Raw genomic sequence first — 55,607 nt, 5'->3', positions numbered from 1 at the left:
CGGTGACCGGGAGTTCGGCTACATCCAGACCCGCCTCGGTGTCGCCCGCAAGACCGTGGTCGGCCACGTCTCGAACCCGGCGGTCACCGCGAAGGTGGGCACGTGGTGCAGGGCGGCCGCCGGCTGGGCCGCCACCCGCGAACTCAAGCTCGCCCGCTTCGGCGACAACATGCGGTTCGTCGCGGTCACCGAGGGCGACAAGACCGAGGCCGAGCTGCAGTTCGGCGTGCAGGTGAACACCTGGGGAGTGAACGACCTGGTCGAGGCGGTGGATGCCGCGGCCGAGTCGGACGTGGATGCCCTCGTCGCGGAATACGAGGAGCTCTACGACGTGGCGGCCGAATTGCGCGTCGGCGCCGAGCGTCACGAGTCGCTGCGCTACGGCGCGCGGATCGAGCTCGGGCTTCGCTCCTTTCTCGAGGCGGGGGGCTTCGGGGCGTTCACCACGAGCTTCGAAGACCTGGGCGGGCTGCGTCAGCTGCCGGGCCTCGCCGTGCAGCGGCTGATGGCGGACGGCTACGGCTTCGGCGCGGAGGGCGACTGGAAGACGGCCGTGCTCGTGCGCGCCGCCAAGGTCATGGGGTCCGGTCTGCCGGGCGGCGCCTCCCTCATGGAGGACTACACCTACGACCTCACCCCGGGCCACGAGCTCATCCTCGGTGCCCACATGCTCGAGGTGTGCCCGTCGCTCACCACCTCGCGGCCGCGGCTGGAGGTGCACCCGCTCGGCATCGGCGGCCGGGAGGACCCGGTTCGCCTGGTCTTCGACACCGACGCCGGGCCGGGCATCGTCGTGGCCCTGAGCGACATGCGGGATCGCTTCCGCCTCGTTGCCAACGTGGTCGAGGTCGTGCCGCTGCCCGAGCCGCTGCCGAAGCTTCCGGTGGCGCGAGCGGTGTGGAGACCGGAGCCCGACTTCGCCACCAGTGCCGCCGCGTGGCTCACCGCGGGAGCGGCGCACCACACCGTAATGTCGACAGCGGTGGGCCTCGACGTCTTCGAGGACTTCGCAGAGATTGCGAAGAGCGAACTCGTCGTGATCGACAAGGGCACGAATCTGCGAAAGTTCTCTCGAGAGCTGCGCTGGAACCAGGCCTACTACCGCCTCGCCCGGGGGCTCTGAACCGCCGGAGAAACGACCAGGGAGGATTCGGATGGCGAACATCACCGATGTCGCTCGTCTCGCCGGGGTCTCGCACCAGACGGTGTCGCGGGTGCTCAACAACGAGAACACCGTGCGCCCGAGCACCAAGGCGCGGGTGGAGGCGGCGATCGCCGAACTGCGCTACCGGCCGAGCATGGTCGCGCGCGCCCTGGTCACCCGCAAGACGCGCACGATCGGCCTGATCAGCACCGGAAACCCCCTCTACGGTCCGTCCAGCACGGCGCTCGCCTTCAACGAGGCCGCGCGAGAGGCCGGATACCAGGTGACGATCGCGAGCATGTCGAACTCCGATCGCGCGGCGATCCTCGAGGCGATCGACGTGCTGGTCGCCCAGAACGTGGAGGCGCTCGTCCTGATCGCCTCCGATGTCGCGTCGATCGATGCGGTGCAGGACCTCGAACTCCAGGTTCCGCTGATCACCGCGGAGAGCAGCGGGCGGATGGGGGGACACAGCGTGTCCATCGACCAGTTTCGCGGAGCCGAGCTGGCCACCAGCCACCTCGCCGACCTCGGGCATCGCCGAATCGTGCACCTGGCCGGGCCGGCGACGTCGCTCGATGCGGCGGAGCGGGAGCGCGGCTGGCGCAGCGTGCTCGCCTCTCGAGGACTCGAGACGCGAGAACCGGTCGCCGGCGACTGGTCGCCGGAGAGCGGATACGCGGCGGCGGAGCGGCTGCTGGATGGCGCAGAGTTCACGGCCATCTTCGCGGCGAACGACCAGATGGCCCTGGGCGTGCTGCACGCCCTGAGCGATCGCGGCCTGCGCGTGCCAGAACGGATCAGCATCGTGGGCTTCGACGACATCCCGGAGGCCGCCCACTTCATCCCGCCGCTGACGACGGTTCGCCAGGACTTCGGCGAACTCGGGAGACGGATCATGGAGGCACTGCTCGAGGTGTTGCGCGGACGGGAATTCGGCGAGCCGGTGCGCACCGAACCGCGCCTGATCGAACGGGCATCCGCGGCGCCCGCGGGCGCCGAATCGGCCGTTACCTAACCGATAGCACCGCCGACTTGACAGACGCAGAGGCGCTGACGCTACGATAAGGCATTCCCCAATGTGAACGGTCACATTTCTGACCGGGATCACCACCTGAGCACCACCGTGACGAAGAGGTCAGAAAATGAGATCGCTCTCATTGAGCCAGCCCGCCGGCGAGAAGACCGCTGCAGCCCGCGCTGGCCTCTGTTCAGCTCGCGCCGGCCGTTGCCCGGCAGATCGACAACACCCACGACTTGTCGCGCCCGAGTAAGCCCCTCGCGCCCGGCCAAGGGACTCGCCCACCAGGCGCGAGTCCGAACCCGTCAATCACCTCTGTTGACAACGACGTCCCACTGAAAAAGATCGGAAAGGAATCACCGTGAACAAGAAAACCGTTCTCGCGGTAATCGCCGCAGGCGCGCTCGTCGTGTCGCTCGCCGCGTGCTCCAGCACTCGCACCACCACCCCGGCGGCCGCCGGAGGCACCAGCAACAAGGGAGCCCTCGTCGGCATCGCGATGCCGACGCAGACCTCCGAGCGCTGGATCAAGGATGGCGCAGCCATCAAGAAGGACCTCGAGGCGCTCGGCTACAAGACCGACCTCGAGTACGCCAACAACGACATCCCGACCCAGGTGCAGCAGATCTCGACCATGATCACCAAGGGCGCCAAGGTGCTCGTGATCGCGTCGATCGACGGCACCGCGCTGAGCACCCAGCTCGACAACGCGGCGGCGGCCGGCATCAAGGTCGTGGCATACGACCGGCTGATCAACGGCAACAAGAATGTCGACTATTACACGACCTTCGACAACTACAAGGTGGGCGTGCAGCAGGCGACCTCGCTGCTGACCGGGCTCGGCATCCTCGACGACAGCGGCAAGGAGACCGGCAAGAAGGGTCCCTTCAACGTCGAGCTGTTCGCCGGGAGCCCGGACGACAACAACGCCACGTTCTTCTACAACGGCGCGATGGACACCCTGAAGAAGTACCTCGACGACAAGACGATCGTTGTGCAGAGTGGCCAGACCGACTTCAAGACCGTCGCGACGCTGCGTTGGGACCCGGCGACCGCCCAGAAGCGCATGCAGGACCTGCTCGCCAAGAGCTACTCCGCCGGCGCCAAGGTCAACGGTGTGCTCTCCCCGTACGACGGCCTGTCGATCGGCATCATCTCCGCCCTGACCGCCGCCGGCTACGCGACCAACGCGCTTCCGGTCATCACGGGCCAGGACGCCGAGGTCGGATCTGTCAAGTCGATCATCGCCGGCCAGCAGTACTCGACCATCTACAAGGACACCCGCAAGCTCGGCAAGGAGGCCGTCACGATCGTCGACAACCTCCTCACCGGCAAGAAGGTGACCGTGAACGACACCAAGTCCTACGACAACGGCAAGAAGGTCGTTCCGACCTTCCTGCTCCAGTCCGTCGTGGTGACCAAGGCGAACTACGAGGACGTGCTCGTAACCGGCGGGTACTACACCGACGCGGACCTCAAGTAGGGTCTCGCTAGACAGCCGGCACCCCGGTCGATGTTCGATGAGGAAGGCAGGTACCCGGTGACGAGCAACATTCTCGAGATGCGAAACATCACCAAGACGTTCCCCGGGGTGAAGGCGCTCCAGGACGTGTCGCTCGAGGTGAAGCGCGGCGAGATCCACGCGATCTGCGGGGAGAACGGCGCGGGCAAGTCCACCCTCATGAAGGTGCTGTCCGGCGTCTACCCGGCCGGATCCTACGAGGGAGAGATCCACTTCGAGGGCGAGGCCGTCGAGTTCAAGAACATCAACGACTCCGAGAGTCTCGGCATCGTCATCATCCACCAGGAACTCGCGCTGAGCCCGTTTCTCTCCATCGCCGAAAACATCTTCCTCGGCAACGAGCGGCAGAAGAACGGCTGGATCGACTGGAACGCCACGAACCTCGAGGCAGGCGCCCTGCTCGCGCGGGTGGGACTCCGCGACAACCCGATCACCAAGATCACCGAGATCGGCGTCGGCAAGCAGCAGCTGGTTGAGATCGCCAAGGCGCTCTCCAAGCGGGTCAAGCTGCTGATCCTCGACGAGCCGACCGCCGCGCTCAACGACGAGGACTCCGCCCATCTTCTCGACCTGATCCTGCAGCTCAAGGAGCAGGGCATCACGTCGATCATCATCAGCCACAAGCTGAACGAGATCAAACGGATCGCGGACTCGGTCACGATCATCCGCGACGGCAAGACCGTGGAGACCCTCGAGGTGGCGGCGAACACCATCTCCGAGGAGCGCATCATCAAGGGCATGGTCGGTCGCGACCTCGACAACCGCTACCCGGACCACACTCCGCACATCGGCGAGGAGGTGCTGCGGATCGAGGACTGGACTGTGCATCACCCCACCGACCACTCGCGCGTCGTGATCCACGGCGCCAACCTCAACGTGCGTCGCGGGGAGATCGTGGGCATCGCCGGCCTCATGGGCGCGGGAAGGACCGAGCTCGCGATGAGCGTCTTCGGGCGCACCTACGGGTCGAACATCACCGGCAAGGTCTTCAAAGACGGCAAGGAGATCCGCACCCACAGCGTGTCCGAGGCCGTGAAGAACGGCATCGCCTACGCGACCGAGGACCGCAAGCGCTACGGCCTCAACCTCATCGACGACATCAAGCGCAACGTCTCCGGCTCGGCCCTCGGCAAGCTGGCCACGTGGGGCTGGGTGGACGCCAACCAGGAATTCGTGGTGGCGGAGGGCTACCGCAAGAGCATGAACATCAAGTCGCCCACGGTGGCGGCAATCACCGGAAAGCTCTCCGGGGGCAACCAGCAGAAGGTCGTGCTGAGCAAGTGGATGTTCGCCGACCCCGACGTTCTCATCCTCGACGAGCCCACCCGGGGCATCGATGTGGGCGCCAAGTACGAGATCTACACGATCATCAACACGCTCGCCGCCGAGGGGAAGGGCATCATCGTGATCTCCTCGGAACTGCCGGAACTGCTCGGCATCTGCGACCGCATCTACACGCTCTCGGAGGGGACCATCACCGCCGACGTTCCCCGCGCAGAGGCAACCCCGGAACTCCTCATGCAGTACATGACCCAGGAAAAGGAATAAGTGACGACCAATGAGTGCGCTTAGCTCGGCCCTCAAGTACCTCACCAGTCAGCTTCGGCAGATCGGTATCTTCATCGCGCTGATCGCGATAGTCATCCTGTTCCAGGTGCTCACCCAGGGGGTGCTGCTCAACCCGCAGAACGTCTCCAACGTGATCGTGCAGAACAGCTATGTGCTGATCCTCGCGATCGGCATGGTCATGGTGATCATCGCCGGGCACATCGACCTCTCGGTCGGCTCGGTGGTCGGCTTCATCGGCGCGGTCGCCGGAGTGCTGAGCGTGCGGATGGGGCTGCCGTGGTGGCTCGCCATCATCCTCTGCCTGCTGCTCGGTGCGGTGGTCGGCGCGTGGCAGGGCTTCTGGGTCGCCTACTTCGGCATCCCGGCGTTCATCGTGACCCTGGCCGGCATGCTCATCTTCCGCGGCCTCACCCAGGTGGTTCTCGGCAGCACGCAGATCACGCCCTTCCCGGACGAGTTGCGCTCGCTCGGCGGCGGGTTCCTGCCCAACCTCGGATTCCTCTTCGGGCAACTCGAGACACTCACCGTGGTGCTCGGCCTGCTCGCGACGGCCTTCCTGGTGGGCCAGGCCGTGCGCCAGCGACTGATCAGGCGCCGGCTCAACCTCGAGGACGAGCCGTTCCTCTGGTTCGTGGTCAAGCTCGCGTTCACCGGCGTGCTCGTGCTCGCCATCACCTTCCTGCTCGCCAGCTACCGCGGAACGCCGGTGGTTCTCGTGGTGCTCGGCGTGCTCGTGGTGGTCTACTCCGCGGTGATGGCGCGCAGCGTCTACGGCCGCCACATCTACGCGCTCGGCGGCAACCTCAACGCGGCGGTGCTCTCCGGCGTGAAGACCAAGCGCGTGACGTTCCTGCTCTTCGTGAACATGGGGGTGCTCGGCGCGCTCGCCGGCCTCGTCTTCGCCGGCCAGCTCAACCTCGCCAACCCCACCAACGGCAACGGGTTCGAACTCGACGCGATCGCGGCGGCCTTCATCGGCGGCGCGGCGGTGACCGGTGGCATCGGAACCGTCACGGGGGCGATCATCGGTGGCCTGATCATCGGCATCCTGAACAACGGAATGTCGATCATCGGTGTCGGCACCGACTGGCAGCAGTTCATCAAGGGCATCGTGCTGCTCGCGGCCGTGGCCTTCGACGTGTACAACAAGAGGCGCTCGAGCGGTCGCTGATGAGCCACTGCGGCCGGATACGGGGTTGCCCCCGGATCCGGCCGGGGGCCTCTCAGGAGCCCGTCGGCCAGGCCTGGAGAAGACGCTCCGCGACTCGAAGCGCGTTTGCCACGACGGTCAGGGCCGGGTTCACGCTGCCGTTTGTCGGGTGCAATGAGGCGTCGCAGACGACGATTCGCCTGGCACCGTGGACGCGTCCCCAACGGTCGGTGGCCGACGTCGCCGGGTCTGACCCCATCCGCGCGGTGCCGCACGAGTGCTCGCCCGCCGCGGAGGCGGTCGCCGGGCCATACTGACGGTGGATGTCGTGCGCGCCGGCCGCCCCCAGCCACTGTGCGCCGACCCGTGCCATGCCGGCTTCCACGTCGAGGGATGCCCAGTGAACGTCTTTGCGCAGTGCGGCCGCTGGCTTGCCCCACCGGTCGCGAAGGCCATCTGCGAGAGTCACTCGTGACGAGGCCATCGGGATCTCCTGTCCAATGCCGAAGACGCCGAAGGCATGCGGGCGGCCACTGCGCATCCACTCCTTGTGGCCGGCTCCCCAGAGTGGCACGCCCGGCGTCGTCGGGTTCGACGCGGAGGTCAGAGGCAGCAGGCTCATCAGATCGACGATGACCCCACCGCCCCACGGAATGCTCTCGCCGTGAACGTGGTCCAGGGTGGCCACGGAGTGGCCGGGTCCGACGTACTCCTTGACGGGCTCATCCGTCGTGCCGAGCATCGTGACAAACCTGTGATCGTGCAGGTGGCGGCCGAGCTGATCGTTGCCGATGCCGCTCGCGAGGAGCAGCCGCGGGGTTTCGACCGCACCGGCGGACACGACGACGACCTCGCCGATCACCGTGAGTTCCACGGGAGTTGTGGATGTGGCCGCCATGAGGGTCACGCCGGCCGAACCCGCGCCGTCGCGCACGGTGATGACCTCGGCGTCGAAGAGCACATCGCAATTGCCCGTCGCAACGGCGCGCGGCACGAAGGTGTTGTTGGAACCGTTCTTGGCGTTGACCGGGCACGCATGTCCGACGCATTGCGGGCACCTCACGCAGGCCGGCCTGCCGCCGTGAGGCACACTGTTGATGGCCAGGGGGATCGGACCCCATCCCCAGCCCAGTGCATCCGCGGCCGCCGCGAGCACCTCGCGCGCCGGCTCGGTCGCCATCGGCGGCATCGGATAGCCGGCCGAGCGGGGCGTGCGTGAGGTCAGGCCGCCCTCCACTCCGGAGACGCCGAGCTCCCACTCCGCTCGGCTGTAGTACGGCTCCATCTCGTCGTAGTCGATCGGCCAATCCGCCAGACTGGCGCCCTCGGGGTTGCCGAAGACACTCGCCATGGCGAAGTCATCCGGCAGGAATCGCCACGACATCCCTTGCCACAGTCGGGTTCCGCCTCCGAAAACCATGGCGTTCAGCCCGTAGAGAGAGGCATCACCGGTGCCGTCGATAATGCGTTCGTCGTCGTCCTGAAGGCGAGCGAGGCGCGGATGCCCTGGCCCGGGTCCCGCGGACGGCGCGTAGACGGCATTGCGTTTTCCGTGCAGGTGGTCGCGCCGAAGAGCAGCATTCGGCAGGGGGAGGCCGCGCTCGATGAGCAACACGGTCTTACCCGCCCTGGCGAGGGTTTCCGCGGCGACCCCGCCACCGGGACCGCTGCCGATCACGATCGCGTCATATCCCGGGCGCACCTGATCGGGCCGTATGCCCTCGATCGGGTCGGGCTCGATCGGCGTGATGCCGTGGGGCACCGCGCGGAATCCGACCATCTCCAGCCCGATGGGCGTGTGAGGCTCGGTCGGAATGCGGTGTGCCGAGGACGCGTAGAAGCCCTCCCAGCAGATTCGGCGCAGCGCCGCAAAATGCGTGGCGGCGCCGGGCGGCTCATCCGCGATCTCGAAGGAAGTGAGAATCGCATCCTGTCGTGGTCCATTCAGCGCCGCGAACGAGGTTCCGCCGCCGGCCTGCGCCGCGGTGTCGAGAGCCGCGTCCAGCCAGCCGAGTGCGGGCCACGCCCACTCCAGCTCCTCGTTCGCCAGGGAGACATAGGCCGCCACGCCGCCATCCCACCCGGCCGGCCAGTCGTCGGCCGGAATGATTCGGTCGACGGCGGCGCGGATGTTCGAGGTGAAGAGATCGATCGGGCTAGCGCCCGGCGAGCGAACCACCGATGCCTCCGACACTGAAGTACTTGTTGAGCGCGGCGAAGAGGAGCACCGGAGGCAGCATCATCACGACGGCCACGGCCATCACGAGTCCCCAGTTCGTCTGGTTCTGTTGGAAGAACGTCTGCAGGCCGATCTGCAGGGTGTAGTTCTCGTCCGACCGCAGGAACACGACGGCGACCAGGTAGTCGTTCCACGCGAGCAGGAAGGCGAAGATCGCGGTGGAGAGCACGCCCGGCAGCGAGTTGCGCAGCACGATCCGCGTGAAGCTGCCAAAGACGGAACAGCCGTCCATCCAGGCGGCCTCCTCGAGGGTGATCGGAATCGAATCGAAGTAGGCGGCCATCATCCAGATCGCCACGGACATGGTCGATCCCACGTAGATGATCGTGACGCCGACCAGGTTGTCGACGAGGCCGATCTGGGCGAACAGGATGAAGAGGGGGATGACCGCGGTGACGACGGGCAGCGACTGCACGATGAACAGGATCAACGAATAGCCGGAGACGAGCTTGCTGCGCCCTCGGGAGAGCACGTAGCCGGCGGGCGCCGCGACGATCACCGCGATGACCACGGTGACAAGGGTGACGACGAGGCTGTTGGTCAGCCACCTTCCGACCGACGTCTCGGTGAAGATCTTGCCGAAGTTCTCGAGCGTGACTCCTCGTGCCGTGCTGCCGAGCGATGGCTCGAGCGAGAGGAGCACGACGGCCACGATCGGCACCAGTACCACGGAGGTGATGACCAGGATGGCAACGAAGCGCCACCACTTGCCCCTCTCCTGCGCCTGAGTGAGCGTGCGGCGCTTGGACGGGCGCACGGTGGTCGCGAACGGAACCGCAATCGTGGCACCCGAAGTTTCGACGCTCATTCGATGTTCACCTTTCGGATCTGGCGGTACAGCAGGGTGGCGATGATGACGAGCACGATGGTCATCATGAAGGCGATCGCGACACCCGGACCGGTCTGGAAGTTCTGGAAGACCGTCGAGTAGGCCAGGACCACGAGTGTCTGGGTGGAGTTGACCGGTCCGCCACCGGTGAGCAGGAAGATGCTCGGGAAGTCATTGACGCAGAAGATCGTCATGAGGATCCAGCTGATGTAGGTCGAGCGCGAGATCATCGGGAGGGTGATCCGCCCGAACGTCTGGAACGCGGTGGCGCCGTCGACCTTGGAGGCCTCGTAGACGTTGACGTCAACGGATGCGAGTGCGGAAGACATCATCATCATCATGAAGGGGAAGCTGATCCACACCTTGAAGACGCACACCGTGACCTGCGCGAGAAGCGGATTCGCCAGGAACAGGACGTTGCCGAGGCCGAGAGCCTGGGCGAGGATCGGAAGTGGTGACTGCGGCGTTGCCACGAGCCAGTTCCACGACGTGGCCGACACGACTACCGGGACCACCCAGGGCAGAAGCAGCAGGACCTTGAACAGGCCGCCCGCGGGGATGCGGGTGCGAAGCAACAGGGCGAGGGAGAGCCCGATCGCCCAGCTGCCGAACACGCCGACGAGCGTGAAGACGACGGTGAATCCGGCCGCGTGCCAGAAGGCCGGGGTCTGCACCATCGCAATGTAGTTGTTCAGGCCGACGAAGTTGCCCGCGCTGAGAAGGTCGCCGTTGCGCAGAGACTGGAGCCCCGCGTAGATCACCGGGTACAGGTTCAAGAGAATGAGCAGAATCAACGACGGGAGGACGAAGAAGACGAACGCCCGGGAGTGCGTGAACCTTCGCCGGCGTTCGCGGCTGGTCGGCGGTCTGCCAGACCCGGCGTTCCCCACGCCCCTCCGCGCCCGTGTGAGCGCTCCGGTCACGGATTCGGTCGTCATCTACTTCTCCTTTGAAGATTCTCGTGGGGGCAAAGGGCTGGGCCCGGCTCGCGCAGGGCCCAGCCGAATCGGTGCTACTTCATGAGGCCTTCCATGGAGGTCTGAAGCGCGGTCAGGGCGCTCTTCGCAGTTGTGCTGCCGCCCAGGATCGACTGCGCGAAGGTGATCATCGGGGCCGTTCCATCGACCGTGTTGGCGATGTTGTAAAACAGCCCGTTGCCACCGGGAGCGGCCCAGGTCTTGAAGATCGGCTGCCATTCGTCGATGATCTTCACGTTGTTCGGGTCTGCCTTGAACTCAGGGGTGTCGGCAATCGACTTCAACGGCGGCAAGCCGATGCCCGTCTTCTTCGTCCACAGGTCTTTCATGTTCTGGTAGTAGTACGTGAGGAAGGCTTCGGAGCTTGCCTGGCTCGGGGTGTTCTTGTACATCATGATGTTGTTCGGGAAGTACAGGCCGCCCTTCTTGCCGCTCGGGCTGGTGAGCGGGCTGCCGACCACGAGGTCGCCAGCGACATCGCCCACGGCCCCCGCGGCGAGCCCGGCGCCGTCCCAGCCGAAGCCGAACTTCTTCGCCTTCCACTGCGACTGAACGTTGGCGCTGGTGTAGGTGGCGGCCGCCGGGTCGCTGTATCCGCTCTTCACGAGATCGAGGATGAATTCCATGGCCTCGATGTTTTCGGGAGTGACACAGTCCGGCTTCTTGTCCGCGTTGAAGAGTCCGCCGCCGTTGTTGATCATGAACGCCGCGAGAATATGGCTGCCCGTGAAGCTGCCGGCGCCGGAGCCGAGGCCGAAGCCGTAGACGCCGTTCTTCTTGAGCGCCGCACACACATTGCGATAGGAGTCCCAGTCCTTCGGCGGTTCGACGCCAGCCTCCGAAAGCAGAGTCTTGTTGTACCAGGAGATGCGCACGTCGAGGTTGTACGGCACCGCGGCGTAGCCCTTGTCGGTCTTCATCGTGTCGACAAGACCGTCGAAGAAGTCATCGTAGATGCCGTTCTTCTTCCAGCTGTCCAGCAGGTTGTCGGCGTACGCGATCTTGCCCTGGTTGGCGAACTGGAACGCCTGCGTCCCGCCGCCGGAACTCACAGCAGGCCCGGTGTTCGACGCCACGGCCGACGAGAAAGTCTGGGTGAAGTTCGCCCACTGGATCTCCTGGTAGGTGGCCGCGCCCAAGCCGCTCTTCGGCTTGTATGCGAGCGTGATCTTCTTGTCCAGGGGATTGAACTCCGTTCCGCCCCACGGCATGTTCCAGAACTTGATCTCCTTGGCGGAGCCTCCGGTTCCGCCTCCCGTCGAACACGCTGCGAGTGCGGCGGTCGCTGCCACGCCTCCCGCGATTCCTAGGAACCCCCGCCTCGAGAAGGAAGATCCTGTGGATTGTGACGCCATGACAGTTTCCTTTCCAGCCGCCGTCGCCAGTGGCGGCGGCCATGATTCTTCTTTGGATGCATGTGTCGCTCTATGGATGAAAAGGTTTCGTGCTGCGACGGCATCAGTCTTCAGTGCTTCTCGGGCGTTGTCAACAGATATACCGGCGGAGAAGCCCGTGCCCTAGGCCTCAGATCGACGCCGGATGCGCACTACCATGGGCGCATGACTCTGCAAAAGGTTTCGCCGGGACGGGCCACGCTCGCGGAGATCGCCCGCGACGCCTCCGTGTCGATGTCCACCGTGTCGAAGGTGCTCAACGGCCGGGCCGGCGTCTCGGATGCGGTGCGGGAGCGCATCGAGGGGCTGCTGCACAGCGCTGGATACAGTCGGCGTGGCACCGCCCACGAGCAGGGAAAGCTCATCGAGCTCGTGTTCGACAACATCGACAGTGAATGGTCTCTTCAGATCATCCGAGGCGTCGAGAGCGTGGCCCGGGAGAACGGGCTCAGCGTCATCCTCACCGAGAGCGGCGGGCACCTCTCCCTCGCGCCCGATTGGATCGACGGGATCCTGCGGAGGCGGCCGGTCGGTGTCATCCTGCTCTTCTCGAACCTGTCCATCGATCACAAGCGGCAGTTGGCGACACGCAACATCCCGTTCGTCGTGCTCGACCCGGCCGGGGACCCCGATCCCGATGTCGCCTCGGTGGGCTCAGCCAACTGGTCGGGTGGGCTCGCTGCCACTCGCCACCTGGTCGAGCTTGGTCATCGCAGAATCGCCATGGTCAGCGGTCCGCTGGCGATGCTGTGCTCACGCGCTCGGCTGTCCGGATACCGTGCCGCTCTTGAGGAGGCGGGCATCCCGCTCGACCCGACGCTCGTTGACGCCGGAGAGTTTCACTACGAGGACGGCGTTGCGGCAGGCACGCGGCTTCTGTCGAGGGCGGATCGGCCGACCGCGATCTTCGCGGGGAATGACCTCCAGGCGTTCGGAGTGTACGAGGCCGCACGGATGCTGGGGCTCGTCGTGCCGGACGACGTCTCCGTGGTCGGCTATGACGATGTTCCCAGTGCGAGCTGGATGGGGCCCAAACTGACGACCGTGCATCAGCCCTTGATCGAGATGGCCGAGCAGGCGACGCGCCTGGTGCTGGCCCTGCGCGACGATCCTCACCGCAAGCTCGTTCGCATCGATCTGGCGACGAGCCTGGTGGTGCGGGCCAGCACGGCGTCCCCCCGAAGCTGAGGGTCTGAACTTTCGCGACATGTTTCTGTGATTAACAGGAAAGGTTGCGCAGGTCCCCGAGGCCGGGATAGCGTGACACACGCAAACGGCTGGTGACGTCTCGCCGGCCGAGAGGATGAAGGAGTCTGCACGGATGAGTCGACCTCTGTGCCGCGTGGCGCTCGTTGGATACGGGTTCATGGGAGCAGCGCATTCCCAGGCGTGGCGCGTCGCACCGCGCTTCTTCGACCTGCCAGTCGAGCCGCGAATGTCGGTGATCGTCGGGCGCGACCGATCGCGGGTCGAAGCGGCGAGGGAACGGCTCGGCTGGGCGGAGAGCGAGACGGAGTGGGAGCGGGTGATCGAGCGCGACGACATCGACCTCGTGGACATCTGCAGCCCCGGCTCCACGCACGTCGAGATCGCGATAGCGGCGCTCGAGGCCGGCAAGCATGTGCTCTGCGAGAAGCCGCTCGCCAACACTGTTGACGAGGCCCGGCGCATGGCCGATGCGGCCCGCCGCGCCGCCGCGCGCGGCGTGTACGCCATGGTGGGCTTCAGCTACCGGCGGGTGCCCGCGATCACCTTTGCCCGCGACCTGGTCGCTGCGGGCAAGATCGGAGAACTGAGGCAGGTACGCGCGCTCTACCTGCAGGACTGGTTGGTGGACGCGGAAGGTCCCATGACCTGGCGACTCGACAAGGACCTTGCCGGCTCGGGTTCTCTCGGCGACATCGGAGCGCACGCGATCGATGCGGTGCAATTCATTACCGGTAGACGGGTGAAAAGCGTCAGCGGAATCCTCGAGACGCTCGTGGCCGAACGGCCGTTGCTCGGGGAGTCAATCGGTCTCAGCGGCACGGCGTCCGAGGAGAGAGGGCGGGTGACCGTCGATGACGTTGCGCTGTTCACTGCCCGCCTCGAGGGCGGCGTGCTCGGCTCGTTCGAGGCGACCCGGTACGCGACCGGGCGTAAGAATGCCTTCCGCCTCGAGTTCAGTGGCTCGATGGGCGCCATCGCGTTCGACCTGGAGCGGATGAACGAGCTCGAGCTCTACGACGGCGCGGATCCTGCGGGAGGGCGCGGTTTCCGCCGCATCCTCGTCACAGAGCCGGAACATCCGTACATGGCGGCGTGGTGGCCGACCGGCCATGGCATCGGCTACGAACACCCGTTCTCGCACCAGGTGCGAGACCTGCTTGTCGATATCGCCGCGGGCATCCAGCCGCGCCCGTCGTTCGACGACGGGCTCCAGGTGCAGCAGGTGCTCGAGGCGGTCGAGACCAGTTCGGCGGCCGGAAGCTCCTGGATCGCCGTGGACGGTCGCGACGGAGACGGTCCTGGAATGCAGCAACAATGAGCGGCAACGGCCGCCGAATGGGGAGTGCTCGATGACTTCGGTAACACCAAGCGCGCGAAACGCGCTCATCGTGCGAGGCGGGTGGGACGGTCACCAGCCCGTGGAGACCACGGACTCGATGGTTCCGTTCCTCGAGGGGAACGGCTTCACGGTGCGCATAGAGGAGTCGCCGGCCGTGTACACGGACGCCGACTACCTCGCGACAGTCGACCTGATCCTGCAGATCAACACCATGGCATCCATCACCAAAGAGGAATTCGCCGGCCTTCAGGCCGCGGTCTTGAACGGCACCGGAATGGCCGGGTGGCACGGCGGGATAGCAGACTCGTATCGCGACAACGCCGACTACCTGCACATGATCGGTGGGCAGTTCGCTCACCACGCGGGAAAGGACCCGGCGGTTCGCACCGGCGAACAATCCGACAACTACATCCCGTACACGGTGCACATCACCGAACTGGGGCGCTCGCATCCGATCACGCGCGGGATCGACGACTTCGATCTGGTGACCGAGCAGTACTGGGTGCTGAGCGACGAATACAACGACGTGCTGGCCACGACGACACAGGCGGTTCGCCCCTGGGACGCCTGGAATCGCCCCGTCACCGCCCCGGCAATCTGGACCAGGCAGTGGGGCAAGGGCCGAGTCTTCGTGTCGGCGCCCGGGCACCGGCTCGAGGTGCTCGACGACCCGAACGTACGGACGATTGTGGAGAGAGGCTTGCTGTGGGCGGCGCGTTGAACATCGGAATTATCGGGGTCGGCACGATCAGCGCCCAGTACTTCGAGGCTTTTCCCCAGCTGGCCGGATTGCACGTGGTGGCTGTCTCGGATGTCAACGAGGCTCGCGCGGCCGAGGTGGCGGCAGAGCGAGGAGTCGAGGCGCTGAGCGTGGACGCGCTACTCGCCGATCCGCGGATCGATGCCGTGCTGAATCTCACGATTCCCGCCGCGCACATCGACATTGCGACTCGCGCGCTGCTGGCGGGAAAGCACGTCTACGGCGAGAAGCCGCTGGCGCTGGACCCCGCTGAAGCGGCTCCGATGCTCGATCTCGCGCGCCGGCTCGGCCTGCGGGTGGGCAGCGCTCCGGACACCGTGCTCGGCACGGGCGTTCAGACGGCGCGCGCGCTGCTGGATTCCGGCGCTATCGGCGACCCCGTCGCCGCGGCCGTGCACTGGAGCGCGCCCGGCCACGAACTCTGGCATCCGGCGCCGCAGTTCTACTATCAGCCCGGTGGTGGGCCCCTGTTCGACATGGCCCCGTACTATCTCACGACCCTTGTCTCGCTGCTGGGGCCGGTGATCAGAGTGTCAGGCGTTGCGACGCGTTCGAACAGGACGCGCACGGTGGCGACCGGGGGCCAGGCGGGCGACAGCGTTCCCGTCGACGTCGACACCCACGTCAGTGCGATTCTCGAACACGAGAACGGTGTGACATCGACCGTGACGGTGAGCTTCGAGGTGTGGGCCTCCCGCGCCCCGCTGTTCGAACTCTATGGAACGACGGGCACGATCGCGGTGCCCGATCCCAACCGGTTCTCCGACACGGTGGAGGTCTGGACGGTGGAGAAGCCGGAATGGACGGACGTGCCGGTCTCTGCGGGGTACGCGGATGCCGGGCGCGGCGTCGGGCTGGCGGACCTTGCGCATGCGATCGAGACCGATCGCCCGCACCGAGCGTCGGGGGAACTCGCGTTCCATGTGCTCGAGATCATGGATGCCGTGCTTCGCGCGGCGCACGAGCATCGCGTGGTCGAGCTCACCAGCACGGTCGCACGACCGGAGCCAGTGCCGTTGGGGGCGACACCGGACAGTTGGTGAGGGCGAAACACGAGGAGCCCGGTCGGGCGCTGATCGGCCGTAGTGTTGTTTCACCCGCCTCACATTGGAGTAGTCGCTTGGCCTTTTTCGACCTGTCCCTCGCCGAACTGCAGGAATACACCCCGGACCTCGCCGTGCCGGGCGACCTCGACGCCTTCTGGGCTGCGACGCTCGCGGAGACCCGCGAATTCGACCTGGACGCGACGTTCGTGCCGGTGGACAACGGCTTCACCCTCGTGGACAGCTACGACGTGACCTTCTCCGGGTTCGGCGGCAACCGCATCAAGGGCTGGTTGCACGTGCCGGCCGGGTCGACCGGTCCCCTGTCGACGGTGGTCGAGTATCTCGGCTACTCCGGCGGCCGGGGCCTCGTGCACACGCGGGTGCTCTACGCGCTCGCCGGCCACGCCCATTTCGTGATGGACTCCCGCGGGCAGGGCTGGGGCTGGGCGACGGCCGACACCCCGGATGCCGCGGCCGACTCCGGACTTCAGGCGGCGCCCGGCATGATGACCCGCGGCATCCTCGATCCGGAGACCTACTATTTCCGCCGCATCTTCGCCGACGCCGTGCGCGCGGTCGAGGCGGCGAAGGCCTCGCCGTTCGTGGACCCCGACCGCATTGTCGTCGCCGGGATCAGCCAGGGCGGCGGCATCACGCTGGCCGTCTCGGCGCTTGTCGACGGACTGGCGGGCGCACTCGTCGACGTGCCGTTCCTCTGCAACTTCGAGCGTGCGATCACCCTCACCGACAACGACCCATACCAGGAGATCGTGCGCTACCTTCGGCGCAACCGGCCGGACGCCGAGCGCGCATACCGAACCCTGTCGTACTTCGACGGCGCCGTGCTCGCCTCCCGAGCGACGGCCCCCGCGCTCTTCTCGACCGCGCTGATGGACCAGACCTGCCCGCCGTCGACCGTGTTCGCGGCGTTCAACCGCTACGGCGGCGAGAAGTCCATCTCGGTCTACCCGTTCAACGAGCACGAGGGAGGCCAGGAACACCACGAGGTGGTGCGCCTGGACTGGCTCAGGAGCCTCTTCGGCTAGTAGCGGGAGCGGGCCAGGGCGGAATACTGCTCGCGAATCAGCGGGTGGTAGTCCCCGGGCGGCTCGGACACCATTGCGATCGGCCAGCTCGGCCGGGCCCCGGTGAGGGCCCAGGCCGCCTGGACGGCCGCTCCGGCCGCGACGTACTCCGCCGGTTGGGGCACGACAACCGGCAGGTCGAACACCTGCGCCGCGATCGCCCCCACCGCCGGATTCTGGGCGGCGCCGCCGATGAGCAGCACACGCCGGGCGGCCACGCCCTGCGCGAGGATCGCCTCGAGGCCATCGGCGAGGCCGCAGAGCAGCCCCTCGATCGCGGCCCGGGCGAGGTTGGGCCTGGTGGTGGAGGCGAGAGTCATGCCGCCGAGCGTCGCGGTGGCCTGCGGCAGGTTGGGCGTGCGTTCGCCCTCGAAGTACGGCACGAGCACGAGACCGTCGCTGCCGGGCGTCGCCTCGAGGGCGAGCCGAGCGAACTCCGCGTGGTCCACCCCGAGCAGGGCCGAGGTCGAGTCGAGGATGCGAGCCGCGTTGAGGGTGGCGACGAGCGGCAGAAAGGCGCCGGAGGCATCCGCGAACCCGGCCACCGTGCCGGTCTCGTCGTGCGCCGGAGTGTCGGTGACGGCGAAGACGGTGCCGCTCGTGCCGATGGACACGACGGCGTCACCGTCGCGGGCGTCGAGTCCCAGGGCAGCCGCGGCGTTGTCGCCGGCGCCGGCCCCCACCACCAGACCCTCCGAAAACGCAGGAGATCCGATGACCACGGCGCGCGATTCTGCCGGATCGAGCACCGTCGGGAGAAGAACTCCTGCGTTTTCGGTGGTGGCGGGGGAGCGGCGGAGGGCGATCGCCAGCAGGTCGCGGTCGTAGCCGTTCGTGACCGGATTGAAATAGCTCGTGCCACTCGCATCCGATCGGTCGGTGACGAGCTCGGCGAGCACGGGGTTCTGCGGGCCGAAGCCGCGGAGACGCCAGGTCAGCCAGTCGTGGGGGAGGGCGACGGCAGCGACGCGCGCCGCGTTCTGCGGCTCGGTGTCTGCCAGCCAGCGGAGCTTGGTGAGGGTGAACGAGGCGACGGGTACGGACCCGGTTCTCTCGGCGAACTCGTGCGCGCCGACCTCGCCGATCAGGGCGGCGGCGGCGGGGGCCGAACGCGTGTCGTTCCAGAGCAGGGCGGGGCGGATGACGCGGCCCTCGGCATCCAGCACCACCATTCCGTGCTGCTGGCCGCCGATCGCCAGCGCGGAGACATCGGCGAGTCCGCCGGCGTCGTCGACCGCCGCGAGGAGCGCCCACCACCAGTGCTCTGGATCGACCTCGGTGCCCTCGGGGTGCGTCGCGCGCCCGGTGCGCACCACCGCGCCGGTCTCGAGGTCGCGGATCACGACCTTGCAACTCTGGGTGGACGAGTCGACTCCGGCGACGAGTGTCATCGGTGCTCCCTTACTGGATGTCTATAACTCCTGCTGGATTCGCCGCGGCGTGCGGCGCTCCCCGAATCTACGGGGTTCGCATCCCGGCCGACGAAATCCAGCAGGAGTTATGAACGCCGCAGAGGGGCGCGGCCGGGCGCCGGGCGGGCGTGGGCCCGCCCGCACCACGGCCCTAGCGCGCGCCGAGCAGGTGCTCGAGGGCGAGCTGGTTGAGCCGCACGAAGCCGAAGCCCTTGCCGCCGAAGTAGGAGTCGGTGTCGAAGTCCTCGTAGGCACTGCGGTCGGCCAGCAGGTCGTCGTAGCTCTCGCCGGCATTCAGCGTCGGCTCGTTGACCTGCGCGACACGGGATGCCGTGAGCGCCTCCTGCACCTCCGGGTCGGCACGGAAGGCGGCCGCGCGCTCCTTGAGGAGAAGGTAGGTGCGCATGTTGGCCGCGGCGGAATCCCAGACCCCGGTGATGTCTTCCGTGCGCGACGGCTTGTAGTCGAAGTGGCGGGGGCCGTCGTAGGCCGGTCCGCCGTTGGGGCCGCCGTTCTCGAGCAGGTCGACGAGCGAGAACGCGTTCTGCAGGTCGCCGTGGCCGAACACCAGGTCCTGGTCGTACTTGATGCCGCGCTGGCCGTTGAGGTCGATGTGGAAGAGCTTGCCCTGGTACAGCGCCTGCGCGATGCCGGCGGTGAAGTTGAGCCCGGCCATCTGCTCGTGGCCGACCTCCGGGTTCACCCCGAACAGCTCGGGGCGCTCGAGGGTCTCGATGAACGCCATCGCGTGGCCGACCGTGGGCAGCAGGATGTCGCCGCGGGGCTCGTTCGGCTTCGGCTCGATCGCGAAGCGGATGTCGTAGCCCTTGTCCGTGACGTACTGGGCGAACAGGTTGACGCCCTCCCGGTAGCGCTCGAGCGCCCCGCGGATGTCCTTGGCGGTGTCGTACTCCGCGCCCTCCCGGCCGCCCCACATGACGAAGGTCTGCGCACCGAGTTCGGCACCGAGGTCGAGCTGGCGGAGCGCCTTGCGCAACGCGAACCGGCGCACGCCGCGGTCGTTGGAGGTGAAACCGCCGTCCTTGAACACGGGGGCACTGAAGAGGTTGGTGGTGACCATGGGGATGACGAGTCCGGTATCCGCGAGGGCCTGCTTGAGACGGTCGATCTGCTTCTGGCGGTCGGCGTCGCTCGAACCGAACGGGAAGAGGTCGTCGTCGTGGAAGGTGAGGCCGTATGCCCCGAGTTCGGCGAGGCGGGTGACGGCCTCGACGACGTCGAGCTGCGGGCGGGTCGGGCCACCGAACGGGTCTGAGCCGTTGTAGCCGACGGTCCACAGGCCGAAGGAGAACTTGTCGGCACGGGTGGGGGTGGTGGTCATGAAGATGTCCTTCAGCGTCGTTGATGATTTGTTGTCTCTAGAAACATATTAGCGGCAACCCACCGTGCTGGCGCAAGGCCCAATCGCGATCGTGCCGCGGGGCCGGGCCCGATTCGTGGTGAGTCGCGCGCAGACTAGGGTCATTGCATGTCCAGCGGTCGCGACTTCGTCTCGCGCACTCCCCTGCAGGGAGGGGCGACCGACCAGCTGAGGCGCTCGAACCTCTCGAACATCCTCGGTCTGGTGCACAGCGAGGGACCCCTGTCGAGGGCCGAACTCACGAGACTGACCGGGCTCAACCGCTCGACGGTCGGCGACCTGGTCGCGGAACTCGCCGACCTCGGACTGGTTTACGAGGCGCTGCCCACGACGGGCAATGTGCCCGGTCGCCCGAGCCCCATCGTGCACGCCCAGTCCGGCGTCGTGGCGATCGCCATCAATCCAGAGGTCGATGCGATTCATGTCGGACTCGTGGGCATGAGCGGGAGGGTCCTGGCCAGGGTGCGGCTGGAGGTCGCGAGCGCGCCGACGCCCGCCGACGTGGTCAGGCTGGCCTCGGCGGCCATCGCCGGGCTCCTGTCTGGGCGTGAGACGGCGCTTCGGGTTGTCGGCATCGGCGTCGCCGTTCCGGGCCAGGTGCGGGTGTCCGACGGCACGGTGCGGGAGGCCACCCACATGGGTTGGGCCGAGGAGCCGCTCAGCCGGATGCTGTCCGAGGCGACCACGTTCCCCGCCTGGGCCGCGAACGCCGCCAACCTCGCCATGCGCGCGGAAAGCGTCTTCGGCGCGGGAAAGGGAGTCGACGACTTCGTCTACTTCATCGGCGGCGCGAGCGGCATCGGTGGGGGTGCCGTCACGGGCGGCCGCCTGCTCAACGGGGCCGCGGGCTACGCGGGAGAATTCGGCCACAGCTTCGTGCGCAGCCACGGCACCCGGTGCTCGTGCGGGGCGACGGGATGCCTCGAGGCCGAGGTGACACAGGCGGGGCTCCTCGAGGCGGTCGGGCTCGCCCCGGCCGAGGCACGCCTGCTCGGAGCGCGACTCGCATCGAGTCGCGACCCCGGCGTGCGTGCGCTGATCTCCGAGCAGTTGGATCTGCTCGCCATCGCGGTGCGAACCGCGGTCAACCTCTTCAACCCCACGCTCGTGGTGCTCGGAGGATTCCTGAGCGACCTCTACGAGGCCGGCGGTCGGGACGGTGACGCCCTCCTCGGTGACGCCATCCGATCGGCGCGCGAAGACGTGCGAATCGAGGGCGCCGCGAGCGCCTCCGATCAACTCCTGATCGGCTGCGGCGAACTCGTGTTCTCCGAACTCATCGCCGATCCGGCCTCGCTGCCGCTGCGCTGAGCCGAATTCGGGCCTGGATGGCCGGATTGTTGTGAATGAAAACATTGCTCACTCTCGGCCGAGAGCTCGCCGTAATCCCCTATTTATCGGGGAGCTGTCCCGCGGAGGCCGCCGCACGTTCTCAGAGACCGTAAATTTGTGGGTTGCGTGGAGCGGTATTTCCCGCTTATGTTGTGTTCTACAACAAACGGCATCGGAGTGGCTGCCACGCCTGCACCAGGGCGGCGCTCCTTTACAAGGAGGTACAAGATGCGCAAGAGGCTTATTGCGGCGGGCGCCATTCTGGCAACCACGGCGCTGCTGCTCGCCGGCTGTGCGAGCGGTTCTACGTCGAGTTCGACTTCGGTCACCAAGAATCCCGACGGCAAGGGAAAGACGCTCACCCTCTGGGACTATGAGAGCGACACGAGCGCCATGGGAATCGCCTGGAACGCCGCCATCAAGAAGTTCGAGAAGGAGACCGGCGCGAAGGTGAAGTTCGAGGCGAAGAGCTTCGAGCAGATCCGCTCGACCGCGAGCCAGGTGCTCAACTCGAACGCGGCCCCCGACATCCTCGAGTACAACAAGGGCAACGCCACCGCCGGACTCCTCTCGAGCCAGGGGCTGCTCACCGACCTCGACCCGGCCGTCAAGGCCTACGGGTGGGACAAGAAGCTCGCCTCGTCGCTACAGACCACCGCCCGCTACAGCACCAAGGGCGTGATGGGAAGCGGGCACTACTACGGCATCCCCAACTACGGCGAGTTCGTGGACGTGTACTACAACAAGGACGCCTTCGCGAAGTACAACATCGCGGTGCCGACCACCTTCGCCGAATTCGAGGCGGCGCTCAAGACCTTCAAAGACAACGGCGTCACACCGCTCGCCGAGTCTGCCGCGGAGTATCCGCTCGGCCAGCTCTTCTACCAGCTCGCGTTGAGCAAGGCGACGCGCCAGTGGGTGAACAACTACCAGCTCTACACGGGCAAGGTCGATTGGCAGGACAAGGACTTCACCTTCGCCGCCGACACCATCAAGAGCTGGGTCGACAAGGGCTACATCAGCAAGGACTCGACCGGCCTCAAGGCCGAGGATGCCGGCACGGCCTTCATCAACGGCACCAACCCGATCTTCTACTCGGGCAGCTGGTGGTACGGCCGCATGGTGACCGACGTCAAGACCTTCGACTGGGGCACCTTCCTCTTCCCCGGCGCCAAGCTCTCCCCGGGCTCCTCCGGCAACATCTGGGTGGTTCCGGAGAACTCCAAAAACAAGGATCTTGCCTACAAGTTCATCGACATCACCATGAGCCCCGAGATCCAGGCCCTCATCGGCAACAGCGGAGGCATCCCCGTGGCGGCCGAGGCGGCGTCGATCACGGACCCGAAGAGCAAAGAACTCATCGACAACTTCAACAAGCTCACCGCGCAGGATGGTCTGGCCTTCTACCCCGACTGGCCGACCCCGACCTTCTACGACCAGCTGAACGCGGGCCTCCAGGAACTCGTCAACGGCACGAAGTCGTCGAAGGACGTGCTCACCGAGCTCGGAACCGAATACCAGTCGGGCGTCGACGACATCACCAAGTAGTCCCCACCCCGACGGCCATGTCCGCGTCCGCCGGTCGGTCGATTCGTGAGAATCGGCCGGCCGCGCGACACGCAGGCCCTCGGGCATCCCGCACCACACGAAAGGCCAGGTCATGGTGACAGTTCCCGCCGTCGCTCGAGTTCGAGCGACGAGAGCACGCGACGAGAACGCCCTGCTGCCCAACAGCGGCAAGGGTGGGCGAGGCGCATTCTGGCTCTATCTCATCCCGGGCTTTGTGCTCTTCACCGTGGTGATCCTGGTGCCGCTGCTGTGGAACATCTACCTCAGCTTCACCGAATGGCGAGGCATCCGGCCCCCCATCTGGATCGGGTTCGACAATTGGGTCGAGCTGGTGCAGGACACCAAGTTCTGGACGTCTTTCGGTAACAGCATCGCGATGATCGTCGCGATGGTGATCGTTCCCACCCTGCTCGGCCTCCTCCTGGCCGCCATGCTGTTTGATCTCGTGGGCAAGAAGTTCGGCGGCCGGCTCGCCAGCTTTCTCCGCGCCACCTACTACCTGCCGCAGATCCTTCCGGTGGCCGTCGCGGCCATCGTGATCGGCTGGATCTTGCGCCCCGAGAATGGCGCTCTGAACACGGTGCTCAAGGCCGTCGGCCTGGGCTCCCTGCAGCACAACTGGCTCGGCAGCCCGGATACGGCGCTTCTCAGCATCATGTTCGTGATGGTGTGGGTGCAGCTCGGGTATCCCGTCGTGATCTTCATGGCCGCCCTCCAGCGGGTAGACCCGGAGCTGTACGAGGCTGCCGAGCTGGATGGGGCGAACTGGTTCCAGCGCTTCCGCTGGATCACGGTGAGCATCATCCGTCCCGAGGTCTTCGTCGTGACGCTCACGTGTACGATCGCGGCGCTCAAGGTGTTCGGACCCATCTACACACTGACCCGCGGCGGCCCGGGCACGAGCACGATCGTGCCCAGCTACTACTCGTACAGCGAGTTCTTCCAGAACCAGCAGGTGGGCTACGGCGCGACGATCGCGACCGCGCTCACCGTGGTCGTCGTGATCGTGACGATCGTCTTCATCAAGGCCCAGAACCGGGCAGAACGTGCGGAGAGTGAGCGCTGATGGCGACCATGGCCCCTGACCTGTCGCGAAGGCCGACCGCGACCACGGAGCATCCGTTCAAGCTCCGCAAGCGGGCGACCAGGCGCACTCTCGCCGACTGGGCGATCCTCGCCGCGGCGATCATCTTCGGCGCACTCATCGCCGCGCCGTTCCTCATCATCCTGATCAACTCGTTCAAGTCGCCGGCTGACTATGCGACTTCCGGCCCGCTCTCGCTGCCCCACAATCTCTACTTCGATGGCATTGCCAACTTCTGGAAGCGCGTCAACTTCCCGGAGAAGCTCTGGAACAGCTTCTTCATCAGCGGCACGGTCGCGGTGTTCGCCGTGCTCATCTCGGTGTTCAACGCCTTCGCCATCGGCATCGGCCGGGTGCGCGGCCGCACCTGGATCATCGTGCTGTTCCTGCTCGCCAACATGCTTCCGCAGGAGGCGCTGCTCTACCCGCTGTACTACATGTTCAAGCAGGTCGGCCTCTACGACAACGTGTGGTCGGTCATCATCATCTTCACGGTGATCCAGAGCGCGTTCGGCACCTACCTGCTCTCCTCGGTGTACGGGACCTTCCCCCGGGAGATCCTCGAGGCGGCGTCCCTCGACGGGGCGAGCCGATGGCAGATCCTCTGGCGAGTGATCGTGCCGATCTCACGACCGACCCTGGCCGTGATCCTCATCTTCTTCTTCATCTGGACCTGGAACGAGTTCCTCATCCCGCTGACCTTCCTGGTCAGCAATTCCAACCAGACCGTGCCGGTGGCGATCGCCGTGCTCCAGGGTGACCGGCTGATGGATGTGACCACGACGAGCGCGTCTGCGTTGCTCGGGCTCATCCCCACCCTCATCTTCTTCCTCATCTTCCAGCGCACCCTGACCCGCGGCATCACCGCCGGCGCCGTCAAGTAGCCCAGCAGAGAGAAACCCCATGAAATTCACCGATGGCTTTTGGCAGTTGCGATCCGGCGTCGAGGCGCTCTATGCGAAGGAGGCATACGACGTCTGGCCCGGCGAGCACTCGCTGGTGATCACCGCGCCGACCAGGGAGATCGATCGCCGGGGCGACGTGCTCAACCGGCCGACCCTCACCGTGACGCTCTCCTCGCCGCTGCCCGACATCGTCGGGGTGCGGGTGGAGCACCACCAGGGGGTGAAGGACGAACTCGCCTTCGACCTCGTCGGCGCGGAGCCCGGCCACGGAATCGTCGAGGTGCACGGTTCGTCGAGCACGCTGACGAGCGGCGGTCTCACCGCGACGATCGCGGACGGCGCGCCCTGGAGTCTGACCTTCACCGGCGGCGGGCGCGAACTCACGAGCAGCGGCACCAACTCGCTCGGCTACCTCAAGGTGGACAAGAACGCCCAGGTCTACGGGGTGCCGGCCGGCAATGCTCGAGGGGCCGAGGTTGTCGGCCTCGCACCGAGCTACCTGCACGAGCGTCTCGCCCTCGGCGTCGGCGAGCTCGTCTATGGCCTCGGCGAGCGGTTCGGACCGCTCGTGAAGAACGGCCAGGTGGTGGATGTCTGGAACGCGGACGGCGGGACATCGAGCGAGCAGGCCTACAAGAACGTGCCGTTCTACCTCACGAACCGCGGATACGGCGTGCTCGTCAACCACCCGGGACACGTCTCGTTCGAGGTCGGCTCCGAGGCGGTCGAGCGCGTGCAGTTCTCGGTCTCGGGCGAGAGCCTCGAGTACTACATCATCTACGGGCCCACCCCCAAGCAGATCCTGGAACGCTACACGGCGCTCACCGGGCGCCCGGCATCCGTTCCGGCCTGGTCGTACGGACTCTGGCTCTCGACGAGCTTCACGACGAGCTACGACGAAGAGACGGTGAACGGCTTCATCGACGGCATGGCCGAGCGCGACCTGCCGCTCAGCGTCTTCCACTTCGACTGCTTCTGGATGCGTGAATTCAACTGGAGCGACTTCGAGTGGGACTCGCGCACCTTTCCCGACCCCGAGGGGATGCTCGCCAGGCTGCACGAGAAGAACCTGCACGTGTGCGTGTGGATCAATCCGTACATCGCGCAACGCGCCCCGCTGTTCGCCGAGGCGAAGGCGGCCGGCTACCTCGTGAAGAAGCGCAACGGCGACGTCTGGCAGTGGGACCTCTGGCAGGCGGGAATGGGCCTGGTCGACTTCACGAATCCGGATGCCGTGGCCTGGTACCAGGGCAAGCTGCGGGTGCTGCTCGACCAGGGCGTCGACGCGTTCAAGACGGACTTCGGCGAGCGCATCCCGCTGGAGGTCGACTACTTCGACGGGTCGAGCCCGGAGCGCATGCACAACTACTACACCCAGCTCTATAACAAGGCCGTGTTCGAGGTGCTGCAGGAGCACCGCGGCGAGGGCGATGCCGTGCTCTTCGCCCGCTCGGCGACCGTCGGCGGGCAGAGCATGCCCGTGCACTGGGGCGGCGACTCCACCTCCACCTACGAGTCGATGGCGGAGACGCTGCGCGGCGGCCTGTCGCTGGCCCTCAGCGGCTTCGGCTTTTGGAGCCACGACATCGGTGGATTCGAGGGCACACCGGATGCCGGGGTCTTCAAGCGCTGGACGGCCTTCGGCCTGCTTTCGAGCCACAGCCGGTTCCACGGCAGCCAGTCCTACCGGGTGCCGTGGGCCTTCGACGACGAGGCCGTGGAGGTGACTCGGCTCTTCACCAGGCTCAAGCTCGCCCTCATGCCGTACCTCTACGCGGCTGGCCTCGAGGCGACGGCCACCGGCACGCCCGTGCTCCGGCCCATGCAGCTCGAGTTCGCCGACGACCCGGCCACCGGCTACCTCGACCGGCAGTACATGCTGGGCGCCGACCTTCTGGTCGCCCCGGTGTTCTCCGCCGACGGCACCGTCGAGTTCTACCTGCCGGCCGGCACCTGGACCAACTACTTCACCGGCGAGACGGTGGCCGGCGGGGGCTGGCGCACCGAGACGCACGGCTTCGACAGCCTGCCGCTCTACGTGCGGGACGGCGGGGTGATCCCCGTCGGCTCCCGAGTCGACCGGCCGGACTACGATTATCTCGACGGGCTCACGGTGAGGGTCTACCCGAGCTCGCTGCCCCAGGGGGAGAGCGAGCGGCGGGTGACCGTGACGACTCCGACCGGCGAGGCCGCGACCTTCGCGGTTCGGCGGGTGGGCGGGGTTTCGACCGTCGAGTCCGCGTCGACCAGGGCCTGGTCGGCCGCCGCCGCCAACGGGACGCCCGTTGTCGCAGAATTGGGAAAGGCAGAACTCCGAGCGTGACACCGGGCAGCGCAGGGCGGTCGACGGCATGAGCACGGGCGAGGCGTCGCAGGCCGGGCGGGGAAACAGCAACGACCACGTTCGTCGACACAACCTGTCGGTGATCCTGGGACTCGTCCATCGCCACCGCGGCCTCTCGCGATCCCTGCTCACCCGCCAGACGGGACTCAACCGTTCCACGATCGCCGCGCTCGTCGCCGAGCTGGTGAGCCTCGACCTCGTGATGGAGGTGGAGCCGGACGCCAGCAACCAGGTCGGCCGGCCGAGCCCCGTCGTGCGACCGAGCCCCCACACCATCGGGATCGCGGTCAACCCCGAGATCGACGCCGTGACGGTGGGAATCGTCGGACTCGGCGGCACTGTGATGAAGCGGGTGCGCCACCCCCTGGACCACACGCCTTCGGTGCGCGAGGCCGTCGACATCAGTGCGGCGGTCGTTGCCGGGATGCGGGCGGAGTTCGACTCGAACTACACGACAACCGGGATCGGGGTGGCGGTGCCCGGGCTCGTGCGCACCCAGGACGGACTGGTCAGGCTGGCGCCCCACCTCGGCTGGGAGGACGAGCCATTCGCCGAGCTGCTGGAGGAGGCGACCGGACTCACCGTGGTGGCGGCCAACGACGCCCATCTCGGCACGCTCGCGGAGAGCACCTTCGGCGCCGGTCGCGGGGTGACCGACCTCATCTACCTCAACGGCGGCGCGAGCGGCATCGGCGGGGGAATCGTCTCGGGCGGCAAACCGCTCGGCGGAGCGGCCGGCTATGCGGGTGAACTCGGCCACACCCTCGTCAACAGCCACGGCATCCCGTGCCACTGCGGGGCCGAGGGCTGCCTGGAGGCCGAGGTGCGGCGCGAACGCCTCCTCGCGCTCGTGGGCCTCACGAACGCCGACGGGGACGAACTCGAGGCCGCACTCGTCGCGTCCACCGACCCGGCGGTGCTCGGGGAGGTGCATCGTCAGCTGGGCTTTCTCGCCGTCGCGCTGCGCAACGCCATCAACACCCTCAATCCAGAGCTCATCATCCTCGGCGGATTCCTCGCGTCGATCTACGCCGTCGACCCGGCGCACCTCGACGGGCTGCTGGCCAGTCAGCCGCTCAAGGCGTCGCGGGAGTCTGTGCGGGTCACCCGCGCCGAGCTCGGGGCAGATCTGCTCATCATCGGCGCGGCCGAGCTCGCCTTCGAGGCCCTCCTGGCCGATCCGGCGAACTTTCGTGCGGCTACTTCTCCCGTAACGGAATAGATCCGACCTCTCGTCGTTATGCTTTAACCGGGGCTCTCATCGTTGCGAGGATTCCCTCCATCGGCGCCCACCATTCTCATCGGATTTGCGGCGCTCAGCCTGCCGTCCGCCCTCCCCCTGCTAGGAATATTGCCCGTGACGATCGTCGTTCACCCGGGAGACTCGCTGTCTCGCCGCCAGAGGCTGGTCTACATCGTCGTGCTCGGCGCCCTGACCGCCCTCGGACCGTTCACCATCGACCTGTATCTGCCGGCCTTCCCGGCCCTGCAGGGCGACCTCGGAGTGAGCGCGGCGGCGATCCAACTCACCCTCACCGCGACCACGATCGGTTTCGGGGCGGGGCAACTGCTCGTCGGGCCGTGGAGCGACAAGGTCGGGCGCCGCTGGCCGCTCATCATCGCAAGCATCGTGCACGTCTCGGCCAGCCTCGGCGCGGCCCTCGCCCCTGACATCTTCTGGCTCGGCGGATTCCGCATCATGCAGGGCATGGGGGCGGCGGCCGGCGGAGTGGTGGCGATGGCCATGGTGCGCGACCTCTTCGGCGGCCTGCCGCTCGTGCGCATGCTGTCGAGGCTCGCGCTGGTGAGCGGCCTCGCGCCGATCGTCGCGCCCGTGATCGGGTCCCAGTTGCTGCGATTCGTCGACTGGCGCGGCATCTTCGTCTTCCTGGTCGCGTACGGCGTCTTCGTGGTGCTCGCGGCGATCTTCTTCATCGTCGAGACCCTGCCCCCGGCGCGACGCAGGGATGCCGGACACGGCACTGCGCTTCAGCGCTACCGGTCCATCTTCAGCGACCGCGTCTTCATCGGGGTCGCCGTGATCGGCGGCATGACGTTCTCGGGCCTGTTCTCGTACCTCTCGTCGTCGTCCTTCCTGTTCCAGGACGTCTACGGGCTCGACGCCCAGCAGTACGGGCTGCTCTTCGCCATCAACTCGGTGGGCGTGGTCTTCGGTGTGCAGGCCAGTTCGCGGCTCGCGCGGCGGATCGGTCCGCAGTGGATCCTCGCGGCATCGACGGCCGTGATGTTCGTGGCGTCGGTCGCGATCGTGCTGCTCGACTCGCTGCATCTCGGCCTGTTCGGCATCCTGATCCCGCTCTGGTTCTTCATCATGGCCTGCGGTTTTTCCTTCCCGCTGCTTCAGGTGCTCGGGCTCGCCAACCATGCGGGCGAGGCGGCAACGGCCGCGTCGGTTCTCGGAGCGGTGAACTTCGGGTTTGCCGGGCTCATCTCGCCAATCGTCGGACTTTTCGGCATCCACAATGCGGTTCCGATGGGCACGGTCATGGCCTTCACGGCGCTCGTGTCGATCGTCGCGCTCTGGCTCATCGTGCGACCGCGCACGGTGCCCGCGCTCGCGCGCTGAGCCGTTCGGCTTCACAACGTTGTAATGTCGCAGCAGGGAACGATCTCAGTCGCCCGGAAACGCTGAGGACCAGGAGCCGCCGGCATGTCCATCACGATGCATGACGTCGCGCGGGTGGCCGGCGTGTCCATCAAGACGGTGTCGAATGTGATCAACGACTACCCATACATCCGGGCGGAGACCCGCCGGCGTGTTCTCGACGCCATCGACTCTCTCGGCTATCGACCCAACCTGTCGGCGCGCGGCCTCAGGTCTGGCCGCACCGGCGTGATCAGCCTCATCATCCCCGGCCTGCGCAATGCGTACTTCGCCGAGCTCGCCGACTCGGTCATGCGTGCCGCGGCGACCAAGAACCTCTCGGTGATCATCGAACAGTCGGGGGATGACCGGGAGACCGAGCTCGCCCTTCTCCGCGGCCCGCGGATGCAGATGGTCGATGGGATCCTGTACAGCGTGCTCGCCCTTGGCGAGGACGACGCCCATCTGCTCGACGACATCCGCACCCCGATGGTGCTTCTCGGCGAGCGTATCTTCCACGGCCCGACCGACCACGTGACCATGCGCAACACCGAGGGGGCGAGGGCGGCGACCGAGCATCTCCTCTCGCTCGGGCGGCGTCGGATCGTCGCCCTCGGCGCCCACCGGGGTGAGGTGATCGGTTCGGCGGGCCTCCGGCTCACGGGCTATGCGGAGGCGCTGGCGGGGGCCGGCATCCCTGTTGACGACGCGCTCATCGGCGAAGTGGGGGGCTGGTTCAGGTCTGGCGGCGCGCAGGCGATGAAGCTCCTGCTGGACTCCGGGGTGCCGTTCGACGGGGTTGTCGCGTTCAACGACTCGATCGCGCTCGGCGCCATGCGCATTCTGCAGGAGGCGGGGCTGCGCATCCCTGATGACGTCGCGGTCATCGGCTTCGACGACATCGACGAGACGCGATACACCCTCCCCACGCTCTCCACGATCAATCCGGGCCGGGACGAGATCGCCCGGGTGGCGGTGGATTACCTCGTGGAGCGGATCTCCAATCCCGAGTCCGTGATCCCTCCTCGCGAGTACCTGGCGAGTTTCACGGTGGTGCAGCGCGAGTCCACGATGCTCGTCGCTCCCTGAGTTTCCGACACCTTCGCCAGAACGCTTGACACGCGAACCCGGTGACTGCATCATGTTCCTACAACGTTTACCTACAACGTTGTAAATCGCAGGCACACCGCAGAGTGTCATGCCGGTTGGACGACGAGTCAAGGAGGATTCGATATGGGAGTGTTGCCTTCGCGCACCCTCCGCTTCGCGCCCTCCTGCCGCCGGCAGGCCTCCCACGCATTGTCACCGCGTTGTTCGTGCGCGTATCTTCCGTCAGCCTTCCCGACCCGACGCTCCGCGCCGGCCATCGGTGGCATCGGCGGGCCGGACTCACAGCGGTCCTGATAGCTGGCACCACCTTCAGACAACGAAGTCCAACGCACCATCGAAGGGAACACACAGTGAAGAAGAAGACCATCGTCGCAGCGGTGTCCGCGCTCGCTCTCGCGGCCATGCTCGCTGCCTGCAGCGGAGGCGGCACCACCACCTCGTCCGGAACGAGCCCCAAGCTCACCAACTGCACCAACAAGATCGTCAACAAGAGCGCCCCGGAGGTCTCCGTCTGGGCGTGGTACCCCAACATGGCGAAGGTCGTCGACAACTTCAACAACGGCCACAAGGACGTTCAGGTCTGCTGGACCAACGTCGGCCAGGGCGGCGACGAGTACACCAAGTTCCAGACCGGTATCTCCGCCGGCAAGGGCCTGCCGGACGTCGTGATGCTCGAGGCCGACCACCTGGCCGGGTACGAGATCCAGAACGCGCTTGTCGACATCAGCAAGCTCGGCGCCGACAAGGTCAAGTCCAACTTCAGCGCGGGAGCCTGGAAGGATGTCTCGCAGGGCAGCGCGGTCTACGCGGCCCCCGTCGACGGCGGTCCGATGGCGCTCATCTACCGCACCGACGTGTTCCAGAAGTACGGCATCACCACCCCGCCCGCCACATGGGACGAATACGCCGCCGATGCGGCCAAGGTGAAGGCGGCCGGCGGACCGATGTTCGGCGACCTCGGCGCTAACGTGCCGGCCAACCTCATGGCCCTCCAGATCCAGAAGGGTGCCGTGCCGTACAAGTACGACCTGAAGGACCCGAAGAAGCTCACGGTCAACCTCGACGACCAGGCGTCGAAGGACGTGCTCGACTACTGGGCCGGACTCGTCAAGAAGGGACTGGTCGGAACGCAGGACCAGTTCACCACGGACTACATCTCGGGCGTCGTCGGCGGCAAATACGCCACATACACCTCAGCGGCATGGGCTCCCGGCTACCTGACCGGCGCCGGTGTTGGCAAGGGCGACTCGAAGGGCGTCTGGGCGGTCGCCCCGCTGCCCCAGTGGGACGCGGCAAACCCGGTCTCCGTCAACTGGGGCGGGTCCGCATTCGCGGTGACGACGCAGGCGACCGACAAGAAGCTCGCCGCCGAAGTTGCCCTCGGTCTCTACGCCGACCCGGACTCGCTCGCCGACGGCTGGAAGAACCAGGTCATCTTCCCGCTCAACCAGGGAGTGCTCAAGTCCGCCGACTTCATCAACAACAAGTCGGAATTCTTCAACGGGCAGACGGCGAACAAGGACGTCTACATCCCCGCGGAGAACGCATACAAGGGCTTCGTCTACGCGCCGATCACCGTGTACTACTACGCGCAGCTGCAGGCGGAGACCGTGAAGATCAACGCCGGCAAGATCAGCGGTTCGGATGCGGCCACCGAGCTGCAGGCGAACATCGTGAAGTACGCCAAGTCGCAGGGCTTCACGGTCACCGAGTAGTGGCGGCCCGAGGTGGCCTAGCCTGACCGAAACGGTCACCATCCGGCCCCGGGGTCCCATCGGACCCCGGGACCGGAACGCCCAACACCGACACCACTAAGGACTGGCGAATGGCAAATGTAACAGCGGTCGCGGCACGGCCGCCGCTCCGCAGCACGGGGGCCCCAGGCTCCACAAGTCGAACGAGGCGCGGCTCCAACCAACGGAGGCGCTCCGCCACGGGATTGCTCTTCATCGGTCCGTTCGCGATCGTTTTCATCATCTTCCTCGTTGCCCCGCTCGCGTACGCGTTCTACCTCAGCCTCTTCAGCAAGGGGCTCGCGACCGGCACGACCTTCACCGGCTTCGACAACTACGTCAAGGCCTTCACCGACCCGTCGTTCCTCGGCGGAATCTGGTTCGTACTGCGCTTCGCCCTGGTGCTCATCCCCGTGCAGATGGCCGTGTCGCTCTCGGCGGCCCTCGTGCTCGACGCCATCACGACCCGTTTCGCCCGCTTCGCCCGGCTCATGATCTTCCTGCCGTACGCCATCCCGGCCGTGATCGGTGCCCTCATGTGGGGCTTCCTCTATAGCCCGACGTTCGGACCGCTCCAACAGCTGTTCGGGCTCTTCGGTGCCAACGCACCGTTCCCGCTCAGCCCGGACAACGTCTTCGGTGGCCTGATGAACGTGGTGACCTGGCAGTGGGCCGGCTACTACATGATCATCATCTATGCGGCGCTGCAGGGAATCGACCCGGCCCTCTACGAAGCGGCGAAGATCGACGGGGCCAACTCCTGGCAGGTCGCGATGCGGATCAAGGTTCCCCTGGTGAGCTCGGCACTCGTGCTGATCCTCGTCTTCGCCCTCATCGGCACCCTGCAGTTCTTCACTGAACCCGCCATCCTGCGGCTCGTGTCGAACGGATCGATAACCCCGGACTTCACCCCGAACCTGTACGCCTATAACCAGGCCTTCTCCTACGCGAACTTCAACTACGCGTCGGCGATCTCGTTCGCCCTCGGCATCATCGTCTTCATCGCCGTCTACATCTTTCTCTTCTTCACTCGCAAGCGCGGGAGCATCCTGTCATGACAACTGCACGCATCTCTTCGGTGAACCACACTGCCGCTCGCACCTCACGGCAGGGCAGGCGCGCTCGCTCCGGAAGCCATCTGGTTCCGCACCTTTTCCTCGGGGCTCTCGTCGTGTACTTCCTCATCCCCATCTGGTGGCTGTTCGTGGCCAGCACGAAGGATGTCGGGGGCCTGTTCAACGGAAGCGCCGGCGCCCTGTGGTTCGACAAGAACTTCGCGCTCTGGCCGAACCTCGCCGAACTGTTCACCTACAACGACGGCATCTACCTCCGCTGGCTCGGCAACTCGCTGTTCTACGCGCTCGCCGGCGGCATCGGGGCGACCGTGCTTGCCGTCCTCGCCGGTTACGGGTTCGCGAAGTTCCGGTTCCGGGGCCGCAACTTCTCCTTCGCCGTACTGCTCGGATCCGTGATGGTCCCCCTGACCGCCCTCGTGATCCCCACCTTCGTGCTCCTCTCGGAGCTCAAGCTGACCGACACGATCTGGGCGGTGATCCTGCCGTCGCTCCTCAACCCGTTCGGGGTGTACCTCATGCAGGTCTACGCCGCGGATGCCGTTCCGGACGAGCTGCTCGACGCCGCCCGCGTCGACGGGGCGGGCGAGTTCCGCACCTTCTTCCAGGTGGCGTTTCCGCTTCTGCGCCCCGCGTTCATCACCGTGCTCCTGCTCTCGATCGTCGGCAGCTGGAACAACTACTTCCTTCCGCTCGCCATGCTCTCCAACACGCAGTTGTTTCCGATCACGGTCGGAATCGGTCTCTGGGAGGGACTCGCGGCCGGGAACAACAGCGGCGGCCACTCGCTGTGGGGACTCATCATCGTCGGATCCCTCGTCTCGGTGATCCCGCTCGTGATCGCTTTCCTCTCCCTCCAGAAGTACTGGCGGGGCGGGCTCGCCATCGGCAGCCTCAAGTAACCCCCGACACGTCACCTCTCATCCCCCATTCCACCTGACCGAAGGACAGCCATGCCTACCGCCCACCTCACCCTCGACCCGTCCTTCACGGTCGGGACGGTCAATCGCCGACTCTTCGGCTCCTTCGTCGAGCACCTTGGGCGTTGCGTCTACGACGGCATCTACGAGCCCGGGCACGCGACGGCGGACGAGAACGGATTCCGCGAGGATGTGCTCGATCTCGTGCGCGAACTCGGTGTGTCCACCATCCGCTACCCCGGCGGCAACTTCGTCTCCGGATTCCGGTGGGAGGATTCCGTGGGACCGCGCGCCGAGCGCCCGAAACGGCTCGACCTCGCGTGGCACGCCACTGAGAGCAACCAGGTCGGGCTCGAGGAGTTCTCGGCCTGGCTCGAGAAGGCCGGCAGCGATCTCATGTACGCCGTCAACCTCGGCACCCGGGGCGTGCAGGAGGCGCTGGACGTTCTCGAGTACAGCAACATCCGCTCGGGCACGAAACTCTCCGACGAGAGGGTCGCGAATGGCCGCGTCGAACCCTATGACGTGCGGATGTGGTGCCTCGGAAACGAAATGGACGGGCCCTGGCAGCTCGGCCATCGCAGCGCCGACGACTACGGCAAGCTCGCCTCGCAGACCGCGAAGGCGATGCGGCAGGTCGACCCGTCCCTGGAACTCGTGGTCTGCGGCAGCTCGAGCGCCCACATGCCCACCTTCGGGTCATGGGAGCGCACGGTGCTCGAGCACACCTACGACGACGTGGACTTCATCTCCTGCCACGCCTACTACGAGGAGAAGGACGGCGACATGGGCAGCTTCCTCGCCTCCGCCGTGGACATGGACCACTTCATCGAGTCGGTCGTCGCGACGGCCGACCACGTGAAGGCGGTGCGGGGGTCCGACAAGACGATCAACATCTCATTCGACGAATGGAACGTCTGGTACATCGACCGGTATCACACCGTCGACAAGATCGAAGGGCTGGACAACTGGCCGGAGGCGCCGCGCCTGCTCGAGGACGTCTACTCCGTCGCGGACGCGGTGGTGTTCGGAAGCCTGCTCATCTCCCTGCTCAACCACGCGGACCGGGTGACGTCGGCGTCGCTCGCCCAGCTCGTCAACGTGATCGCGCCGATCATGACGGAGCCGGGCGGCGATGCGTGGAGGCAGACCACGTTCTATCCGTTCTCCGTCACCTCTCGGCTGGCGTCAGGCACGGCCCTGTCGGTGAAACTCGCCTCAGACACCTACGAGACGAAGGAGTACGGGACCGTAAACGTGGTCGATGCTGCGGCCACCTCCGATGGCGCGACCGGCAGCGTCTTTCTGGTGAACAGGAGCCAGACCGAGCCGGCGACGGTGACGATCGACGTGCGAGCCCTCGGCTCGGTATCCACCGCGACGGCGCAGACGCTGGCGGACGACGACATCAACGCGGCGAACACCCTCGCCGACCAGAACCGGGTTGGGCTCTCCGCTAACGACACCCTGGTGTTGGCCGACGGCACGATCTCGATCACCCTCCCGCCTGTCTCCTGGACGGCGGTCAGCCTCGGCTGAGGTCTCTCACCGTGTGGCGCGGGTAGCGTAGGGAAGATGAGCCACCAACCCGACCCCGAACCCGAGGTAAGTGCCGCCGAGGCCGAACGCAAGCAGGGGGCGGCCCGCATCGCGCGGCGCTGGCCGCTCTACAGCGCCGCCGCCGCCGTGCTGCTCGTGGCCGGGCTGGGGGCGATCATCGCCTACCGCGACAAGAACCTGCCGTTCTCGTTCGACCTCGCGTGGATGGGCGAGATTCTGGAGCACCGCAGTCCGTTCTGGACTGTGCCGGCCCTGGTGATGAACAACGTCGGCGGCGGCCTGCTCGGCGCCCTCATCATCCCGGTGCTGATCACCGTCATCTTCCTCGTGCTCAGGAGGCCCTGGGCGGCGCTGTACTTCGCGTCGGCGACCATCGTGAGCGCCGGTATCGTCCAGCTGCTGAAGAACGTCTACGGCCGCCCGCGCCCCACCGACATCCTGGTCAGCTCCGATCTCGGATCATTCCCGTCTGGCCACGTCGCCAACGCGGCGACCATGGCGGTGGTGCTCGGCATCATGCTCGTTCGGGCCTGGGTGTGGATCGCGGGCATCGTGTACACCCTGGCGATGCTCGTCTCGCGCACCTACCTCGGGGCGCACTGGCTGAGCGACACCGTCGGCGGGCTCGTGCTCGGCGCGGGGGTGGCGGTGATCATCTGGGCCCCGCTCGCCTACCGGCTGCGCCTGGAGCAGACCACCCGGGCCGCGGCTCGGCGCGCGCGCACCGCCTGACCCCGGCATCCCTGCGGTTCCCCGGTATTCCGCCGCCTGGCCTTGCACTGTCTCGCCACTCGCGGAGGGGGATGCGGCCTCGCGGAGGGAGGCGAAACTCCCTCCGCCTGCACATTTCCCCGCCGTCGCGCGTCGCGTCTCCGTCCGCGAGGTTCTTCGTGCGCGGAAACCCCGCCGCCAGGGTTTGCGGTCGGGGTCAGCGGCGACCCGGGCCCCCAACCGTCCGTGCCCACGCGATAGCCTGCTGTCATGAGAATCCTCCTGGTCGGCGCCGGCGGCGTCGGCGACGCCATTGCCAAGATCGCGGCCCGTCGCACCTTCTTCGAACTCCTCGTGGTGAGCGACTATGACCTCGCCCGCGCGGAGCGCACGGTGGAGTGGATCGAGGCGAGTACCGCAAGCGGCCCGGGCATCCCCGGCCTCGAAAACGGGCGTTTCGTCGCGGCCCGCATCGACGCGTCAGACCCCGACGATGTCGCGGCCGTCGCCCGCGAACACGGCGCCACCCATGTGATGAACGCGGTCGAGCCCAAGTTCGTGCCGACAATTTTCGCCGGGGCGCTCGCCGCCGGTGCCGACTACCTCGACATGGCCATGAGCCTCTCCGAGCCGCACCCCACGGATCCCCACCACCAGACCGGCATCAAGCTCGGCGACGACCAGTTCGCCCAGGCGCCGGACTGGGAGACCGCCGGTCGCCTAGCCCTCGTGGGCATGGGCGTCGAACCCGGGCTGAGCGACGTCTTTGCTCGCTACGCCGCCGACCACCTGTTCAGCGAGATCGACGAACTAGGCGTGCGCGACGGGGCCAACCTGGTCGTGCGCGACGAGGTCGGCAACGAGATCTTCGCGCCATCCTTCAGCATCTGGACCACGATCGAGGAGTGCCTCAACCCGCCCGTGATCTGGGAGAAGGACAGGGGCTGGTACACGACCGAGCCGTTCAGCGAGCCGGAGATCTTCGATTTCCCGGAGGGAATCGGCCCGGTCGAGTGCGTCAACGTGGAGCACGAGGAGGTGCTGCTCATGCCGCGGTGGGTGGATGCCAAGCGCGCCACCTTCAAGTACGGTCTCGGAAACGAGTTCATCGGCATCCTCAAGACGCTGCACCAGCTCGGCCTGGACAAGACCCAGCCGCTCCGCGTGCGGTCGGCGAACGGACCGGTCGAGGTCGCACCCCGCGACGTGGTCGCCGCGGGACTGCCCGATCCGGCCACCCTCGGCCCGCGGATGACCGGCAAGACCTGCGCCGGACTGTGGGTGACCGGCCTGGGCAAGGATGGCGCCCGCCGTGAGGTGTACCTCTATCACGTGGCCGACAACGAGTGGACGATGGCGGAGTACGAGTCCCAGTGCGTGGTCTGGCAGACGGCCCTCAACCCGGTGATCGCGCTGGAACTACTCTCCACGGGCGCCTGGAGTGGGCGCGGAGTGCTCGGCCCCGAGGCGTTCGACGCCGAGCTCTTCCTCGACCTGATGGCCCGGCCGGAATCGCAGGGCGGCTACGGCCAGCCCTGGGGGCTCGAGGACCGAACGCCCAGGACATGAGAGTCGAGGCGGTCGAGCTGCACAGGCTCGCGATCCCGCTCGTGCGCCCGTTCGAGACGTCGTTCGGCCGCCAGACGGGTCGGGTGGTGCTGCTCCTGCGCGTGCGGACGGATGTCGGGGACGGCTGGGGCGAGTGCGTCGCCATGGTGGACCCGTTCTATTCGAGCGAGTTCGTCTCCGGCTGCGAGGACGTGATCCGCCACTATCTCGGGCCCGCGATCCTCGCGGCGGACGTGACGGCCGAGTCGGCCGCCGGCCTGTTCTCCTTCGTCGTCGGGCATCGCATGGCGAAGGCCGCCGTCGAGACGGCGCTGCTCGACGCGCAGCTGCGGGCGGCCGGGCGGAGCTTCGGCTCATACTTCGGTGCCGTGCGGGACTCGGTGGAGTGTGGAGTCTCGGTGGGCATTTCGCCGTCGATTCCGCAACTGCTCGACGAGGTCTCCGGCTATGTCGACCAGGGCTACCGGCGCATCAAACTCAAGATCAAGCCGGGCTGGGACCTCGAGCCCGTCGCGGCCGTGCGTGAGCTGCTGCAGCCGGGTGCCCTGCTCCAGGTCGATGCGAACACGGCGTACACCCTCGACGACGTCGAGCACCTGCGGGAACTCGACGCCTTCGACCTCCTGCTCATCGAGCAGCCGTTCGTGGAGGAGGACATCCGGGCTCACGTCGCCCTCGCGGCGGCGATCTCCACCCCGGTGTGCCTCGACGAGTCGATCGTGAACACCGAGGTCGCGATCGACGCGATCGAGCGCCGGGCGACCAGCATCGTCAACATCAAGGCCGGGCGCATCGGCGGCTACCTCGAGGCCGTGCGGTTGCACGATGCATGCCTCGAACGGAATGTGCCGGTGTGGTGCGGCGGGATGCTCGAAACCGGCATCGGCCGCGCCGCCAATGTGGCCCTCGCGGCGTTGCCCGGCTTCACCCTGCCGGGGGACACCTCGGCATCCGACCGCTACTTCGCCGAGGACCTCACCGAGCCGTTCGTCCTGCGGGACGGCACGCTCGACGTGCCGACCGGTGCCGGCAGCGGGGTCACGGTGCGCGACGAGCTCGTCGCCGCGTGGGCGGAGCGCCCCGTGGAGGTGCTGCTCCGCGGCTGAGCCCCTCCGCCGTCCCCACTCATCCCGGCCCGCCGTCCCGGCCCGCCGTCCCGTTCCGCAGTCCCGTTCATCCGTCAGTAAGTGCTCGCTGGGCGGCCAGAGCGAGCACTTACTGACGGATGAGTTGGGGCTGGCCTCGAACTATGCTGGCCACATGTCGGATGCTGCAGCCCAGGTCGAAGCCGCCAAGCGGGCCCTCCAGGAGGCGGAAGCCGCCCTCGCGGCCGAGCAGGCCGCCGCCCAAAAGGCGGCAGCGCAGAAGGCCGCGGCCGAGGTCGCCGCGAGCCAGCCGATCACGCCGCCGAATCCCCCGGCGGCGGGCGCCCGCGGGCCGCTGAGCGACGCGGGGGTCGAGACGATCCGCGTGGGGTATGCGTTCACGGGCGAGGTGCTGGAGATCGGCGCCCTCGTCAACGGGGACGCCCTGCCCGGAGTGCAGGTGCGCATCCCGGTCGCGATGCTCAATCGCCACGGACTCGTCGCCGGAGCCACGGGCACGGGCAAGACCCGCACCCTGCAGGTGCTCGCCGAGCAGCTCTCCGCCGCCGGCGTTCCCGTCTTCGCCGCCGACATCAAGGGCGACCTGTCCGGTGTCGCGACACCCGGCTCCGAGAGCGCGAAGCTCGACGAGCGCACGAAGGGGATCGGGCAACCGTGGCTGGCGGCATCCTTCCCCACCGAGTATTTCGCCCTCGGCGGGGTGGGCCGCGGCGTCCCGGTGCGCGCGACGGTCTCCGGCTTCGGGCCGCTGCTGCTGTCGAAGGTGCTCGGCCTCAACAACACGCAGGAGTCGTCGCTCGGGCTCGTCTTCCACTACGCGTCGAAGGCCGGTCTCCCGCTCGTGGACCTCAGCGACCTGCGCGCCGTGCTCAGCTACCTCACCACCGACGACGGCAAGGTGCAGCTCAAGGAACTCGGCGGGCTCTCGGCGGCCACCGTCGGCGTGATCCTTCGGGAACTCGTCACCTTCGCCGACCAGGGCGCCGACGTGTTCTTCGGCGAACCGGAGATCGACACCGCCGACTTCCTGCGCACGCACGCGGACGGGCGCGGCATCATCAGCCTGCTCGAGGTCCCTGGCGTGCAGGACAAGCCCGAGCTCTACTCCACATTTCTCATGTGGCTGCTCGCCGACCTCTTCAATGACCTCCCGGAGGTCGGCGACGTCGACAAGCCCAAGCTGGTGTTCTTCTTCGACGAGGCGCATCTGCTCTTCAAGAACGCGTCGAAGGACTTCCTCGATTCGATCACGCAGACGGTGCGCCTCATCCGGTCCAAGGGGGTGGGCATCGTCTTCGTCACCCAGACGCCCAAGGACGTGCCGGGCGACGTGCTCGCCCAGCTGGGTTCGCGCGTGCAGCACCAGTTGCGGGCCTTCACCCCGGATGACGCGCGGGCACTCAAGGCGACCGTGTCGACCTACCCGACATCGGAATACGAACTCGGCGGAGTGCTCACGCAACTCGCCACCGGCGAGGCGATCGTCACGGTGATGAACGAGAAGGGCGCCCCGACGCCCGTCGCCTGGACCAGGCTGCGCGCGCCGCAGGGCTCGATGTCGCCCACGCCGCCGGAGCGTATCGACGCGGCCGTCGCCGCATCCTCCCTGCTGCCGAAGTACGGCGCGGCAATCGACAACGAGTCGGCGAGGGAGATCCTCGGGCGCAAGCTCGAAGCGGCGGCCTCGGCCGCAGCGGCGGCGGAGACGGCGGAGGAGCAGGCCCAGGCGGCGAAGGCCCAACAGGCCGAATACGAGCGGTTGCTGCGACAGGCGCAGAAGTCGCAGCAGGCGGCGCCACGGGCGACCACGCGCCGGCCGACCCAGCGTGCGGAGAAGAACCCGGTGGAGGACTTCCTCGACTCGTCGGCCGGCAAGTCCGTGATGACCGCCGTCGTGAGAGGGATCTTCGGCACGCTGCGGCGTCGCTAGCCGACCGAGTCGCGGGCCTACGAGCCGATCGGGAGGCCGAGCAGCCGCATCAGACCCAGGACGACACCCACGCACACCAGCAGCGCGACCGCGAGGGCCGCGATGGTCAGTCCCCGTCGATTCTCGAACCAGTAGGCGGAGCCGGGATACCGGGCGAAGAACTCCGCGGTGCTCATCGGTTCCTTCTCCACCTGCACTTCCTCACCGATGGCGTTCGCCACGGCGAGCATGGAGTCCTCTGTCCAGAAGAGGCCGCGCATCCGCAGTATCCGAGTGCCGGCCCGATTCCGCACGATCAGTTGGGGGAGGGTGTCGGCCGACGAGGCGCCGAAGGTGTGCGCAAGAACGATGGTGGCGACGTCCGCGGTGGGATGTGAGGTGTGGCGCCCCAGCAGTCCCCGCTCCTCGATCGAAATCGACGTGACGCCGACGAAGACGCGCCGGAATAGGGCGAAGCCGAGCGAGCAGAGGAGCAGACAGAGGGCCTCGCCGATGGCAGCGTATGGCCATGGCCCGTTCTGGGTGCTGAGCAGCGCGAGGGAACCGAAGATCGGGAGGGGAACGATGAGCAGAATGAGGAGTCCACTGCGCACGATTCCGGCCTTGGGACGCACGCGCACGCGGAGTTCAAGCGCACGCGTTTCCGTAGTCACGATTCTCCCCGAGGATGCCGCCACATCGATGCGGCGAGACGGGGGCTGGGCAGCAAACGCTACCGACGACGATATTCCCCCGATAATTGTTCGCTAATCATACGCGGAAATACGTGCATGGCGAACAGGTCGGTCTAGGGGTATTTCCGGTACTTTCGTGCCGTCGCCGGCCGGCGCGGACCCGTTCCGTCGGTGCGGTATTTTGGCGGAGAATGGGGATTCGAACCCGTGTTGTGGGCGCTGTGCGGGCACCCGTTGGGGCGGTGGTTTGGCGGAGAATGGGGGATTCGAACCCCCGAGGGCTTGCACCCAACACGCTTTCCAAGCGTGCGCCATAGGCCACTAGGCGAATTCTCCTGGCGGGCCGACCCCACGAGATCGGGAACGGCCATCATGAATCTTACGGGATGTTGGCTTCGCCCAAGACGCGTCCCCCGTTCTGACGGAAATCAGGGAGGATTTCGCACCGCAATCCGAATTGTTATCGAACAGCACTTGTGAACAATGGGTGTTCACACGTAAAGTCACACTCAACACTCGCTGACCGACACAGATGTCGTCCGGCGAAACCTGTTGGGAGAAAGTATGACCGACGCGACGACGCGTGATGCCGTGAAACTGACCAGTTCCCGCATCGCCATCTCCAAGGGCTTCGTCACTGTGGGGGTCTCGACGGTGCTGTTGTTCATCGTCTGCGCGGTGTTCGCGCCCACAAGCGTCTCACCCGGCGCGATCCTCGGCATGGTCCCTTTCGCCGCAGTGCTCGCCATTGTGGGGCTCGGGCAGATGCTGGTCGTGCAGCAAGGCGGAATCGACCTATCCATCCCGGGCGCAGTCTCCCTGGCCATCGTGATCGTGAGCCACGAGCCCAACGGTGACAACAGCAAGCTCCTGCCAGCGGTGCTTCTCGCCGTCGGATACGCGATAGCCGCGGGTCTGCTCAACGGCTTCATGGTCGGTCGCCTTGGTCTCAACTCGATTATCGCGACGCTGGGCACCAACGCTCTCCTCTTCGGTGCCGTGCTCGGAATATCCGGCGGCACCCCACGCAGCACGACCAGGCTGCTCGCATCCATCGCGGGCGGACTCAGTTTCGGTATTCCGAATTCCGCCTTCTTCGCCGTCGGCGTGTTGCTCGTGGTCGCGGTGCTCGTGAAGCGCACCGTTGCCGGGCGGCGATTCGAGGCGATCGGGGCAAATCCCTTCGCCGCCCGGGCCACGGGGCTGCGAGTGCGTACCCATCAGTCTCTCGCCTTCGTCTGGGCGCAGTTGCTCTACTGTCTTGCCGGAATTCTGCTTGCGGGCATCACCAACCAGCCCACCGCCTTTCAGGGGGACTCTTACCTGCTCCCGGCAGTCGCGGTGGTCGTGTTGGGTGGAACGTCGCTGCTCGGCGGGCGCGGCTTCCCCATCGCGACAGTCGTCGCGGCAATCTTCCTGAGCCAGCTCGACCAGTTCGTCCTGTCGCTCGGGGTTCCCTACGCGGTGCGCACGCTCGTGCAGGCCGCGGCGCTGGCCATCGGGGTCGCGCTGTACACGGTGGATTGGGCAGCGCTGCGACAGCGGCTGCGGCGCAAGGCGCCGGCGGCCGGAGCGCGCGCATGACCGGGCCGAGCGGGGAACATCACTTTCGACACAGCGGTCGAAATCGAGCGACAGAGGCGTCGCATCCCACCAGGAGGAAATCACACATGAAACGTCGCAGTACACTCACCTTGCTAGCCACGACGATCGTGGCGGCGTCACTGGCACTCGCCGGCTGCAGCAGCACCACACCGAACAGCGCCACCTCATCGGGTGCCGGGACGTCGGTCGCCGGAGCGCCTTCGTGGTGCGGGCCGAAGAAGATCACCCTCGGCCTGCTCGACGGCTTCGGTGGCAACAGTTGGCGCCTGGTCACCACCGCCGCCGGCGCCGACGAGGTCAAGAAGTGCTCGAGCGTCACCAAGTACGAGTATGCCGACGGCCAGGGCGACACCCAGAAGGCCATCTCCGACATCCAGGGCATGGTCGCCAAGGGCGTGAATGCCCTCGTCGTATTCCCGGATGCCGGCCAGGCGATGCTGCCCGCCCTGCGCAGCGCGTACAAGGCCGGCGTCGTCACCGTGCCCTACCGGGTGTTTCCCGGTGGTAAGGACGGCGTGGACTACACCGCCTGGATTGGTGCCGACTTTACGACGGACGGCAAGAACTGGGGCAATTGGATCAAGACCAACCTCCCCGATGGCGGCAACATCCTTTTCATCAGCGGTCCGAAGGGCAACAGCCAGGCCACCGACGAGCTCAAAGGCATGAAGACCGTGCTCACCGACGCCAAGTACAAGTACATCGGTGAAACCCCCGAGGTCACGAACTGGGACCCGGCGCTCACGCAGCAGGTGCTCACCGCCGACATCGCGAAGTACCCGAAGATCGACGTGATCGTCTCGGACTTCGGACCGTCTCTCGTCGGGGCGCTTCCCGCCTTCGCCAAGGGCGGTCGTTCCATCCCGTCCCTGGTCACTTCCGACGGCAACTCGCTCGGGTGCTTTTACCAGGACAACACGGCAGCCAACCCGGACTTCAAGCTCATGACCGTCGCGACCGGTAACGACAACGTGCGACTCGCCGTCGACTACGCCGTTGCCAAGGCCACCGGCGGCAAGCTTCCGTCCGACAAGGTCTTCAAGGCTCCGGCCTTCGAGGACTCCGTGACCGGCACGCCGAGCAAGGTCCAGTGCCGCAAGGACCTTCCCGGTGACATCTACCTCTCCGCGAAGATGTCTCCAGAGGACCAGGCCGCACTGCTGAAGAAGTAGCTCGACCGGGCAATCGCCGGGTTGGTCAGGATCATGGTCCTGGCCGACCCGGCGCCTGCTCTCACCCCCGAACACCGCACAGACAGGCAAGGGCCAACACCGTGAACAACCAGGACACCATTGACGTGACCGCGCCGGACCGGGTTCCCTCGATCGCCCCGGCGACGCTCACCATGACGAACATCTCGAAGCTCTACTCGGGTGTTGCCGCACTCTCCGACGTGTCGGTGACCATCCTGCCGGGAGAGGTGCACGCCATCCTCGGCGAAAACGGGGCCGGTAAGTCCACCCTGATGAACGTGGCGTCGGGAACGGCCCAGCCTGATGAACGTGGCGTCGGGAACGGCCCAGCCTGACGGGGGCACGATCGAGTTCGAAGGCGCGCCGGTGGACGGCCTCACGCCCGTGATCGCAGGTCAGCTCGGCATCGCCATTGTCCACCAACATCCAGCCGTTCTGCCAGACATGACGGTGCTCGAGAACCTGCAGGTGGCACTCCCGGCATCTGTGTTCGCGTCGGGGGAGTCAGTTGAGGCGACGGCGACGCGCCTCCTCTCCGAGGTTGGCCTGCGGGTGCACCTTCGCGATCGTGTCGAGCTGCTGACGGTGGCCCAGACGCACCTGCTCGAGATCGCGAAGGCTCTCGCGCTCAAACCGCGCCTGCTCATCCTCGACGAGCCGACCGCGCCGCTCGGACAGGAGTCCGTGACCCTGCTCTTCGAGAGGGTGCGCGCCGTCGTCGCGGCCGGCACTGCCGTCGTCTACATCACTCACCGCCTCGCCGAGGTTCGTGAACTCGCCGACCGGGTCACTGTCTTGAGGGACGGGCGCGTGCGCGGAAGCGTCATGGTCGACGAGATCAGTGACGAAGAGCTACTCGCCATGATCGTCGGCCGCACCCTCGAATCGACCTTCCCACCCAAGCACGTGCCCTCTGAGGCCGACGAGACGAACTTCACCATCGACGGACTCACCGGTCCCGGATTTGCGAACATCTCGATCGCCGCCAAGCGCGGCGAGATCGTGGGCATCGCGGGCGTCGTCGGCAACGGCCAAAGCGAACTCATGCGCGCGCTTGCCGGCCTCGAATCTTTCACCGGGAGCGTCTCGGTCGGGGGCAGGGAGCTCCCGCCGCGCGAATTGCTGCACGACGCCGCTTTCATGCCGGCCGACCGCCACCGCGAGGGCCTCATGATGACCCTCTCCGTTCGCGAGAACGCCTCGGTCTCCGCGCTCACCAAGTTCCGCCGGTGGTGGTTCCTCAGCCGCAAGCGAGAACTCGGCACGGTGGGCGAGACCCTAGGCTCGCTGTCCGTCAAGGCGGCATCGCTGGACTCCGTCGTGTCTTCCCTCTCCGGCGGAAACCAGCAGAAGGTCGTCATGGCCCGGGCCCTGCTCTCCGAGCCGAAGCTGGTCATCGCCGACGAGCCGACCCAGGGCGTGGATGTAGGGGCGCGCGCCGAGATCTACTCGATCCTGCGCGACGTGTCCGCCTCCGGCATCCCGGTGGTCGTCGCCTCCTCCGACGCGAAGGAACTCGAGGGCCTCTGCGACCGCGTGATCGTGATGTCTCGTGGCCACGCGGTCGAGGTTCTGCACGGCGAGGAGATCAGCGAAGAGCGGATGATCCACGCCGCCGTTCGATCGACGACCCGGTCGGTCTCGGTCGATGCGGTCGCCGATGCATCCAAGTCGACCGGAGTCCGGCGATTCGTCCAGGGAGACTATGCCCCTGCCGTGTTGCTCGTCGGCGTCATCGTCCTGCTCGGCTCGTTCATCTTCAGCCAGAACGCCCGCTACCTCTCCGACTTCAACATCTATTCGGTTTTGACCCTCGTCAGTGCGCTCGGTTTCATCGCACTCGGGCAGACGATCTCGCTTCTGATCGGCGGCATTGATCTCTCTGTCGGCCCTCTGGCCGGTTTCCTCGTGGTGGTCGCATCGTTCTTCGTCAACGACGGCAAGCCTCCGGTCGCCATCATCATCGGTTTCGTGCTCATGGTGGTCGTCGCCATAGCCGTGGGTTTCGTCAACGGGTCGTTGATCCGGTTTGCGCGCTTCACCCCGATCGCCGCAACCCTGACGATCTACATCGCGTTGCAGGGTTTCAGCTTCATCCTGCGCAACGGACCCGACGGGTACATAAACTCGTCGATTACCGCCATCATCGGCTGGCAGGTTGGGCCCATTCCGGTCGCGTTCATCGTGCTCTTGGTCGCCACCCTAGTCAGTGAGTTCTTCCTGCGTAAGCGGCGGTGGGGCTGGCGTCTGCGGGCGACCGGGTCGAGCGAAGAGTCCGCTCGCCGATCCGGCATCAGCATCAACCGCACGGTCATCCTCGCCTACGTCGCGACCTCGCTGTTCGCCTTCGTCGGGGCCGTCATGCTCATGGCACAGATCGGGGTCGGCGACCCAGCCCAGGGCGTCGGCTACACGCTCACGAGCATCACGGCGGTCGTGCTCGGCGGAACGAGCCTGCTCGGCGGCCGCGGCACTTTTGTCGGCACGCTGCTCGGTTCCGTCCTGCTCGTGCAGGTGCTCAACGCGACCACCTTCCTCGGTCTCTCTCAAATGTGGCAGTACCTCTTTCAGGGTCTACTCATCCTGGTCGCAGCGATCGTCTACTCCCTCGTGCGCGCTCGCAAGAAGCGCCGGGCGATCGTATGAGTCCCCGTTTGGCGGTGTGAGCGACCGTGGACACTCTCGGATCGCGTCTCAAGGACTTGCGCCAAAAGTCCGGGCTCAGCCTTCGTGAACTCGCGCGGCAGGCGAATGTGTCGCCCTCGTTCGTCTCGCAGATCGAGAACGGCAAGTCCCAGCCTTCTGTCGCCACGCTCTACGCCTTCTCCCAGCGGCTCAATGTCTCGGTCGATCAGCTCTTCGAGGGCAGGATCGACGGCGAGACCGACGCGGCCTCCGCGGCCGGCAGCGGGGTCGTCGAGTCCGCGCGAGCGGGGGAGGGCGGTCTTACCGACCCGGCGCTTGTCTGGCAGCCGTCCGAGTTCGCCAATCGTATCTCCGTCGTCCACCCACGGCACCGCTCCCACCTCGACATGGCCGCCGGTGTGGTCTGGGAGCGTCTCGCAGCGACCCCGGAGCCGGCTGTCAGCTTCATGAAGATCGTCTACGCTCCCGGGGCGTGTTCGGCCGACACCGAGGAACTCTCCCAACATTCCGGTTACGAGTACGGATACGTCACCATGGGGCAACTCGAGGTCACCATCGGTGACGAGATCTTCCTGCTCAACGAGGGGGAGTCGCTGGGCTTCGACTCGTCAATCCCGCACGTCTTTCGCAATCCCGGAGGCGCCGAGATGCAGGGTATCTGGTTCGTGCACGGCCGATCCAGGCCGCACTAGCTTTCGCCAGACTCTCTTGAACGGACACGGCACAACAGATCTTCAGACCAGACGAAACACAAGACACGCGTCACAAGACACGAGGAGTTGAGCACATGCGCGCAGCGGTTTTCCACGATGCCCACGACATCCGGATCGAGGAGGTGGATGCCCCCAAGGAGGTTGGCCCGGGCGAGGTGCTCGTTCGGCCGTTCTGGTGCGGAATCTGCGGCACAGACCTGCACGAGTACGCCGCGGGCCCGATCGTGATACCGACGCACGCCCATCCTCTGACCGGTGCTTCGGCCCCTCAAATTCTTGGCCACGAGTTCTCGGCAGAGGTGGTCGAGGTAGGGGCCGGCGTTCGCAACGTCGTCGTCGGCCAGCGAGTGTCGGTGATGCCGATCATCTCCTGCGGCGAGTGCTACTTCTGTCGCCGGGGCCTCGGACACCTCTGCACGAGGATGGCGTGCGTGGGCCTCAGCTTCGCCTGGGGCGGCATCGCGGAACTCGCGGTCGTGCCGGCGACCCAGGTCTACGCGCTGCCCGACGAGCTCACTGACATCCAGGGCGCGCTCGTCGAACCGACAGCGGTCGCCGCCTACGGCGTCGACACAGCGGGCGTGCGTCCCGGTGACACGGTGCTCATCACCGGCGCGGGTCCGATCGGCGCCCTCGCGTCGATCTATGCGAGCTCGATCGGCGCGCGGGTCTTCGTCTCCGAGGTGAATCCCGTGCGCGCCGCCCTCGCACGTTCCCTCGACGTGGGCGAGGTGCTCGACCCCTCGTCGATCGATGTCGTGGGCTACCTGCGGGATGTCACGGGCGGCATCGGAGTCGACTCCGTCGTGGAGTGTTCCGGCAACGAGCGGGCGCTTCAGGCCGCGTTCGGTGCAGTGCGGGCGGCCGGCACCATCACCCAGACGGGGCTGCACACCCGGCCGGCCTCGATCGACCCGATGCAGGTGTCGCTGCGAGAGATCACCTACAACGGCACGTGGTGCTACCCGCTCACGGACTGGCCCCGCGTCATCGATCTCATCGCGCGCCGCGGTCTTGCCGTCGAGCGCGTCGTCACTGCCGAAATCGGCGTCGCCGACCTTGTTGAGAAGGGCTTCGACATGCTGCTCAACCCCAGCGGCAACGAGGTAAAGGTGCTCGTGAATGCCCGATAGCTCGGCGCGAAGTGATATCGCGGCCCGATGCGCCCTCCATCGATCCTTCTGACCGGATTGTGAAGCAACGGTGAACGGTCCTTGCGGAAATCGACCCTCAGACGGCGTTCGACTGCCAAATCTCGAGTTGGATGCCGTCCGGATCGCGCAGGTACGCCCACTTGGAACCAGCGTGCACTCCAGTCTCGAGGGTGACCGGGGGCGCGTTGAAGACGGCGCCCTTGGCTGTGAGGTCCGCGTAGGCCTGATCGAGGTCGGAGACCTCCAGGCAGATGTGCGCCGACCCGATGTCGCCGTTGGTTCGGTCGAACTCGCGGCCGCGGGGATTGTGGTACTCGAGGAACTCGATGCGCGTGCTCCCAATGGAGATCATGGCAAACGAAAGGCGGGCGCCTGGCACCTGCAGGCTGTCGGAAAGGGCCTCGCCCGAGCCCTCGGTCACGTCGCCCGGTACCAGGTCGAACATCGTCGAGTACCACTCGAACGACCGTTTCATGTCGCTCACAGAGAGCCCGACGTGGTGGACTCCGGACACGGTGAAAACCATGGCAACTCCTTTGTTGATGATGTCGCCAGCCGACTGGTACGACTCGCGTCCCACCAGTTTGAATCATCGCGAACTCGCTGTACAGTGACACTACACAATTGTGGAGCCATTGCGAACCCTGCGACGGGCAGCGTGGCCGCTACTGCAAAGGAGCAGAGCAGATGAGCGATCGATTGGCGGGCAGAAGCATCGTCGTCACCGGCGGTGGTTCCGGCATCGGCGCCGGTATCAGCCGCGGGTTCGCGGCCGAGGGCGCGCACGTCGTGATCGCCGATCTCAATCTCGAAGGTGGCCAGTCGGTTGCCGCAGAGATCACGGCGTCGGGCGGATCGGCGTTCGCCACCCGCGTTGACATCACCGATCGTGCCAGCGTCGCTGCGGGCATCGCCGCCACCGTTGCCCGATTCGGTCGTCTCGATGCCTACTTCAACAATGCCGGAATGAACTCGCCGATGAAGTTCCTCGAGATCACCGAGGAGAACTTTGAACTGATCATGCGCGTGAACGCCCTCGGCGTGCTGATCGGAATCCAGGAGGCGGCGAAGCAGTTCCTCGCCCAGGGCGGGGGCGGCAAGATCGTGAATACCGCCTCCATCGCGGGGCGCACCGGATTTCCCAGTTTTGCGCCTTACAGCGCGGCCAAGGCTGCGGTGATCTCGCTCACCCAGTCCGGTGCTCGCTCGCTCGCCGCGAGCAAGATCACGGTGAACGCCTTCGCTCCCGGCGTCGTGGCGACGCCCCTCTGGACCAAGCTCGACGCCGATCTCGAGAAGATGGGCGAGGGTGACGCCGGCTTCGATTCCATGGCGAGCGACATCCTGCTGGGTCGTCCAGCGCAGCCCGAGGACATCACCCCCACGGCGATCTTCCTCGCGAGCTCTGATTCCGACTACATCACCGGCCAGGTCATCGCGATCGAGGGCGGCATGATCCTCGTCTGAGCTATCCCGCCCTCTCCTTACCACCAGGCCCCGAAAGGACCATCGATGACTACCGCAACATTCGGCACCAACGGCGTCGACTGGGAGACCAGAATCGACTTCGATCGACTGCGCACCGAAAGGCTGGTGCGGCTGAGGGTGAAGCTCGAGGAGTCAGATCTCGGGTCGTTGCTGGCGTTCGACTTCGCCAATATCCGGTATATGTCGGCGACCCATATCGGCACCTGGGCAATGGACAAGCTGATCCGCTTCTCGCTGATCACGCGGAACAGCGATCCGATCGTCTGGGACTTCGGATCGGCCGCGAAGCACCACTCGCTGTACAACCCGTGGCTCGACACGACAACATCGGAGATGGATGCCGACCCGCATGCCCCGCATCACGGTGCCGTGCGTCCGAGGGCGGAGTCCGGCTCGCGTGCGGGCATCTCGACCCTGCGCGGCGCGTTCAACCCGAACGCGGGCATCGCCGAGGAGCTGGCGGCGAAGATCAAACGAGAGCTGGAGAAATTCGGGGTGGCGCACGAGCCTCTCGGGGTGGACGTGGTGGAGCCTCCCGTCCTGTTCGCGCTGCAGGCGCTGGGCATCGATGTGGTCGACGGGCAGCAGGTGTTCCTCAATGCCCGCGCGATCAAGGGTCGGGACGAGATCTCCCTGCTCACCCAGGCGGCGTCGATGGTGGATGCCGCCTACGACACCCTCTACGAGTTCCTGCGCCCGGGTGTGCGGGAGAACGAGACGGTGGGCCTCGTCTCGAAGACGCTGTACGACCTCGGTTCAGAGTACGTCGAGGGTGTCAACGCGATTTCCGGGGAGCGCTGCTCGCCGCATCCGCACGTTTTCTCAGACCGGCTCATCCGGCCAGGCGACCCGGCGTTCTTCGACATCCTGCACAGCTACCAGGGCTACCGCACCTGCTACTACCGCACCTTCGCGGTCGGCTCGGCCAGCTCGGCCCAGAACGACGCCTACAAGCGGGCCCGCGAGTACATGGACCGGGCAATCGCCCTGGTGCGCCCGGGCGCCACGACCGCGGACATCGTCAAGGTGTGGCCCAGGGCGGAGGAGTTCGGATTCCCGAACGAGGAGGCCGCGTTCGCGCTGCAGTACGGCCACGGGGTCGGACTCTCGATTTGGGAGAAGCCGATTTTCTCGCGGCTGGTGTCGATCGAACATCCCGAGGTGCTGGAGGAGGGCATGGTGTTCGCCCTCGAGACGTACTGGCCGTCAGCCGACGGCATCGGCGCGGCCCGCATCGAGGAAGAGCTCGTCGTGACCGCGACCGGGTGCGAGGTCATCACCAAGTTCCCGGCGGAGAAGCTGCTCGTCGCGGGACAGCGCTACTTCAGCATCGACGGTCCGCTGCCCACACTGCGGAGCGCGCAGTCCCACCTGAACACCCCGGAGGGACGCGGCGAGACCGTCTGACTCCGCCCGTCACACCGCAACACGAGGGAAAGACATGATGAAGGCTGCCCGGTACTACGGGGCTCACGATGTGCGCATCGAGCAGGTGCCCGACCCCGAGCGGCGGCCGGGTGAGGCGCTGCTGCGCGTGCTGCGCAGCGGAATGTGCGGCACGGATGCCACGGAGTGGAAGGCCGGACCGCACACCTTCCCGGTGCCCGGCCCCCATCCCCGCACCGGTCACAGTGGGCCGATGATCCCCGGCCACGAGTTCATCGGCGAGGTGCTCGAGGCGGACGCCGGGGGACGATTCTCGGTCGGCGAGATCGTCGCGAGCGGCGCGGGAATCTGGTGCGGCGAGTGCGTGCGCTGCCGTGAGGGGCGCACGAATCTCTGCTTCGAGTACTACACACTCGGCCTCAACACGGACGGCGGCATGGCCGAGTTCGTCTCGTGCCCCGAGCGCGCCCTGGTGCCGGTGCCCGAGGGGCTGTCCCTCGATCTCGCCGGCCTCTCGCAGCCGCTCGCCGTCGGACTGCACGCCGCCCGCCGCTCGGGGGTGCGGGACGGTGAGTCGGTCGTGCTTATCGGCGCCGGCGCCATCGGATCTTTCGTGCTCGCAGGCATGAAATCGCTCGCCGACATCGACCTGACGGTGGTGGACTTCGCCGGCCCGCGGCTCGATCGCGCGCTGCGGCTCGGCGCGAGCCGCATCGTTCCGGTCGACGACAACACCCGCGCGGCGGTTCTCGCCGCCGTCGGGGAACGCGGGGCCGACCGCGTGGTCGAGGCCAGCGGGGCCCCCGGCCAACTGAACAATGCGATCTCGCTTGTGCGCAACGGGGGGACCATTCTGCAGGTCGGGCTGCCGTCGAGCGAGCAGTCCGTCGACATCCACTCCCTCGTCATGCGTGAGATCACGGTGCGGACGACGCTCGCACACGTGTGCGGCGAGGATCTCAACCCGGCCCTGAACATCCTCCTGACGACCGACCTCGGCGCCGAACTCCTCGACAGCGTGCTACCGCTCGAACGGCTCGCCGAGCAGCTCGAACGGCTCGCCACCGGCGCGCTCGAGGGCAAAGTCCTGTTCGACCCCTCCCTCTAGACCCTAAGGATCCCTCCCATGAAGGCACTGCAATTCTCCGTGCAGGACACACCCGAGGTGGCCGAGCTCCCCATCCCGGAGATCGCCGAGGACGAGGTTCTCGTTGCCGCACGTTCGGTGGGCGTCTGCCACTCCGACATCGACCTGCTCGAGGGCCGCTACATCATCCCCTTCCGCTACCCGATCATCCCCGGTCACGAATGGTCGGGCGAGATCGTGAAGGTGGGGCGCAAGGTCACCGACTTTGCGGTGGGCGACCGGGTCGTGGGGGAATGCGTGATCGGCGCCGACCACTTCGGATTCTCGATCAGCGGCGCCGCCGCCGAGTTCTTCGTAGCCAAGCCGTCCTGGCTGCACCGGCTGCCCGACCAGATCCCGTTCACCGTGGGTGCCCTGGTGGAGCCGTTCAGCGTCGCCTACTACGCGCTCGTGCGTGCCGGCGGGGTGGACGCGAGTGACACCGTGGTGGTGCTCGGCGCCGGTCCGGTCGGCCTCGCGGTGACCGCTGCGGCCGCGGCGATGGGTGCCGTCACCGTCGTGGTGGAGCCCGCCGAGGGGCGCCGGGCTATCGCGCTGTCGCTCGGAGCCAGGCATGCGGTGCACCCGGACGGCATCGTCGCCCTGCTCGCGGACATCACGGGGGGCCGTGGCGCGGACGTCGTGGTCGAGGCATCCGGTCGCCCCGCGGTGATGGCGACGGCGTTGGAACTCGTCGCCTTCCAGGGCCGGATCGCCTACATCGGCATCGATGTGGGGCGCGAGGCGCCGGCCAAGCTCGGCCTCATCCAGTCGAAGGAGCTGCGGATCACCGGCTCCATCGGCTCGCCAGGCGTCTGGCCGGAGACCCTGCGTTTCCTCGCGAACAGCGGCATCGACCTGAACCCGCTGGTGACCCAGCACTTCGGCATTGACGATGCGCTCGATGCGCTCGACGCGGCGCACCACCCCGAGTCGACGATCAAGGCGCACATCGACCTGACCGCCACCCTCCCCGCCTGACCCTGTCGTAGGTCAGCCCGCTGGTTAAGGGATGATCCGTGCCGCGCGGTAGCGGTCGACCTTGTCGAAGAAGCTGTCCGGGGTTCCGCGGAAGTTCAGGAATCCGGCCTTGCGGCTCTTGGTCATGTCGGTGAGGCACTCGATCTCCCGGCCGAGGTCGCCGTCGGAGTGCCACCACGAGGCGAGTCGCCCGAGGTCCTTTTCCACGAGTCCGTTCTTCTCGGCGATGGCGACCCAGGTCGCCTCCATGCCGCGCATCTGATCAGCGAGCAGGCGCGGTTCGCCCTCGAAGCCCTCCCATTCGAGACCGAAGAACTCGGCGATCTGGGGCCAGAGCCAGCGCCAGCGGAACACGTCGCCGTTGGCGATGTTGAAGGCCTCGTTCTCGGCCTCGGGATGCGTGCCGGCCCAGATCAGCTGCTCGCCGAGCAGGTCGGCATCCGTCACATCGGTGAGGCCGTTCCACTGCATCGCCGACCCGGGGAAGACGAACGGTAGTCCGAGTTCCTTGCAGATGGTGGCATAGACCGACAGAGTCAGCGCCATGTTCATGGCGTTTCCGGTGGCGAAGCCGAAGACGGTGTGGGCGCGGTGCACGCTCCAGGTGAAGCCGTTGCGCTCCGCCGATGCGAAGACCTCGTCCTCCTGGGCGTAGTAGAAGTTGGGAAAGTCGAGGCGGGGCTCATCCTCGTGGAAGGGTGTGTCTGCCATGACACCCTGGCCGTAGAACTCGAACGGACCGAGGTAGTGCTTGAGGCCGGTGAGCAGGGCCACGTGGCGCACGGACTTCTGGGGCTCGAGGGCGGCCAGCACGTTGCGAACCGTGGCGCTGTTGACCTCGATGTTCTGCGCCTCCGTGTCGTGCCGCATCCAGGCGGTGATGATCACCAGCTCGGGGGAGGATCCGGCGAGAGCCGCACCCAGTCCAGCCGGATCGAGCAGGTCGGCCACGGCGTTGGTCACACCCGGGATCTCGAGGGATCCGCTGCGGGACAGGCCGGTGACCTGCCAGC

45 protein-coding genes and 1 tRNA gene are annotated in these 55,607 nt (G+C 66.6%); 36 read left to right on the top strand and 10 right to left on the bottom strand.

Annotated elements, in window-relative coordinates:
* From ACHZD8_RS13975 to mmsB, 5 genes are all read left to right on the top strand, one after another.
* A partial coding sequence (locus tag ACHZD8_RS13975; protein WP_394771039.1) for an L-arabinose isomerase occupies positions 1–1,123 on the top strand: 1,123 nt, incomplete at its 5' end.
* A gap of 31 nt (positions 1,124–1,154) precedes the next feature.
* Entirely contained in the window at positions 1,155–2,162 is a 1,008-nt protein-coding gene (locus ACHZD8_RS13970; RefSeq protein WP_394771038.1) for a LacI family DNA-binding transcriptional regulator, read from the top strand.
* Positions 2,163–2,526: 364 nt separating this feature from the next.
* Positions 2,527–3,648 (top strand): multiple monosaccharide ABC transporter substrate-binding protein, encoded by a 1,122-nt coding sequence (gene chvE / locus ACHZD8_RS13965; protein ID WP_394771037.1) that lies wholly within the window; start codon positions 2,527–2,529, stop codon positions 3,646–3,648.
* A 57-nt stretch (positions 3,649–3,705) separates the two neighbouring features.
* Positions 3,706–5,235 carry a multiple monosaccharide ABC transporter ATP-binding protein gene (gene mmsA / locus ACHZD8_RS13960; RefSeq protein WP_394771036.1) on the top strand — a complete coding sequence of 510 codons (1,530 nt, stop codon included), beginning with the start codon at positions 3,706–3,708 and terminating at the stop codon, positions 5,233–5,235.
* Positions 5,236–5,245: 10 nt separating this feature from the next.
* Entirely contained in the window at positions 5,246–6,427 is a 1,182-nt protein-coding gene (mmsB, locus tag ACHZD8_RS13955; protein ID WP_394771035.1) for a multiple monosaccharide ABC transporter permease, read from the top strand.
* A 52-nt stretch (positions 6,428–6,479) separates the two neighbouring features.
* Here mmsB and ACHZD8_RS13950 read toward each other — a convergent pair whose 3' ends face one another.
* From ACHZD8_RS13950 to ACHZD8_RS13935, 4 genes are all read right to left on the bottom strand, one after another.
* Positions 6,480–8,585 (bottom strand): GMC oxidoreductase, encoded by a 2,106-nt coding sequence (locus ACHZD8_RS13950; RefSeq protein ID WP_394771034.1) that lies wholly within the window; start codon positions 8,583–8,585, stop codon positions 6,480–6,482.
* On the bottom strand, positions 8,563–9,453 hold the full coding sequence (locus ACHZD8_RS13945) for a carbohydrate ABC transporter permease (RefSeq protein WP_394771033.1): 891 nt from the start codon (positions 9,451–9,453) through the stop codon (positions 8,563–8,565). The genes ACHZD8_RS13950 and ACHZD8_RS13945 overlap by 23 nt, the downstream gene beginning before the upstream one ends.
* Positions 9,450–10,412 (bottom strand): carbohydrate ABC transporter permease, encoded by a 963-nt coding sequence (locus ACHZD8_RS13940; RefSeq protein ID WP_394771032.1) that lies wholly within the window; start codon positions 10,410–10,412, stop codon positions 9,450–9,452. The genes ACHZD8_RS13945 and ACHZD8_RS13940 overlap by 4 nt, the downstream gene beginning before the upstream one ends.
* A gap of 74 nt (positions 10,413–10,486) precedes the next feature.
* Positions 10,487–11,743, bottom strand: coding sequence for an ABC transporter substrate-binding protein (locus ACHZD8_RS13935; protein ID WP_394771031.1), 1,257 nt, complete (start codon positions 11,741–11,743; stop codon positions 10,487–10,489).
* 267 nt (positions 11,744–12,010) lie between these two features.
* Here ACHZD8_RS13935 and ACHZD8_RS13930 point away from each other — a divergent pair, with 267 nt between their 5' ends.
* The 5 genes from ACHZD8_RS13930 (at position 12,011) to ACHZD8_RS13910 (ending at position 17,245) form a co-directional block, all read left to right on the top strand.
* Entirely contained in the window at positions 12,011–13,033 is a 1,023-nt protein-coding gene (locus ACHZD8_RS13930) for a LacI family DNA-binding transcriptional regulator (protein ID WP_394771030.1), read from the top strand.
* A 133-nt stretch (positions 13,034–13,166) separates the two neighbouring features.
* The gene (locus tag ACHZD8_RS13925) at positions 13,167–14,372 is read left to right on the top strand and encodes a Gfo/Idh/MocA family protein (protein WP_394771029.1); all 1,206 of its coding nucleotides are present in this window, start codon (positions 13,167–13,169) and stop codon (positions 14,370–14,372) included.
* Positions 14,373–14,403: 31 nt separating this feature from the next.
* Positions 14,404–15,114: a ThuA domain-containing protein gene (locus ACHZD8_RS13920; protein WP_394771028.1), complete on the top strand. Its 711-nt coding sequence runs from the start codon at positions 14,404–14,406 to the stop codon at positions 15,112–15,114.
* Positions 15,111–16,196: a Gfo/Idh/MocA family protein gene (locus ACHZD8_RS13915; protein ID WP_394771027.1), complete on the top strand. Its 1,086-nt coding sequence runs from the start codon at positions 15,111–15,113 to the stop codon at positions 16,194–16,196. Before ACHZD8_RS13920 ends, ACHZD8_RS13915 begins: the two co-directional genes overlap by 4 nt.
* 77 nt (positions 16,197–16,273) lie before the next feature.
* A complete protein-coding gene (locus ACHZD8_RS13910; protein ID WP_394771026.1) occupies positions 16,274–17,245 on the top strand; it encodes an acetylxylan esterase in 972 nt (323 codons plus the stop codon).
* Here the strand turns inward: ACHZD8_RS13910 and xylB are convergent.
* Entirely contained in the window at positions 17,242–18,675 is a 1,434-nt protein-coding gene (gene xylB, locus ACHZD8_RS13905; protein WP_394771025.1) for a xylulokinase, read from the bottom strand. The genes ACHZD8_RS13910 and xylB overlap by 4 nt on opposite strands.
* Before the next feature lie 172 nt (positions 18,676–18,847).
* Complete coding sequence (xylA, locus tag ACHZD8_RS13900; RefSeq protein ID WP_394771024.1) at positions 18,848–20,038, bottom strand: xylose isomerase; 1,191 nt, start codon at positions 20,036–20,038, stop codon at positions 18,848–18,850.
* Between the two features lie 147 nt (positions 20,039–20,185).
* Here xylA and ACHZD8_RS13895 point away from each other — a divergent pair, with 147 nt between their 5' ends.
* From ACHZD8_RS13895 to ACHZD8_RS13820, 16 genes are all read left to right on the top strand, one after another.
* The gene (locus ACHZD8_RS13895) at positions 20,186–21,388 is read left to right on the top strand and encodes an ROK family protein (RefSeq protein WP_394771023.1); all 1,203 of its coding nucleotides are present in this window, start codon (positions 20,186–20,188) and stop codon (positions 21,386–21,388) included.
* A gap of 249 nt (positions 21,389–21,637) precedes the next feature.
* A complete protein-coding gene (locus tag ACHZD8_RS13890; protein WP_394771022.1) occupies positions 21,638–22,957 on the top strand; it encodes an ABC transporter substrate-binding protein in 1,320 nt (439 codons plus the stop codon).
* Positions 22,958–23,069: 112 nt separating this feature from the next.
* Complete coding sequence (locus tag ACHZD8_RS13885; RefSeq protein WP_394771021.1) at positions 23,070–24,044, top strand: carbohydrate ABC transporter permease; 975 nt, start codon at positions 23,070–23,072, stop codon at positions 24,042–24,044.
* A gap of 8 nt (positions 24,045–24,052) precedes the next feature.
* A complete protein-coding gene (locus ACHZD8_RS13880) occupies positions 24,053–24,946 on the top strand; it encodes a carbohydrate ABC transporter permease (protein WP_394771040.1) in 894 nt (297 codons plus the stop codon).
* 19 nt (positions 24,947–24,965) lie between these two features.
* Positions 24,966–27,290 carry an alpha-xylosidase gene (yicI, locus tag ACHZD8_RS13875; protein WP_394771020.1) on the top strand — a complete coding sequence of 775 codons (2,325 nt, stop codon included), beginning with the start codon at positions 24,966–24,968 and terminating at the stop codon, positions 27,288–27,290.
* A 28-nt stretch (positions 27,291–27,318) separates the two neighbouring features.
* The gene (locus tag ACHZD8_RS13870; protein ID WP_394771019.1) at positions 27,319–28,533 is read left to right on the top strand and encodes an ROK family protein; all 1,215 of its coding nucleotides are present in this window, start codon (positions 27,319–27,321) and stop codon (positions 28,531–28,533) included.
* A 135-nt stretch (positions 28,534–28,668) separates the two neighbouring features.
* Positions 28,669–29,898: a multidrug effflux MFS transporter gene (locus tag ACHZD8_RS13865; RefSeq protein WP_394771018.1), complete on the top strand. Its 1,230-nt coding sequence runs from the start codon at positions 28,669–28,671 to the stop codon at positions 29,896–29,898.
* Between the two features lie 84 nt (positions 29,899–29,982).
* Positions 29,983–31,005, top strand: a complete 1,023-nt coding sequence (locus tag ACHZD8_RS13860; protein WP_394771017.1) for a LacI family DNA-binding transcriptional regulator — start codon at positions 29,983–29,985, stop codon at positions 31,003–31,005.
* 371 nt (positions 31,006–31,376) lie between these two features.
* A complete protein-coding gene (locus tag ACHZD8_RS13855; RefSeq protein ID WP_394771016.1) occupies positions 31,377–32,741 on the top strand; it encodes an extracellular solute-binding protein in 1,365 nt (454 codons plus the stop codon).
* A 224-nt stretch (positions 32,742–32,965) separates the two neighbouring features.
* Positions 32,966–33,817 carry a carbohydrate ABC transporter permease gene (locus ACHZD8_RS13850; protein WP_394771015.1) on the top strand — a complete coding sequence of 284 codons (852 nt, stop codon included), beginning with the start codon at positions 32,966–32,968 and terminating at the stop codon, positions 33,815–33,817.
* Positions 33,814–34,734, top strand: a complete 921-nt coding sequence (locus ACHZD8_RS13845; protein WP_394771014.1) for a carbohydrate ABC transporter permease — start codon at positions 33,814–33,816, stop codon at positions 34,732–34,734. Before ACHZD8_RS13850 ends, ACHZD8_RS13845 begins: the two co-directional genes overlap by 4 nt.
* A gap of 51 nt (positions 34,735–34,785) precedes the next feature.
* Entirely contained in the window at positions 34,786–36,291 is a 1,506-nt protein-coding gene (locus ACHZD8_RS13840) for an alpha-N-arabinofuranosidase (RefSeq protein ID WP_394771013.1), read from the top strand.
* Between the two features lie 36 nt (positions 36,292–36,327).
* Complete coding sequence (locus tag ACHZD8_RS13835; RefSeq protein ID WP_394771012.1) at positions 36,328–37,044, top strand: phosphatase PAP2 family protein; 717 nt, start codon at positions 36,328–36,330, stop codon at positions 37,042–37,044.
* A 249-nt stretch (positions 37,045–37,293) separates the two neighbouring features.
* On the top strand, positions 37,294–38,592 hold the full coding sequence (locus tag ACHZD8_RS13830) for a saccharopine dehydrogenase family protein (RefSeq protein ID WP_394771011.1): 1,299 nt from the start codon (positions 37,294–37,296) through the stop codon (positions 38,590–38,592).
* A complete protein-coding gene (menC, locus tag ACHZD8_RS13825; protein ID WP_394771010.1) occupies positions 38,589–39,698 on the top strand; it encodes an o-succinylbenzoate synthase in 1,110 nt (369 codons plus the stop codon). Before ACHZD8_RS13830 ends, menC begins: the two co-directional genes overlap by 4 nt.
* A 154-nt stretch (positions 39,699–39,852) precedes the next feature.
* Positions 39,853–41,628, top strand: coding sequence for a helicase HerA-like domain-containing protein (locus ACHZD8_RS13820; RefSeq protein WP_394771009.1), 1,776 nt, complete (start codon positions 39,853–39,855; stop codon positions 41,626–41,628).
* A gap of 17 nt (positions 41,629–41,645) precedes the next feature.
* Here the strand turns inward: ACHZD8_RS13820 and ACHZD8_RS13815 are convergent, their stop codons facing one another.
* Together ACHZD8_RS13815 and ACHZD8_RS13810 are read right to left on the bottom strand one after the other, a co-directional pair.
* On the bottom strand, positions 41,646–42,281 hold the full coding sequence (locus ACHZD8_RS13815; protein WP_394771008.1) for a hypothetical protein: 636 nt from the start codon (positions 42,279–42,281) through the stop codon (positions 41,646–41,648).
* A gap of 269 nt (positions 42,282–42,550) precedes the next feature.
* Positions 42,551–42,638: transfer RNA gene (locus ACHZD8_RS13810), tRNA-Ser, on the bottom strand.
* A 228-nt stretch (positions 42,639–42,866) separates the two neighbouring features.
* Here ACHZD8_RS13810 and ACHZD8_RS13805 point away from each other — a divergent pair.
* From ACHZD8_RS13805 to ACHZD8_RS13780, 6 genes are all read left to right on the top strand, one after another.
* Complete coding sequence (locus ACHZD8_RS13805) at positions 42,867–43,886, top strand: ABC transporter permease (protein ID WP_394771007.1); 1,020 nt, start codon at positions 42,867–42,869, stop codon at positions 43,884–43,886.
* Between the two features lie 86 nt (positions 43,887–43,972).
* Positions 43,973–45,079 carry a substrate-binding domain-containing protein gene (locus ACHZD8_RS13800; protein ID WP_394771006.1) on the top strand — a complete coding sequence of 369 codons (1,107 nt, stop codon included), beginning with the start codon at positions 43,973–43,975 and terminating at the stop codon, positions 45,077–45,079.
* 101 nt (positions 45,080–45,180) lie between these two features.
* The gene (locus tag ACHZD8_RS13795; RefSeq protein ID WP_394771005.1) at positions 45,181–45,435 is read left to right on the top strand and encodes an ATP-binding cassette domain-containing protein; all 255 of its coding nucleotides are present in this window, start codon (positions 45,181–45,183) and stop codon (positions 45,433–45,435) included.
* The gene (locus ACHZD8_RS13790) at positions 45,410–47,746 is read left to right on the top strand and encodes an ATP-binding cassette domain-containing protein (protein WP_394771004.1); all 2,337 of its coding nucleotides are present in this window, start codon (positions 45,410–45,412) and stop codon (positions 47,744–47,746) included. Before ACHZD8_RS13795 ends, ACHZD8_RS13790 begins: the two co-directional genes overlap by 26 nt.
* 26 nt (positions 47,747–47,772) lie before the next feature.
* Positions 47,773–48,438: a helix-turn-helix domain-containing protein gene (locus ACHZD8_RS13785; protein WP_394771003.1), complete on the top strand. Its 666-nt coding sequence runs from the start codon at positions 47,773–47,775 to the stop codon at positions 48,436–48,438.
* Between the two features lie 95 nt (positions 48,439–48,533).
* Complete coding sequence (locus ACHZD8_RS13780; protein WP_394771002.1) at positions 48,534–49,592, top strand: 2,3-butanediol dehydrogenase; 1,059 nt, start codon at positions 48,534–48,536, stop codon at positions 49,590–49,592.
* A 97-nt stretch (positions 49,593–49,689) separates the two neighbouring features.
* Here ACHZD8_RS13780 and ACHZD8_RS13775 read toward each other — a convergent pair whose 3' ends face one another.
* A complete protein-coding gene (locus ACHZD8_RS13775) occupies positions 49,690–50,139 on the bottom strand; it encodes a VOC family protein (protein ID WP_394771001.1) in 450 nt (149 codons plus the stop codon).
* Positions 50,140–50,300: 161 nt separating this feature from the next.
* Between ACHZD8_RS13775 and ACHZD8_RS13770 the strand changes: the two genes are divergently transcribed.
* Genes ACHZD8_RS13770 through ACHZD8_RS13755 form a run of 4 tightly spaced genes read left to right on the top strand, consistent with a single transcriptional unit; the run spans position 50,301 to position 54,594 of the window.
* Complete coding sequence (locus tag ACHZD8_RS13770) at positions 50,301–51,080, top strand: SDR family NAD(P)-dependent oxidoreductase (protein ID WP_394771000.1); 780 nt, start codon at positions 50,301–50,303, stop codon at positions 51,078–51,080.
* A gap of 45 nt (positions 51,081–51,125) precedes the next feature.
* Positions 51,126–52,508: a M24 family metallopeptidase gene (locus tag ACHZD8_RS13765; protein ID WP_394770999.1), complete on the top strand. Its 1,383-nt coding sequence runs from the start codon at positions 51,126–51,128 to the stop codon at positions 52,506–52,508.
* A 34-nt stretch (positions 52,509–52,542) separates the two neighbouring features.
* Positions 52,543–53,595, top strand: coding sequence for a zinc-binding dehydrogenase (locus ACHZD8_RS13760; RefSeq protein ID WP_394770998.1), 1,053 nt, complete (start codon positions 52,543–52,545; stop codon positions 53,593–53,595).
* 18 nt (positions 53,596–53,613) lie between these two features.
* Positions 53,614–54,594 (top strand): zinc-binding dehydrogenase, encoded by a 981-nt coding sequence (locus ACHZD8_RS13755; RefSeq protein ID WP_394770997.1) that lies wholly within the window; start codon positions 53,614–53,616, stop codon positions 54,592–54,594.
* A gap of 24 nt (positions 54,595–54,618) precedes the next feature.
* On the opposite strand, the gene ACHZD8_RS13750 is transcribed toward ACHZD8_RS13755, so the two are convergent.
* Positions 54,619–55,607: SDR family oxidoreductase (locus ACHZD8_RS13750; protein ID WP_394770996.1), on the bottom strand; the 989-nt coding region annotated here is incomplete at its 5' end.

This window comes from Lacisediminihabitans sp., from assembly GCF_043726815.1.
GTDB lineage: Bacteria > Actinomycetota > Actinomycetes > Actinomycetales > Microbacteriaceae > Lacisediminihabitans.
Note: the sequence above shows the minus strand (reverse complement) of the source record. Positions and strands in the feature narration are given on the sequence as shown.

Excerpts from the sequence above, each read along its gene's own strand:
- ACHZD8_RS13760 (WP_394770998.1), top strand. The coding sequence starts at position 52,543 with ATGATGAAGGCTGCCCGGTACTACGGGGCTCACGATGTGCGCATCGAG.
- ACHZD8_RS13845 (WP_394771014.1), top strand. The coding sequence starts at position 33,814 with ATGACAACTGCACGCATCTCTTCGGTGAACCACACTGCCGCTCGCACC.
- ACHZD8_RS13885 (WP_394771021.1), top strand. The coding sequence starts at position 23,070 with ATGGTGACAGTTCCCGCCGTCGCTCGAGTTCGAGCGACGAGAGCACGC.
- xylA (WP_394771024.1), bottom strand. The coding sequence starts at position 20,038 with ATGACCACCACCCCCACCCGTGCCGACAAGTTCTCCTTCGGCCTGTGG.
- ACHZD8_RS13830 (WP_394771011.1), top strand. The coding sequence starts at position 37,294 with ATGAGAATCCTCCTGGTCGGCGCCGGCGGCGTCGGCGACGCCATTGCC.
- ACHZD8_RS13770 (WP_394771000.1), top strand. The coding sequence starts at position 50,301 with ATGAGCGATCGATTGGCGGGCAGAAGCATCGTCGTCACCGGCGGTGGT.
- mmsB (WP_394771035.1), top strand. The coding sequence starts at position 5,246 with ATGAGTGCGCTTAGCTCGGCCCTCAAGTACCTCACCAGTCAGCTTCGG.
- ACHZD8_RS13775 (WP_394771001.1), bottom strand. The coding sequence starts at position 50,139 with ATGGTTTTCACCGTGTCCGGAGTCCACCACGTCGGGCTCTCTGTGAGC.
- ACHZD8_RS13970 (WP_394771038.1), top strand. The coding sequence starts at position 1,155 with ATGGCGAACATCACCGATGTCGCTCGTCTCGCCGGGGTCTCGCACCAG.
- ACHZD8_RS13755 (WP_394770997.1), top strand. The coding sequence starts at position 53,614 with ATGAAGGCACTGCAATTCTCCGTGCAGGACACACCCGAGGTGGCCGAG.
- ACHZD8_RS13780 (WP_394771002.1), top strand. The coding sequence starts at position 48,534 with ATGCGCGCAGCGGTTTTCCACGATGCCCACGACATCCGGATCGAGGAG.
- ACHZD8_RS13765 (WP_394770999.1), top strand. The coding sequence starts at position 51,126 with ATGACTACCGCAACATTCGGCACCAACGGCGTCGACTGGGAGACCAGA.
- ACHZD8_RS13860 (WP_394771017.1), top strand. The coding sequence starts at position 29,983 with ATGTCCATCACGATGCATGACGTCGCGCGGGTGGCCGGCGTGTCCATC.
- yicI (WP_394771020.1), top strand. The coding sequence starts at position 24,966 with ATGAAATTCACCGATGGCTTTTGGCAGTTGCGATCCGGCGTCGAGGCG.
- ACHZD8_RS13800 (WP_394771006.1), top strand. The coding sequence starts at position 43,973 with ATGAAACGTCGCAGTACACTCACCTTGCTAGCCACGACGATCGTGGCG.
- menC (WP_394771010.1), top strand. The coding sequence starts at position 38,589 with ATGAGAGTCGAGGCGGTCGAGCTGCACAGGCTCGCGATCCCGCTCGTG.
- ACHZD8_RS13840 (WP_394771013.1), top strand. The coding sequence starts at position 34,786 with ATGCCTACCGCCCACCTCACCCTCGACCCGTCCTTCACGGTCGGGACG.
- ACHZD8_RS13890 (WP_394771022.1), top strand. The coding sequence starts at position 21,638 with ATGCGCAAGAGGCTTATTGCGGCGGGCGCCATTCTGGCAACCACGGCG.
- ACHZD8_RS13940 (WP_394771032.1), bottom strand. The coding sequence starts at position 10,412 with ATGACGACCGAATCCGTGACCGGAGCGCTCACACGGGCGCGGAGGGGC.
- ACHZD8_RS13920 (WP_394771028.1), top strand. The coding sequence starts at position 14,404 with ATGACTTCGGTAACACCAAGCGCGCGAAACGCGCTCATCGTGCGAGGC.
- ACHZD8_RS13880 (WP_394771040.1), top strand. The coding sequence starts at position 24,053 with ATGGCCCCTGACCTGTCGCGAAGGCCGACCGCGACCACGGAGCATCCG.
- ACHZD8_RS13895 (WP_394771023.1), top strand. The coding sequence starts at position 20,186 with ATGTCCAGCGGTCGCGACTTCGTCTCGCGCACTCCCCTGCAGGGAGGG.
- ACHZD8_RS13805 (WP_394771007.1), top strand. The coding sequence starts at position 42,867 with ATGACCGACGCGACGACGCGTGATGCCGTGAAACTGACCAGTTCCCGC.
- ACHZD8_RS13835 (WP_394771012.1), top strand. The coding sequence starts at position 36,328 with ATGAGCCACCAACCCGACCCCGAACCCGAGGTAAGTGCCGCCGAGGCC.
- ACHZD8_RS13945 (WP_394771033.1), bottom strand. The coding sequence starts at position 9,453 with ATGAGCGTCGAAACTTCGGGTGCCACGATTGCGGTTCCGTTCGCGACC.
- ACHZD8_RS13925 (WP_394771029.1), top strand. The coding sequence starts at position 13,167 with ATGAGTCGACCTCTGTGCCGCGTGGCGCTCGTTGGATACGGGTTCATG.
- ACHZD8_RS13870 (WP_394771019.1), top strand. The coding sequence starts at position 27,319 with ATGAGCACGGGCGAGGCGTCGCAGGCCGGGCGGGGAAACAGCAACGAC.
- ACHZD8_RS13930 (WP_394771030.1), top strand. The coding sequence starts at position 12,011 with ATGACTCTGCAAAAGGTTTCGCCGGGACGGGCCACGCTCGCGGAGATC.
- xylB (WP_394771025.1), bottom strand. The coding sequence starts at position 18,675 with ATGACACTCGTCGCCGGAGTCGACTCGTCCACCCAGAGTTGCAAGGTC.
- ACHZD8_RS13820 (WP_394771009.1), top strand. The coding sequence starts at position 39,853 with ATGTCGGATGCTGCAGCCCAGGTCGAAGCCGCCAAGCGGGCCCTCCAG.